Raw genomic sequence first — 57,671 nt, 5'->3', positions numbered from 1 at the left:
ATTGCGATCCTGATGGCGTTGGCTTTTGGCGCACTGCTTGGCGCGATTAACGGCATGCTTGTTGCCTATTTCAAGATATCCTTCTTCGTTGTCACCCTTGGCACGCTTTCGATGTTTCAGAGCTTTGCTCTGATCATCAATGAAGGCACGAGCGTGAGTGTATTTTCCAGCGCCGGATTTAAGCCACTCAACACCTTCGTCAATGGCAGCATTGGTCCGTTCCCGATCATCCTTATTTTTGATTTAGCACTGCTATTGATCGCTGGCGGTATTCTCAAGTTTACAGCTTTCGGTCGTGCACTTTATGCAATCGGAGCGAATGCCGAAGCTGCACGCCTGAACGGAATTAACGTCAAGCGCGTTGTGCTGATCGTCTTCATCATTGCAGGTTTGATGGCTGGCTTGGGAAGTATCGTTCAGGTTGGACGGCTGACATCGGCAGCGGCAGAAGTCGACCCGACACTGTTGATGACTGTGCTTGCCGCCGTTCTGATTGGGGGAACAGCATTCACCGGTGGAGAAGGCGGCGTATTCGGCACAATGGTAGGCGTTCTGTTCCTCGGCGTGGTACAGAACGGCCTGACACTGAGTGGCGTCTCGTCCTTCTGGCAGGGCATGGTAAGCGGCGCCATTCTCATACTAGCGGTCTGGCTTGGTGGTTTGCGGGAGATACTCCGTCGCCGACGTCAATCGACGATCGAGTGAGGGCGTTGGAACAGCCCGGGCTGCTAAACGTTAAACGGTGTATTCTATAGAATGTTCGATGCGGTCAGGTGCGGTTAGTCAAACTCCGCGACCTGACCGATCACAAAACGTTATTTACTCGGCGATTGGAAAACTGGTCAGCGAATAGCCGCGCTCGGGACCGTTCTTCCAACTGTCTATGTTCTCATAAGTGAACAGCTTTGCCGCCACGATGATTTCCTTTTGCGGCGCACTTGCATCAGCCATAGCGCGCTCCATGGCGACGGCAACGGCAAAACCGGTCGCGTAGGAGTCCGGGTCCCAGGTTCCGGTCAGGCGGCCTTCCTTAATGGCAGTGATAGCATCCGGGTCGCCATTGATACCGAACACCATGATACCGTCTTCGTCCTTGCCATCATAAATCGACTTGCCACTTGCCAGTGCAGAAGCGGAAATACCGAGCGCACTTGCATCGTTGTAAGCCCAGAAAACGTCGGTATCCGGAAAACGTAGCAGCTCGTCGGAAGCAAGGCTCGCGGCATTTGCTGTTGAATCCTTGGTGTTGTCCACCTGGTCTATGACATCAAGGCCAGCTGCTTTGGCGGCGGCGGTGAAGCATTTGACGTTGTTGACGATGGCTTCAACCGGCGGCCCCCCGAACACCACGACCTTGGCACCGGGTTTGCGCTTGGCGATCCAGGCGGCCTGCTGGTCATAAGCGCCGCCAGCCTTGCAGACATTGGTCTGCCACCAGACAGTGTTGGCGACACCTTCACCAACGGAGTTCAGGCCGATCACCGGCACCCCCTGCGATTTGGCGCGGTCATAGGCTCCCGCAACCGCATTCGCGTCGAGCGACCATGAGCCGATTGCTTTGGCACCCATCGTGAGAAGCGTATCGACATGCGAGACCTGGCGGTCGGCGGAGAGACCTGCATCGAGTACACGATAGGTCCAACCTTTTTCCTTCGCAGCTTCCTCAATTGCAGCATTGATCATCTGCTGGCCCGGCTGTGCCGTGATCGGCGAAACATAGCCAACCAGATTCTGTGCCTGCGCGCTGGCGACGGACGCCAGCATAATTGCGGTGAAGGCGATCCTTAGTTTTTTCATGGTCATGAACTCCCCTTTCTTATGTTTGGTCGAAGCATCGCTTTGTGCAAAGCCCGCATCTCGCCTGATCACATGCAAAACTGAAATTCCCCTGGGCATCCAATAGAATAGGTAGAGCCTATTGATAACAAACCGCTATGACGCGATTGCTTTGAAATATGCATCGGGAATTGAACGCAGTGGTCTTGATCAAGACCAAAGAGCGTGGATAATGAGCGAGTGCGAACCTGAAACGTACGAAGATACGGGGTAAGCATATCGCTGGGCATCGCCCGACAAATGGGACATCCGGACCACCGAGGCCGACATGCTGGATCAGCTGGCTTACGCTGCCGATAACAGGCAGGCGACCATCCGAGCTCTTTTCCTCGAGCCTATCGTCAATGAACTCGCACGCCTGCGTGCACCGCTCGACGATATCCTTTCGCGCCATGGTTTTTCAAAAGCCGACTTGCGGTCGCCATATAGCCGCGTTTCGTTGCGTCTTTATATCGAACTGATGGAAGATGCAGCGACCCATACCGGCAATCCCTATTTCGGGCTCGAACTCGGCTCAAGCTTTCGACTGCAACAACTGGGGCCGTTCTATGCGCTTATGAGCAACGCACAAAGCGTACGGTCGGCGCTTGATATCTTTGCTCGTTTCCAAACAGCCTGGCAGACCAGGACAAGCCTGCTGATCACGCGAGAAGCCGATACGACGAGCTATGCTTATGCCATTGAGGACCCATCTATCTGGCCCCGACATCAGGATGCCGAATTTACGCTCGGCGCCATTGCCGCGCTCATTCGTCAACTCGGGCTGCCTCGTTGGGTCCCGCAAAAGATTGAATTCGAACACGCGATGGACACGCGGGGCACGCGCCTGCGCGATTTCTTCGGTTCTCCCGTCGGCGGCAGGGCCCGCTTCAATTGTATGATCATCGCCAACGAGGACCTCGACCGCCCGCTACGATTAGGTGGAATGGCCGAGACTAAAGCAATGGCAGTCGTAGAACGCCATCTTCACGACCTGATGTTTGAAACGCCAGAAGACGGTCGGACGCTTAGCGAGGTGGTGACGAACTGCGTGGTCAAACGGCTGGGCCGAGCTTCCGTCGATCTCGATATTATCGCCAAGGAATTAAGTCTTTCACCCCGAAGCCTGCGACGGAAACTGGACGAGGAAGGCACCTCATTCAGAGAAATCCTTCAGTCCCAGCGGTTACTGAAGGCGGAAAATCTCTTGGCCAATGGCCGATTGCAGATATCTGAACTTGCGGCCTATCTGGGCTACTCCGACGTAGCGGTGTTTTCCCGCGCTTTCAAGATATGGACCGGTCTGTCGCCACGCGACTACATCACAAAAGGACAGCTTGTAACAGCTCGGAAAATTTCGGCCTATTGAAATTCATCTTCCTCCTGCCTGTAACACAAGCTTTCGTGGCCTAAATTGCAAAATATTTGGCCACTTCCATCATCCCCGGTGTCGCTTGAACATGAGACATTTGCTGATCGAAGACCAGCAGAGTGCCATCATGCTTAAAGAACACGATCCCTCGCCTTCCGCCGTCAAAGCAACTCACCCGCTTGACCCTCTGTCGATCACCGAGATCGATGCCGCATGCAAGATTCTGCACGCGGCACGCGATCTTGGTCAGCTACCACGCTTTCCCTTCGTAGAGCTACGTGAACCGCCAAAGTCTGAAGTCGAAACTTTCACCGGGGGCGATGACTTTTCACGTATCGCTTTTGTCCTTGTGCTCGATATCGCCACAGGCCACGCTGGTGAGGCGTTGGTGGACTTGCGCACAGAACAGCTCGTGTCGTGGAAAGATCTCAAAACCGATCATGAGCACGGCCAACCGCCGATCATCGTCGAGGATTTCTTCCGGGCCGCCGATATTGTTAAAGCGGCGCCGGAATGGCGTTCGGCCATGAAACGCCGCGGGCTCACGGACGGCGAAATCGAACTTATCCAAATAGACCCGATCTCACCCGGTTATTTTGATTTCGAGCCCTATAAAGGCCGCCGTATATTGCGCGCTGTCTCCTACTATCGCGCTTACGAGCAGGACAATGCTTATGCTCATCCGATTGAAGGCATCGTTGCGGTGGTTGACCTCATAGAAGGCAAGGTTATCACCGTGGAGGATGACGGACGGCTCGTACCGATCCCCAAGCAACAATACAACTACGATAGCGCCTCCCTCGCTCCTGCACGTACCGATCTCAAACCGCTAGAAATCATTCAGCCAGACGGCCCAAGCTTTGCTGTCGATGGATGGAAAGTGACGTGGCAGGATTGGAAATTTCGCGTCGGGTTCACGCCCCGTGAGGGGCTGGTGCTTCATCAGCTTACCTTCCGTGATGGCGATGTCGACCGACCGCTGATTTATCGCGCGAGCATCACTGAAATGGCCGTACCCTACGCCGACCCTTCGCCACAGCATTTTGCAAAATGCGCTTTCGACGCTGGCGAATTCGGCCTTGGCAAGCTTGCCAACCAGCTGGAACTCGGTTGCGACTGTCTTGGCCACATTCACTATTTCAACGTGCCCGCAGCGGACGATTTCGGTCAGCCCTTCTTGATGAAAAATGCGATATGCATGCACGAGGAGGATTTCGGAATTCTGTGGAAACACAATGAATTTCGTTCCAACATTAGTGAGACGCGCCGCTCTCGTCGGCTCGTGATCAGTTTCTTCGCCACCGTTGGTAATTATGACTACGGCTTCTACTGGTATCTCTATCAAGACGGGACTATACAGCTCGACGCCAAGCTGACCGGTATCGTCCAGACAGCGGCATTGCCGGATGGTGAACGATACCAGTGGGGCGGCATGATCGTTCCTTCGCTCGGTGGCCCCTCGCACCAGCATTTCTTCAACGCCCGCCTGCATATGACCGTCGACGGTAACGGCAACAGCGTTACCGAACACGACTATATCCGGGTGCCAATGGGGCCGGAAAATCCACATGGCAACGTTTTCAAGGTCAGCTCGACCGTGCTGGAGAATGAAGCCGATGCCGCGCGTGAAGCCGACGGATCGACAGGCCGGTACTGGAAGGTCATCAATCCCAACAAGTCCAACGACGTTGGTAACGCGCCGGGCTACAAGTTGGTTGTAATGCCATCGCCGACGCTGCTCGCCGATCCCGGCAGCTCTGTCTACAAGCGTGCAGGTTTCGCCTCCAAACATGTCTGGGTGACGCCATATGCACCGGAGGAACGCTTCGCCAGTGGTGATTACCCAAATCAGCACGGGGGCGAATGCGGTCTACCGGTCTATGTCAGACAGAAGCGCAGCATCGTCAATGAAGATATCGTACTCTGGCACAGCTTCGGCCACACGCATGTCTGCAAGCCCGAAGATTTCCCGATCATGCCTGTGGAATATGCGGGCTTTACCTTAAAACCCAACAACTTTTTCAAAACCAGTCCGGCGATGAAAGTCCCGGCATCGCAGCCGGGTGGTCACGGCTCAAAAACCCATACCTCTTGCTGTGGCGGCAAAGAATAGCCAAAACGACTTCAACACGACGCAGGTAACCTGAAGCATACAATAAAAGGGGAAAAAAATGCCTGTTTCTTCAGCTTCACTATCCATCGAAGCGAGCGCTATCAGCGACGCTACCGACGAACAACTCGAACGAGGCGTGCTCGGCACGTCGGCTATCGTCTTCATGGTGCTGGCGGTCAGTGCACCGCTGGCCGTCGTCGTGGCGCTCATGCCGATAGCGCTGGCCTTTGGCAATGGTTCAGGCGTACCCGGCGCATGGCTTCTTGGAGGGGTCGCCATGCTTCTATTTGCAGTGGGCTATGTTCGGCAGATTCCCTATATCAAGAACGCCGGTGCCTTCTATGCCTATATCTCCGCGAGTGTCGGACGAACCATAGGATTGCCCGCTGCCTATATTGCCGCCGTCTCCTATCTGGCACTTTGCCTGTCGACGCTTTCGGCACTTTCTTTCTTTTGCGGCGACCTCTTTGCACTGGTAACGGGTCTTCAGACACCTTGGCTATTATGGGCCGCAATAAGCATTGTCATCGTTTCGATACTCGCATACCACCGCATCACGCTCGTTGCCACGGTATTGTCGATCGCGCTCTTAGCCGAGATCGCGATGATCATGCTGCTCAATATCGCTATCATATTTCAGAAAGGGTTGCCGGCATTCAACCTCGGCGATTTTTCACCGTCATCCGTTTTTGCCCCCGGTCTCGGCGTAGCGCTGATTTATTCCTTCAACAGCATGATCGGTTTCGAAAGCACGGCCATTTATCAGGAGGAAGCAAGCGACCGCAAGGTCACCATTCCCCGTGCAACTTACGTTTCCGTCATCATTGCTGGCTTGCTCTATGCGATGACCGCATGGTGCCTCTCTACCGCAATCGGCAGCCTTGAGGTTGCAAAGGTCGCGGAGGCAGATCCGGGCCATTTCGTTACTGCGCGGGCCAACGACTTCCTTGGTGCGTGGAGCGCGCATGCTTTCAGCGTTCTTGTGGTCACCAGCGCATTTGCCGCAGTTCTCGGCCTCTTCAATAACAGCGCCCGCTATATTTACGCACTCGCCCGCGACGGCGTACTACCGCAGCGATTGGCCAAAACGCATCCGCTCTATAAATCGCCCCATGTAGCGGGACTGTTCCTGACACTGGTTCTCTCAGTCATTACTGCGGCTGCCGCGCTCGCCGGTCTTGATCCGCTCCTCAATATCTCGCCCATGTTCGTAGGTCTCGGCTCGGTCGGCCTTATGACTCTTCTGGCGCTGACTGCGCTCGGCATTCCAGTGTTTTTTGCCAAACGCGGCACTTATGGGCTGACAACCACGTTAGCACCCGCACTCGGTGGCATCGCGATTGCAGCAGCCACGTGGCTCGCAGTCACCAACTACGAGGCGCTGACAGGTATAGATTCTCCATTGGTCAACGCTCTGCCATGGGGATTGGTCATCGTTGCCATCGCAGGTTTTCTGCAGGCTCTTTGGCTCCGTAGCAAACGACCGGAAGCATATCAGAAGATCGGCGCGTCGCGCATCGAAGATGCAAGCTAACACCTGAAGTCCTCAAGGGCAGCTGTTCCGTTGATGTATCCGCTCGATACAGCTTTCGGTGACCGCTGCCCCAATTCTTCACTGCTGCGGACGCTATAAAGATGACACTTGAGTTAATCCTTGCATCCGGAATGCTGACAGGACTGGCCAGCAGCCTGCACTGCGCTGGCCTCTGTGGCGGCGTCGCCTCGTTGTTTGTTTCCGTCTCTCAGCCCGCTGGCGGGTTCTCCACGAGCCAGCGACTGAATTTTCTCGTCAGGATGCAGTTGGGTCGCGCTACAGTCTACGTCGCGGCGGGAATGGTTGCAGGCAGCCTCGGCTATTATATCCAGAGCATGATGCTGCTGGCTGGCTTCCAGAATTTCCTCAGATACGTCGCAGCATTTATGATTATTCTGACGGGGCTTTCAATCATCGGCTTCCTGCCGTCACCTTCAAAGCTCGAAGGCAGGTTCAGTTTTTTCGCCATAATGCAAAAATCGGCGTTGAAACTGCGACCGCGCTCGCCCTACCAGCTTGGCGCTGCACTGGGATTGGCGCCCTGTGCAATGGTGCTCAATGCGCTACTCACTGCTGCTCTTTTCAGCGATATAGCTGCCGGTGCACTCTACATGTCCGGTTTTGCCGTTGTAGCATTACCTGGCGTTGTCATCTCGGGCTTTGGGATATCAAGCATGTCGAGCCTTGGCCTATCAGCCAAACGAAACCTCCGGCGGATAGTGGGCACCGCCCTCGTGGTAACCGGCGTGTTCTTCACCACTATACCCGAAGCGTCGATTTCAGCTCTCTGCCTCGGATAGTCCTTTCAACCAGCGACGAGCGCCAGCACCCTGAGAGGGCTACCCGAACCATGTTTAATCTTCAAAGGTGCGGCCATAATGACTGAACCTTTGGGAGGCAGTTGGTCGAGATTTGCAAGACATTGCAAACCATAGCGACCTGCGCCATGGAGATAATGATGGGCGGGATAAGGCGGGCTGAAATGTCCAGCCTGCCCCGCATCGGTGCCAATCGTCTCCGTGCCGAAGCCGATAATGTCCCGTTCCTCAACCAGCCAGCGCATAACCTCAACGTCCGGACCGGGCGTATGGGCACCATCATCGGCGAGATTGGCATAGTCGCGGCCCGATTTTTTCGACCAGCCGGTCCGCAGCAACACCCAACTACGCGGGGCTATAGGACCGTGAATGGCCTCCCAAGCTTCTACATCGGAAACTGTCAGCAGATAATCTGGATCGAGTGCGGATTGCCTTGAACAATCGATAACGTTTGCGGGCGCCAGCATATGGGCAGTCGGTAGCGTATCAACAGTGTTTAACGGTAAGTCTTTGCCCGTGAACCAGTGGATTGGTGCGTCGAAATGCGTACCCGTATGTTCACCAAAGGAAATATTGTTCCAGTACCAGCCCGGACCGCTGCCATCATAACAGGATATGCGTTCGATGCGGAAAGGCGCCGATTGGCCCAGCTCCGGCGGCATGATGATGGTCGGGAAATTGGGGCTCAGCGTGTGTGTCAGATCCACTAGCTTTAATTCACCACTGGCGATCTGAAGCGCCAGTGCTGCAAGAACGGAGTCGGGTGTCTGGGCCGCGCTGCTCATAGACCGATCTCCCGTTCCAATGCTTTCGGATTGGCGGCAAACCGGTCGCGAACATCCTTCGCAACATCGCCGACATAGCTTTCTTCAAGGCCGCGGCGCAAGCCGTCAAGGATAGCTTCGGCAAGCTGTATCGGAGCAACCTTTGGCGGAGGCACTGTTTGAAACCACTCCGTATCCAAAGGTCCCGCGAAAGCATTAAGCAGCTTGATGCCGCCTGGTCTCAACTCCGCCCTTAGCCAGTGCGAAAGTGAGAGACACGCAGCGTTCAGCATCGACAATGCGCCATATGCTGGCAGGTTGGAAAACGCATAGACAGAAAGCACATTTACCCAAGCCGCTGCCGAGTTCGTACCATCAGCGCCTCGGCTTACCATGATTGGACCAAAAGCTTGTGCCAGCCGCATCGAGCCCGCAAGCATCACCTCTGCACCTTCCATCAGCTTGCGCGCCCCACTCGGATCAAAGAGGTGGACCGGTCGCGTATGGTCTGCTGTATTGATCAGAATATCGATCTTCGCGCCGATAACGGCCGCAAGGTCGCTAACGGATTGCTCGTCTGTCACATCCAGCGGCACAATCTCCACGCCTTCGATTGCGCGCAGCATGTGCTCACCGGGAAATGGTTTCCATGGTTCCGAAACCCCAACGAAAACGCGGGCAGCGCCTGCTCTGACCAGCGATTGCGCCAGCGCCTGTCCAACGGAGTTGCGACCGTCTGTGATCAGCACGCGCCTGAATTTCGGATCAGCGGTCAATTCACGCCACGCAGGATCGTCAAGCATGTCGTCTGTTCCCTTCAAAGGCAATGCGCAGATTACAGGCTGGCCCGCTTTGTCGAGTTGCAGCGTCAGCCGAACCTTATCGCCCTCTACGCATTCGCCATGGAGGTTCGCGATAATTTGTGGACCGCACTCAGACGTGACAATGCCTTGTCGCCAGGGTGTGCGCTCACGAAAATAGCTGTCACTGGTAATGTGGATTGTCGTAGCGGAAACCAGTTTTCCGCCACTGGGCGCGTCGACAAATGCAAGCTTGTGCGACAGGCAGTTCGGGCAGGCATCGTGTGGCGGATAAGTAAATTGCCTGCACTCTTCGCAACGTTGAAGAGCAAAACGGCCCTCGGCAGCTGCGAGCGTAAGCCCATGCGCCGTGCGGCTGCGAGCAGATGGTGGCAAGAGTGGCTGTCGTGTACGAGCAAGCGGATTTTTTCGCTTTGGTCGAGCAAGTGGTTCGGTCATGCGTTCCCTCCCGCGAAAATAACAGCGCCAGATGAAAGCCCGCGGTCGTAATTAATCATTCCGAAACCAGAGGCGAGGCTGATGCGGGCATTTTTGACCTGCGCCGCACCCGCTACTCCCATTACCTGTCGCATGGCCTCCACAATGCCAAGATGACCGCCCGCCGCACCGGCCTGGCCGACGGAGAGTTGGCCGCCACTGGTGTTATGCGGGAACGAGCCGTCTATTTCGAATGTATGGCTGCGGACGAAATCCGGCCCCTCGCCCTTCTTGCAGAACCCCAGATCCTCGAACTGCATCATGGAGATGACGGGGTAATCGTCGTAGGTTTGCACCACATCGATATCGTTCGCAGTAACGGAAGCCATGGCGTAGAGATCGTCGATATCGCGCGCCCAGCCACCACGATATTGCACCTCGTCGTCAGCATAAGCATGATGGCGCTCTATCGTCGAAAGAATATGGACAAATGGGAGGTTCAGGGCTTTCGCTGTTTCTTCACGCATTATCAAAAATGCTTCCGCGCCCGCGCAAGGCATGACACAATCAAAAAGGTGGATCGGGTCGGCAACCGGTCTCGCCGCCATATATTGCTCAAGGGTCAGCGGCTTTTTCATTAGCGCAAATGGATTGCGAAGTGCATTGGTCCGCTGGGCGACACAGAGCTTGCCAAAATCTTCCCGCTTGGCTTCAAAACGGTTCATGTAATGGCGAGCAATGAGCGCAAAACTGGCATTGGCCCCGCCCGCCCCATAGGGATATGTCGCGTCCTGCGCGAAGCGTGAGAAATTGGCGAGCGTCTTGCGAAAACTATCGACGTGGTTGGTATCACCAGCAACGCAGGCGACAATATCCGCATCTCCCGCCTGCACAGCCCGTGCCGCACGTCGAAGCGAGATAATGCCGGAAACGCCCCCCATTGGCACATGATCGAGCCAGCGGGGCGACAAGCCAAAATGCTGGGTCAACCCGATCGCCGTGTCTGGCGCGGTCGAAAAACTTGCCATCGCGAAGCCGTCAAAGTCGCGATGGCTGATACCTGCGTCCTTGGCCAATGCCCTTAATGCGCGGCCGATCCACCAATGTGCGCTCTGGATGGAAAACCGCTCGTAAGGCACGGTTACCGGCGCTGTGGCGACAATTCCCTCATAGGACTTCCGCGCAAGTTTACCTGCCATCAGCCTTGCACCACCTTGTGACGGATACGCGCCTTCAGGTCTCTCAGGTCGATTGCTGCGCCGAGACGCACCAATTCTGCGGCCATGGTTTTGATCTCGCCGCGTTGCAGCTTTTGAGTGGAACTAAGCGGCAGCGAACTGATGAAGGCGACATAGCCTGGCAACTTGTGATAGGCGAGCCGCTCCGCGCTGTCCCGGACAACGGCCTCCGCCAGCATGACGGGGTCGTCATGGCCGGCGCCTTCCGCCCGCACGAAAAAGGCGAACACTTCTTCGCCGCGTAATTCGTCGGGGACCGGCGTTACCGCTGTCGCCTTTATAGCGGGATTGCCGCCCAGTGCCGCTTCGACTTCAAGAACGGCGATGTTCTCGCCGCTGCGACGGACAATACTTTTCTTGCGATCGAAGAAATAAAGCAGATGATCGTCATCCTCATAAACGACGTCGCCTGTGTGGAACCAACCGCCAGCCCAAGCTTCCTCGGTCGCCTTTTCATCCTTGAGATAGCCGGAAAAAAAGCCCTGACGCGGATCGCTACCCGCTGCGCGCACGATCAGTTCGCCCGGCTTACCACGCTCGACATCACAATCCAGATCATCAACAATCCGGTACTCCATGCCGTCCCGTGCACGACCGATGCAACGCAAGCCAGGTGTGTAGGCATCGCGAGCCGTGCCGGTACAGGCCCGTCCGCCCGTCTCGGTCATCGCCCACGCTTCGATGATCGGAATGCGATAGCGCTCCTCGAATTCGATTTTGTGCTGGGCATCAACGCCCGGTCCCAGCGAAAACTTGACCTTGTGGTCGCGATCAAAGGGGGTTTCGGGAAGCCTGAGCAAAATCGCAGGGATAACACCAAGACAATGAATAATAGTTGCGCCGGAGTCGCTGACCGATTGCCACCAGCGGCTGGCATGAAAGCGATCTAGCGGTACAATGGCACCGCCCGACACGATCATTCCGAGTGCCGTACAGCCGAGCGCGTTCATGTGGAACATGGGCAGCGGCGTAAGTGCAACTTCGCAGTTCGGTTTGATTTCACCAATACCGCCCTGGGTGACATACCAGTCGGCGAGCGTCATGAAATAGGTGTTGGAAAGAATGCAGCCCTTAGGCTTTCCTGTGCTGCCGGAAGTAAAAAGCAATGCGCATTCGTCGTCTCCATTGCCCTTCGGCTTTCCGGCCAACGATGTCGCAGGAGGAAGGGGCCCGCCTGCTTCAACCACACGAACACATTCGCTTTCGAAGCCCGACAACGCCGGCGCATGGACAGAGTAAGTGACGATCAAATCCGCATCGGCGATTTCGAGTTGATAATCGAGTTCTGCGGGACGAAGGTCCGGATTGATAGGTACAATCGAGACACCGATGCCGTTGAGTGCCAGCCAGTGGCTGAAAAATTCCGGTCGATTTTCAAGGAGCAGCGCAACTCGATGGCCTGCGCCATATCCAGCCGCAATAAAGCGTGCCATGATCTCCCTAACCTCAGCATATACTTCACCATATGTCTTTCGAAACCCGTCCGGCGCATAAGCGAGACCGGCACTCACCGGAGCGATCAACATCGGTGCGTCGGGTTGAGCTTTGGCTTGGGCTTCGAAAGCGAGAAATGGCGAATGCATGAAAAGGCCCTCATGCCACTGCGGCATTAGTGGTTTGTCGCATAGGAAAAGTTTTCCAAGGGATAGTGGGGTGAGGCTCGAAGGGTCCAATATAATTGCTTGCCATAACAAATCGCATATTGTTATCAATCATTATGGATCTGAGACAAATTCGATATTTCATAGCAGTGGCCGAAGACGAGCATTTTGGGCGCGCCTCGGAACGCATCCATATCGCCCAACCCGCGCTCAGCCGACAAGTCCAGCTACTCGAAGCGGAGCTCGGGGTGACGCTATTTGATCGTTTGCCGCGCGGCGTGAGACTGTCGGCGGCGGGGCGGACATTTCGGGATCATTGTCGCGAGATTCTTGTAGATCTCAGTCATGCTGTCAGTGAGGCACAATCGGTCGCTCGCGGTGAGTCTGGCATGCTGAAGCTTGGCTTTATCGAAGTCGCCGCGTGGAGTGGCGTCATTCCTGAAACGATCATGGAGTTTCGCAGCAGCAGTCCCGGAGTTAGTCTGGTACTGAGCGCGATGACAAGTCTCGACCAAATCGAAGCCATATACGATGGCAGAATCGATGCGGGATTTCTCTATAATCCACCTGCCGATCCCCTCCTGACGATAAAACCGATCACGCGCCATTCGGTGCTGCTCGCAGTGCCCGTCAACTCGGAATTTGCAGGCCGGAAATCGGTAAATGTGTCAGAACTGGCGGGGCAACGGATGATCCAGTTCCATCGTCGCGAAAGTCCTGCCTACTATGACGAAATGCACCGCGGTCTGTTCCAGGCGGGCGTTGCAGTCGATGTAGTGCACGAAGCCGAGAATGAGGCGGAAATGCTGGCGCTCGTCACCACCGGCCTTGGAAATGCGCTGGTCAACGAATGCCAGAAATGGCGCAAGCCTCTCGGCGTGGAACTGCTGCCTGTCGATGGATTGGATGTGGGGCTCAATCTCGCTTTGGTCTATGGGGCCAGCCAGTCTGTCCCGGCGCTCACGAGATTTCTTTCTCTGTTGGAACACTAGAAATCCAGAACAAACAAAGCAGGTGAGACTTGATCGCGATAACGTTATGCGATCAATCTATTGCCTCGATACTATTGGACCTTCAGGGCCCTCCAATGGTCAATTTCAGCATCAGCGACAAAAAGACGGTCAATCAAGATCGCTAAAGGGAACTAACATGACCGGAAGGCTATATTGCCAATCCGAACTGGGAGCGAATTGAAATGCTTGCGTTGATAGAACGAGCTGGCGGAGCAGCCATGCGTATTCCAGCAGGTAAGTTGCTGATCGCTGGAAAATGGCAGGACCCTGTCGATGGCCGCACTATCCCCGTTTATGATCCGGCAACAGAAGAGAAGATCGCTGATATAGCAGCTGCCTCTGCGGTCGACGTCGACCATGCAGTGCAAGCTGCTCATCGGACCTTCGAGAGCACACTCTGGCAAAAGATGCGTCCGCTGGATCGCGGTCGACTGCTCGAAAAACTGGCGTTGTTAATTGAGCGTGACGCAGAAGAGCTGGCGCGCCTGGAAACGCTGGACAACGGCAAGCCCTATCTGGTTTCAAAGAACATTGATCTGAAATTCACAGTGGACGCGCTGCGTTACTACGCGGGGTGGGCATCGAAGATCAACGGCGAATATATCACGCTTTCACCCTTTTTTGACGACGGAGGCACCTATCGCGCTTACACCGAACGCCGTCCTGTGGGTGTCGTGGGTGGTATCACGCCCTGGAATTTCCCGCTCGGTCAGGCAATTCAGAAGATCGCACCAGCAATCGCCTTTGGTTGTACGATTGTATTGAAGCCCTCGGAAGAGGCCTCTCTGACAACGCTTCGACTGGGTGAACTGATCCTCGAGGCGGGCATTCCCGACGGCGCTATCAACATCGTTACCGGCTATGGACATGAGGCCGGTCAGGCTATCGTTGACCACGAGCTCGTGCGCAAGATTGCCTTTACAGGCTCGACCGCCACGGGCCAGCGCATTCTCCAGTCTTCGGCGCGCCAGATGAAGCGCGTGACGCTTGAACTTGGTGGCAAGTCTCCGACGATTATATTGGCCGATGCGGATATCGATAAAGCAATACCCGGTGCGGCGAACGCGATTTTCCCCAACTCGGGACAGGTCTGTACCGCCGGTTCCCGGCTCTTTATCGACGCCTCGATTTTTGATGAAGTAACCAATGGGGTGGCGCAGATAGCCAAGGAATTGCGGCTCGGCAGCGGTTTCGATCCATCGACCCAGCTTGGCCCGTTGATCTCTGCTCGCCAGATGGAACGTGTCTCATCGCTAGTCGCGAGTGGCATCGAAGAAGGCGCAGAACCGCTGTGCGGTGCGAGCCGCGCCGACACAACGGGCTATTTCTACCAGCCGACCGTATTGACCAAAGGCCGCCGCGACATGCGGATTACCCGTGAGGAAGTGTTCGGCCCGGTGGTGATGGCGATGCCTATCGAAGATCCACGCCAGATCAAGGCGTTCGCCAACGATACCGAATTCGGATTAGGTGCCAGTATCTGGACCAAAGATATCAATAAGGCCCATCTGTTGGCCAGTCAGCTGGACGCGGGCACCGTCTGGATCAATACGCACAACATTCTCGATACCGCCATGCCCTTCGGCGGCGCGAAGCTCTCAGGACTCGGCCGCGAATTCGGCACCGAAGTGGTCCATGCCTATACCGAACCGCGCGCTGTCTGCATGCGACTGGAATCGCCCGACTTCGACTAAACAAAGACTTGAGCACATTGCTGAGCAAACTGAACCGGGATTAGGCGTTCCGGTAACGGGGTGAATTTGGCCCTAGACAGGCTACTCCTCAAAGCTTGTTTGCCGGTCCCAGGGAGAAGTGCAATGAAGGATCAGCTTGATGCGCTGGCAAATGAAGTCACGGACAAGGTGATTGCATGGCGGCGGCATATACACGCCAACCCAGAGCTGTCCTTTCAGGAGCAGGATACCGGCGAATTCATCGTCGATACATTGCGATCCTTCGGCAACATCGAAATCTCCCGGCCGTCAGGCACGAGCGTAGTCGGACGGTTGGTGGGCGCAATGCCCGGCCCGACGATTGCGATACGCGCCGATTTCGATGCTTTGCCGATCACTGAAGATACAGGTTTGCCCTTTGCATCCCGAAATCCGGGTGTCATGCACGCCTGTGGTCATGACGGGCACACGGCTATTCTGCTGGGCACGGCCGCCGTGCTGTCGCAACTCAGTAACAGAATAGAAGGTGAAATCCGCTTCCTGTTCGAAAATGGTGAAGAAACACCACCCGGAGGAGCTCTGGGAATGATCGCTAATGGGGCAATGAAGGGCGTGGACAGGGTGATCGGCCTGCACCTCTGGTCACCCTACGAGATTGGCGTAGTGCAGGTGAACGCCCGGCATGTGATGGCTGCTTGTGACATCTTCAAGATTACAGTCAAAGGCAAGGGCGGCCATATTGGTGCTCCCCATGCCGCCGTCGATTCCATCTCAATCGCAGCACAGATCGTCACCAACCTGCAGCACCTCGTCGCCCGGGAGATTGATCCGCTACACTCGGCGGTAGTCGGCGTTACCGAATTCCATTCCGGTCGATCTGTCGGTGTCATTCCAGCGACTGCAACAATCAGCGGCGGCACCAACACCTTCGACCCCGGCATTCGCGACCTGATCGAGCGTCGCATCGGTGAAATCGCCACCGGCATCTGTGCAACACACGGCGCGGCTTGTGATTACGAATATACCCGTGTCTACGACAGTGTGGTCAATGACCCGCAAACTGCATCTATTGTCTCGGGTGTAGCCACCGCACTTTTCGACTCCAGAAAGGTCGGCGAACTACCGCCAATCATGCCGGGAGAAGACTTTTCTGCCTTCGGACAGAAGGCACCATCCTGCTTCGTGCTGTTGGGCGCCGGTAATGCTGCCAAAGGCATTACCGCACCGCATCACGATGCCGCTTTCAACTTCGACGAGGACGCACTTGCCATGGGTGTTCGACTATTCGTCCATTCTGCCTTCGCCCTTCTCCAACGGACTGCTGACGCCAAAGCCGCCTGAAATCTCACAATGCCGTAACAACAGAGGTTCCGAATGAATGCGCTTAGTAACGATTTAAATCTTCTCGGAGCCGAAAGTCGCGCGTTTCTGCGTCAGCAACATGGTCTTCGCATCGGCGGGCGCACTGTTGCCGCCTCCGGTGGGAAAACCATTCCGATGGTCGACCCTAGTTCCGGTGACACGGTCGGATATGTGCCAGAAGCTACAGCCGAAGACGTGAACGCGGCAGTCGGCGCAGCCCGCCACGCGCTGGAAAATGGTCCGTGGTCGCGCATGCGACCTCACGAACGAGCGCTCGCCATGTCTAGGCTGGCCGATCTGATCGAACACAATAGCCGTGAACTTTCAGAACTGGAAACCATTAACAGCGGTCGGTTGATCGCCAATACCCGTCTCTTCGACGTTGAATTTTCTGCTCATACGCTGCGTTATATGTCGGGCTGGGCAACGAAGATTGAGGGGCGCACCGTCGATATTTCCGCGCCCTACATGCCGCAGGGCGAGTTCTTCGCCTTTACCCAGCGCGAGCCCATCGGGACTGTCGCTGGCATTACGCCATGGAACGTTCCTCTCTGTCAGGCCGTGTGGAAAATCGCACCCGCCTTGGCCGCTGGTTGCACGATAGTCCTCAAGCCTGCAGAGCCGACACCGCTGACTGCGCTTCGCCTTGCCGATCTCGCGCTTGAGGCCGGCATCCCGGAAGGTGTTCTCAATGTGGTCACCGGTTCCGGCGCCGACACGGGAGCCGCACTTGTGAAACATCCGGGCGTCGATAAAATCTCCTTCACCGGCTCGACTGCGACTGGCAAGCTGATTGCCTCACACGCGGCAGCGACCTTCAAAAAGTACAATCTGGAACTTGGTGGCAAATCGCCGGTCGTCATTATGGCTGATGCAGATCTGGAAAAAGCCATTCCTGGCGCGGCCTGGGCAATCTTCGGCAATCATGGTCAAAATTGTTGTGCCGGGTCACGGCTCTATGTGCATGAAGCAGTTTTCGATAAGGTACTCGAAGGAGTAGCGGAGATCGCCCGCTCCATCCGGCTTGGACCCGGTCTCGATCCACAAAGCCAGATGGGGCCTCTGGTCAATCGCGCGCAACAGGAACGCGTACTCAGCTATATCGAAACTGGTAAACGCGAGGGCGCATCTGTGTTGATAGGTGGCGAAGCGGTCGATCATGCGGGCAGTTATGTTAAACCAACGGTGTTGGTGAACACCAACCAACATATGCGCGTGGTTCAAGAGGAAATTTTCGGTCCGGTTCTTGTAGCGTCGAAATTCACCGATGAAGCCGAGGCTCTCAAGCTGGCCAATGATTCCGAATATGGGCTCGGTGCCAGTATCTGGACCCGTGACATCAGTCGCGTGCACCGGTTCATCCGCGGTTTCAAAGCTGGCAACATCTGGGTCAATGTCCATAACGTACTCGATACGGCGCTACCCTTTGGCGGCACCAAGAATTCGGGCGTCGGACACGATTTGGGCGAGCAATCGGTACTTGACCATACCCGTATCAAAGCTGCGGTGGTTTCGCTCTAAATGTCATCAAATTCAATGAGCGCTTCAGCGCGCGACATCACCGTCCAGCCATTCATCGAGGGGATTGTGGAGCGGTTCGGACCGAAGCAGCGCACCCTGCCGCAAATTTTGATCCAGCAGGCGGAACGTTACCACGACCGGCGGCTTGCTGTTCTCGGCAACACCGTCTGGACCTATAATGACGCCCGCGATATCGCCGGACGCGCTGGCGCGCTACTGGCATCCGCTGGTATCGTTGCAGGCGACCGGGTGGCAATTTTCTGTTCCAACCGATCTGAATTCCTGGCGGTCTTTCTTGGCTGCGCCTGGATCGGAGCGATCATGGTGCCAATCAACACAGCCTCGCGTGGGAGCCAGTTACAGCACATCCTCGTGAACTGTCGCGCGCGACTGCTCGTCGTTGAGGCCGCTTTCGCCACAGTCTTTGATGAACTTTCGGAGGCTTTAGATAGCGTGGAGACAATCTGGACGATTGGTGGCGCCGTAGATGTGGTGGGGGAAATGCCCGCGCGCGCGCTGCCTGAATTCCCCGCTTCAATTTCTCCACATGCGGTAAAACCGGGGGACACCTGCGCCATTCTTTATACCTCCGGCACGACTGGCCCAGCCAAAGGGGTTTGCTGCCCGCAAGCCCAGTTATTCTGGTGGGGCGTGGGGACCGCGCGTGGGTTGGGAATACGCGAAGACGACGTGCTGCTGACAACTTTGCCACTCTTCCATACCAATGCGCTCAATTGTTTCTGGCAGGCGTTGCTCACGGGGTCGACCTATGTGCTGGAGCCGAAGTTTTCCGCCTCCGGCTATTGGAAAGCGGTGAAGCATCACAAAGCCACCATCGGCTATTTTCTCGGTGCCATGGCGGCTATACTTCTCTCACGACCACCGGAAGATTCCGATATCCAGCATTCAATGCGCACGGCTCTCGGCGGCGGCGTGCCTGAGCGTTTTCACAAGCCGTTTTTGGAACGGTTCGGTGTACCGCTCCTTGACGCTTATGGCTCAACCGAAACTAACTTCGTCTTCGCTAGCAACATTCCCCCGGCAAAGCCAGGCACGATGGGCTACCTCTGCCCCGGCTTTGACGCGCGCATTGTCGATGAAGATGACGTAGATGTTCCCGAGGCCGAACCGGGCGAGCTTCTTCTTCGCGCTGATGAACCCTTCGCCTTTGCCACCGGCTATTTTGGTATGCAGGATAAAACCGTGGAGGCATGGCGCAATCTCTGGTTCCACACGGGAGATCGCGTTGCCCGCGATCCTGATGGCAACTACCGTTTTATCGACCGGATGAAAGACGTAATTCGTCGTCGCGGCGAGAATATCTCGTCATGGGAGGTCGAGCAGGTGCTTCTGTCACACCCGGCGATTTCATCCTGCGCCGTTTATGCCGTTCCTTCTGACTTTGGGGAAGACGAGGTGATGGCGGCGATCCTGCCGGAAACCGGGAACCGGATCGATCCGATCGATATCGTGGATTTCTGCAATAGCAGACTTGCCTATTTCGCCGTTCCACGCTTCATCGACATCGTGAGCCAACTGCCGCTGACCGAAAATGGCAAGATTCGTAAAGCGCTACTCAGGCAGACTGGTATCACAGCGACCGCCTGGGACAGAGAAGTCGCAGGCTATGTACTCAAGCGCTGAAGATAAGTCATGACGAAGGATGATCTGCACTATATGGGGCTGGTCGAAACGAGCGATTTGATTGCTCGTGGCGAAATATCCTCTATTGAGGTGACGCAGTACCAAATCGCCCGTTGTGAGGCGCTTTCACATCTCAAAGCCTTCATAACCGAGACGCCCGAACTTGCACTCCGGCAAGCCGCCGCTGCTGACCGGGATATTGCCAACGGTCGACGCAAAGGCCTATTGCACGGCGTGCCCATAGCGCTCAAAGATCTCTATGATCTTGAGGATACACCAACGACGGCGGGATTACCGCTGCGACGCAACGCCAAAGCGTTTTCGAATTCTACAGTCACCGAGCGTTTGATTGATGCCGGGGCAGTTATCCTTGGCAAGACCAATCTTACTGAAGGCGCTTATGCGGAGCATCACGAACCTTATGGCACACCGATCAACCCATGGAACCCTGACCGCTGGTGCGGAGCTTCCTCCAGCGGAAGTGCTGTGGGGGTAGCATCGGGCCTGTTCTGCGCCGCGCTGAGCACAGAAACCGGCGGATCGATCAGGATCCCGTCCTCAATGAACGGAGTAACCGGCCTGAAGCCAAGTTGGGGGCGTGTGAGCCGGGCTGGCATTTATGAACTAGCCGGATCGCTCGACCATGCCGGACCGATCACGCGTAATGTGGTTGATGCAGCTGCTATCCTCGGTGTTATAGCAGGTCACGATTCTGCCGATCTTACTTCATCGCGACAGCCTGTCCCGGACTACCTTGCTGGGATCACCGATTCCATCAAAGGTCTGCGCATCGGTTTTGACATGGCATTCTCATCCTTGGGGACAGATGCGGAGCATATCCAAGCGCTTCAGTCCACCGCAGATGTGTTGCGCGAGCTCGGCGCCAAACTGGTCGAAATAAAGGTGCCCGATACGTCGCAGATCATCTGGGATTGGTTCGATATCTGCGCAGTTCAGAATGCACTTGTGCATGACAAAGTATTCGACGAAACGCCCTACGCCATCGGTCAGTCCTTGCGCGAGCTGGTGGCAAGAGGCCGAGCGCTTAAAGGTACAGACTATCAAAAAGCCATAAACCGCCGTGCTCTCTTCCGAAACGAATTCGACGCACTGTTTGCAAAAGTCGATCTTGTGCTTTCACCAGCAATGGCGTTTTCTGCCCCCACACTTTCCATGATGCGGAACTTTACGGACGAGCTTATTTCAGGCATTCATCGGTTCACGTGTCCCTTTACGATGTCAGGGCACCCGGTATTATCAGTGCCCGGCGGCTCTCACAGCGATGGTATGCCAATCAACATTCAGCTGATCGGGCCCGCATTTGGCGAAGATATATTGCTCAGAGCGGGGCACGCTTTTCAATTGGCAACAGCCTGGCATAAACGTCACCCGTTAACGTTAGAGAACTGAATTATCGCCGCAAAGGCGTTTATTCATCGGCGAATCGAACGGAAATTCGATGTACCTTATGCAAATCGCGAATATCGCACATTGTTACGCGAGACATATGCGGGAACATTCATAAACCAGATTGCCAGTCAGGGATTTCGCTGCCGACTACATTCGCAACCCGGACTGTTCGAGCTCATTCGAACTCCGGGGCTATAGAAGGTTTGTCAAATTGGGCATGTTAATCGATTCAGGATCATCATCGGCCTGCCGTCTGGAAAGCGCCATTTCAACCGCTGCACCTGCGCGAGCTTATCCTCTTTTAGACAGAAAAGACTATGGCAACATAGCTTCAGCTTTTGAAATGCCGTTGAGCTGGAATGAAAATGCCAGATCCCGCCCATCTCGTGACTTGAGCGCCGTTGTCATGGTCTTTCCATCCCGCAGCGCTTTCAGCCATTGAGCATCGACCTTCGCGTCAGCATAGCAGCCGCCCGCATCGCAGCTTTGCCATGTGAGCGAGCCCACCTGCTTCTCATCAATCAGAATTTTGACCGGATCGGTCAAGCTGACACCATAGGGCAAAGTGAATGCAGCTGCGGTTTCAGGTTTACCGGCAACGCGAGTGAACGACGCGGTCGCCACTCGCTGGCTCTGATTACCTTGCCGCATCACGATGCTCTGCGAAACTTCACATAGCAGCTGTTCCGGCTGCAACTGATTAGAGCATGACATCAGCCAAAGCGGTGCCGCAGAAGCGGCGTTTTGGTCGGCTTGTTGCGTATCGCTGGCTCCGGCTGGCGGGACCTGTGCCAAGGCAGCAGCAGAACCGCAGCTCATCATAGCAGACATAGCGATCATCGTTGCAGTCAGTCGGTTCATGGTCTCTCTTCTCTAACGAATATTCTAGAAACGCAGGCCCAGATTCACGGTGGCCGTGTGGCCAACGGTGTCGTCGCTCCATTGGCCCTGATAGCCAAAGGTCAAACGTGTGGTGTTGTTGGCATCGTAGAATGTCAGACCAGTGTCCACACGTCCGGTCAGATCGCCCGTCTGGCTATAATTGCGGAACGTACCGTCTGCACTACTCGCACCGGCGAAGGTTGCGTTAATGAAGACGTCATTCTTATTAGCAAAGCTGACCTCACCGCGCAGATAAGCCTGCATCCACAACGTGCTGCTGATCTGTGTATCGACGCCCACTTCAAGTGATGGCGTTGCCGCCAAGACCCATTGCCCCGTGCTGTCCAGCTCCAATCCAAAGTTGGTGTCGTTTTCCGAAGCGCTGCCCGAATAGAGATAGCTGGCGTCGAAATCAAATGCGGGGCGCAGATAGACAGGACCACCATCGGGTCGATAGTGATAGGCGGATCCGAGTCTAAAATTAGCCTGACTGATCCGTTGCTTCGCCGTCGCCGTTCCCCCGATTACGAGATCTCCACCGGGCAAAGCACCATAAATATCGATCAGACGTGTGCTGTCATATTGCGCCGTCGCACCATTGAGAATGCCATAAAGCTCCCACGGACCCTTATACTTCGACAGAGATACGCCCAGCATTGCGCGCTGCCCGTCTGCCGAAAAGCGGTCTCCGCTCGTCAGACTGAAATCTTCGAAGCCCGTTCCGAAACCCAGATAGAGATTTTCTTTGAGCGGCATACGAACACCGGCATACAGACCGGCGGTTTGCGTATCGAAGCTTCTATACTGGAACGACGGGTCCCGATCCAACGTGCTGGCGCTGCCCGTAAACCAGTAGCAGCTATGTTCATCTCCCATACGCGCTGCAAAATTGTCGTAACCACAATCAGCCATGGTTCGTGCAAAGCGATAACCAGACTGCAAGGCGTCAACTTGCGTGGTCGCGTAGTCCTCCGAACCAAGATTGTCGACCGCATTGAGCACTTCGGTACTAGTCTGCATGTTGGCAATCAGGGCGAACATTGGCCCCATACTGGTTGAGCCCTGTCCCGACAGAACCCGTGCGATGTGTTCTGCGGTTTTGGTCTGATTGCGGTTCATCCCGGGCATCTGAAAATCGGCATGCGGGATGAGGTCGATTGTGCTGCCGTCACCAGTCGGTCCATTCAACCCGATTTCATAGCTCATCACAGCTGTACCAAGTACGGTAGTGCCGGCATTCGCGGTTGTCCCGCCTGCATCGACGAGCACCAGCGGACGTAAACGGTCCAGCTGATGGAGCACCGGTTTCACTGTACCGGCAATGGTAGCATTGCCGGTGACATTGATCAGGTCGCTCGCGCCGCCAGCGGCTGTATCCTGACGGAAATAGACATCTGCGGTGTAGGCCGCCGTGCTGCCGAATGTCAGAGAGCCATTAACCGCTGTCGTCTGGCTGACATTCTCAGTCACTTGCAGATCCGACGCCGCCATACGGGCGCTCAACGCCGTATTTGGCACGTAATAAGCGACGCCACCCAGAGAAAGATTGCCGTCGATAGTTAATTGACCCGACGCGCCAAGATTAACTTCATCTTGGGCGTAGAAGGTCGCACCTGGCCGAACCGTCATGCTGTTGGTGCCACCACCGAGATCGATATTGCCAACCGCACGACCATTGAGTGTCACCTGTTCAGAACCGCCACCTCCGCTGATGATACGATTATTGAGCGCCATCAAGAAACTGTCGGAAGAAAGCGACAACGTATTGGCCACCCCGCCATCGATCATGATTGCAGCGGTCTCAGCGGCAAGACTATCGGTAGATTGCCCGTTGCTACCGCCGACAATAACACCGTTCAGTGCGATATCGATATCACCTGCGCCGTCCTTGCCTTCGGATTGAGCCAGGACGGCAATGCCGCGCTCACCAAGCGACAGAATATTTCCTGTCAGGTCGAGGGTGACACTTCCGCCGCGGCCTGTGCCGCCGGCGCTACCATGGAACAAGCCGTCAACACTGCCGCCACCACCACCGAGGCTCTGCGCCAGTATGCCGATAGCGTCCTTACCCATCACCATAACGTTGCCGCTGTTGGTGAAGTCGATAGCGCCACCACTACCGCCGTTATTATCCGACAGCAGCAGATTGACTGCCGACGGCGCCAGATCCGTGCCGACCAGACCGCCGCCACCGCCGATACTTTGCAGCACAAAGCCGTGGGCTTGGTCACCCGTCGTGGTGATATCGCCGCTGTTCTGGAGGGTTATTGCTCCGCCATCGCCGGTTGAACCATCGCTTGCGCCAAGGGTAATCGTGGCCTGATCGAGGCTGGTCAGATAGACTTCACCACCGCCCGCACCGATGGACTGGACGATTTGACCGCTGGCATTATCACCCAGGGTGCTGACTGTGCCGCTCAGGTTTAGGGTGATATCGCCGCCATTGTTGCGGAAGGAAGGATCTGCGCCGAGCGTAACCACTGCATTGCGCTGACCGGAGCTTCCGCTACCCGATGCACCTGCAACAATCATGCGCCCCCCGCCGCCGCCGATAGATTGCGCGAGACCGCCACTGGAAAGATTGCCGAGTGTCGTGACATCCCCAATACGATTGGCAACCAGATCGCCGCCTGAAGCATCGTCCGTGTTGATCGCTCCGAGCATCGCGCTCAGAGCGATATCACCAGTGCTGAGCGAACCGATTGTCGTCGTCGACATACCGCCGCCGCCGCCGATGCTCTGGAGCAACATGCCCGCCGAACGATCAGACGTGGTGACGATATCACCGTGGTGCGTCTGGTTTACCGAAGCCCCCGCATTTCCGTCCACATCATTGCCACCCAGGGACAACGAGCTGCTCAAAGACGCCACAGATGACCCGCCCGCGCCTTCTTCAGACGCCGCCGCGAAATCGAGGAATGTATCCACATTGCCGCCGCCGCCATTCACCGATTGGCTGAATACGGCCTGACTGCCCGCACCGCTGACAATGATGTCACCGGTACTGTTAACGGTGACTGTGCCTGCAGTGCCTTGTGCTCCAAGGCGTGCGCCAAGCACTGTCGAGATGACATAATCGGCCGCCATAACAGCCGGAGTGGAAATCGAAAGCGCAGCATTGCCGCCGCCGCCACCGACCGACTGCGCGAAAATACCATAGCTCTTTTCGCCGCTGACGCGGATCGTGCCGCTGTGGTTGACCGTGACATTCCCACCGTCTGCGCCATCGCCGCCTGCACCGCCAATAGCGATCTTGGAGTAGGACTGCCCCCTCGCCTGATTGACCAGATCATTAAGCGACAATGCAACCGCCATGCCGCCATTGCCGCCGCCACCGCCAACGGATTGGGCCAGCACGCCATAAGACTGTGCGCCCGATACGCTGATTTCGCCAGTATTGGTAACTGTGACATCGCCAGCCGCGTTACCGCTGCCGCCAGAACCGCCGATATTCAGTGCCATAGTGGGATTGGCTTCTGTTCCTTTTTGCAGGGCGAGGCTGCCGGTTATCGAGTAACCACCATTGCCGCCGCCGCCCCCAATAGACTGGGCCAAAATACCATGTGCCTTGTCGCCACGGGTAACGATGAGGCCGTCATTGACGACATTGACCGCGCCGCCGGTACCGCCCATACCGCCAGCGCCGCCGATTCCAAGCTGCAAGCCCTGTTCCGCATTGGCCGTGCTGGCAGGTTTGGTGACCGTAACGGAAAGAACCTCACCACCATTACCGCCGCCGCCGCCAATTGATTGGGCGAAGATACCGTGGCCTTCGTCACCATCGGTTATAATTCTAGCGTCAAAGGCGTTGAAAACGTCCACAGTGCCACCGGCACCGCCAGTACCACCAGCCCCACCGATCAACAGCGCATTGCGCGTGCTGTTATCGGCGTCGCTACCAGCAATGATGTTGCGAACATGCTGCGCGTCACCGCCGCCGCCGCCAACAGCTTGGGCAAAAATGCCTGCCGCCTGTTTGCCCTGAGTACCAATATCGCTCGTATTCGTAACGCTGACATTGCCGGAAACAGCACCCGTGCCTCCGGTACCACCAATTGCAAGTGTCGACGTGCTGGCAATGGTCGAGCGAAGATTGACAATCGTGTTCTCGACCAAGCCGCCTTTGCCGCCGCCGCCGCCAACGGATTGCGCCATGATGCCATGAGCGGCATCTCCAAGGGTGGTGAGAACGCCGTTATTTGCGACGGTGACATCCCCCGAGGACATGCCATCGCCGCCAGAACCGCCAATATTCATCGAGGTTGTTGTCCCGATTTCGGTGCCTTTAACCAGGTTCTTGATAATATCAAGCGGAGATGTGCCCGCCTTTGCATAGCCACCTGTACCACCAGCACCGCCAACGGATTGGGCCAGAATACCAATGGAGCCGCCGCCCTCAGTCGCAATACGGGCAGTGCTGACCACATCGACATCGCCTGACGTGCCGCCACTTCCGCCCGTACCACCAATATTCAATGAATAAGACGTCGCCTTCCCGGCCGAGCCGGTTGCTCCGCCGCCATTGCCGCCGCCGCCGCCAACTGACTGCGCAAAAATGCCGTGCGAGTCGTCGCCAAGCGTGTACAACAAGCCATTGGCTTCGACCGACACATTGCCTGAAGTGCCGCCTTGACCGCCTTCCAGACCAACGCTGACCGAGAAACTGCTGCCGGTCTTGTCGCCATCTTTCGGTGTCGTCAAGGAAACCGATGTTGCCGAGGAATTGCCGCCACCATTGCCGATGGATTGTGCAAACAGGGCATGTGAGCGATCGCCTTGTGTGCGTATCAGGCTGTCGCTTCTGACTGTAACATCACCGGAAGAACCGCCAGTACCGCCAACACGGCCAATGGTGATGCCGATATTGCCATCTTCGCCACCTGTGGAGAGCACATTATAGCCGGCATTACCGCCCCCGCCGCCAACCGACTGGGCAAATATGCCATGCGCGTCGTCTCCAGATGTATCAATGACGCCGGTATTATCGACCGTAACATTGCCGCCTGTGCCACCAGCGCCTGTACCGCCGCCGATAGCCATGCCGAAGCCTTTGTTTTTGGAAGCATCTCCCGTTTCAAAGACCAACCCGGCATTAAATGCGGCGTTACCGCCACCGCCGCCAAGCGATTGTGCAAAAACGCCGTAGCTTCCGTCCTGAAGGGTAACAATATCGCCAAAATGGCTGATATCCACCTGACCGCCATTGCCAGCATTACCCGCCGACCCACCGACCGCGATGATTGCGGAATTGACGGTTTTATTGCTTCCGCTGCCGCCGCCACCGGTCGAGGTTTCGGCTTTATCAAGCGTGTCCGTAATGCCGGTAACCGCTGACGAATCCACACCGTCATTGACAGTTTCCTTGCGGTCGCCTGCCGATCCGCTATTACTGCCGGAACCCGTGGTCCTGCTTATACCGAGAACTGCGTTGATCCCGGCATCGCCACCGCCGCCGCCAATACTGCTTGCCTCGATACCATGCGCACCAACACCATCGGTCAGGATCAGCCCCGCCGACTGGAGGGAAGTTCCTCGTGTGACGCTCACATTGCCCGCATTACCGCCGCTCGTGCCAGTACCACCAATGCCGATACCGACCGGCGTGCTATCCTTGGTCGCAACTGCGGTTACGTTGATGCCACCGGTACCGCCGCCGCCGCCGACGGACTGGGCAAAGATACCGCGGGAATGATAGCCGTTGGTCGAGATGTCGCCGTTTGAAGTGACATCAACATTGCCAGCATCTGCGCCGACGCCGCCATAGCCACCAAGACCTGCAACAATGCTGAGATCGGTTGCGCCGCCGGAGCTGTCGGAACTGCCCCAGTTCAACTGTCCGCTGACATTGAGCGCGCCATTACCGCCGCCGCCGCCGATAGATTGCGCAAGAATGCCATGCTTCCAGTTACCCTCGACCGCAATGGTGCCCTCATGGTCAACGCTGACATCGCCCGATACGTTACCTGCACCGCCCGATCCGCCAACACCGAATGTAATGGAAGGGATTTTGCCGTCTTTGCTGAGCGCGATGCCGCCTGAGACGTTCAGCCCACCGTTGCCGCCGCCGCCGCCGATGGATTGCGCCAGAATGCCAGCTGAACCTTCTGTGTCAGGCAGTTTCTCATCGCTCTTAAACAGTCCAAGATCGACAAAAAGTGTCTTGAGACCGAATGAATCGACCAATCCTGCCGTGGTGTCGACCACCGAATTACCCAACACATCGCGCAGTTTAGTTTCAAAGCTCTGGTCAGTCGGCTTTCCGAAGTCGCTTGGATCCGTTGTGACCTGAATGTCGGCCCGTGCGGTAACACTAACATTGTCCGCGCGGCCCGCATTGCCGCCCATGCCGCCAACACCGACGATCAGCGATGTATCCGACACTATGCCGCCAGAAACATTCATACCACCATTGCCACCGCCGCCACCCACGGACTGCGCAAGGATGCCCGAACGTCCCGTACCATGGGCAAGGATGGTGCTGCCATCACCGACATTGACATCGACCGTACCCGCATCCCCGCCGATACCGCCAAAACCACCAACGCCGATCAGCACACCGTAGGATTTGCTGTTGTCTGCTTGGCCTTCGCCGGGCTTGCTGCTGATTGCAACGCCACCGCTGACATTGAGGCCGCCATCACCGCCGCCGCCGCCGATCGATTGCGCAACCAGACCATCTGCGCCTTGCGTTTCATTGAACGTGACACTGCCATCACTATTGATGGTGCGCGGCAAAGCGGTCAGCGCGCCAGTATAAGAAAGACTGACTGCGCCCGCATCGCCGCCGCCACCGCCAAATCCGCCGACACCAGCGGAAACCGAAAAGATCGTGCTCGATCCAGATGGCTTGGTCAAAGCCAGTGAGCCGGAAACATTGGTGCCGCCGACACCGCCGCCGCCGCCGAGACTTTGAGCCATCAGGCCGGTAGACCGGTCGCCGAATGTATTGACCGTTCCAATGACATCAAGATCAACGGCCCCGGCATTGCCGCCCGCGCCGCCAAATCCGCCAAGACCAAGCGATACAGCCGCGCCAGATTGCCCCGTGATGCTGACTGCGCCTGAAACATTCAGGCCGCCCGTACCGCCACCACCGCCAACCGACTGTGCCATCACGCCGATGCTCTGATCACCCATTGTGGTGATGTTGTCATGGGCAGCCGTAACGCGTACCTTGCTCGTGACATCGCCTGCATTGCCGCCGCCGCCACCGAACCCGCCCAGGCCGAGCGATGCCGCTCCGCCACTTTGTTGCGTAAGGTTGACAGTGCCGGAGACGTTCATCCCTCCGTTACCGCCGCCGCCGCCAAGGCTTTGCGTCACGATGGCCGAGCTTCTGTCGCCAATGGTAAGGACGCCGCCGGTCACATTCGACGCCGTCAGGGCACCTGCATCGGCACCCGCGCCGCCAAACCCGCCCAGACCAAGCGCTACAGCTGCACTTGTTTGACGCGACAAGGAAATAGCGCCACTGACATTGAGACCGCCATTGCCGCCACCACCGCCAAGGCTTTGGCTGAGAATACCGATAGAGTCCTCGCCCAGTGTTTGCACATAGCCGATGACCGTCTGGTCAACGGAACCTGCAACACCGCCATCGCCACCAAAACCGCCGATACCCAATCCAAGGGATCCGGAAAATTGCGGCGCGACCGAAAGGCCGCCGGAGATATTGATACCCCCGTTACCGCCACCGCCGCCAAGGCTTTGCGCGACAACACCCGACGAACGGTCGCCGAACGTGAAGACATTGCCTGAATAGCTGCCAGTTACATCGCCAGCGTATCCACCAGAACCGCCGAAACCACCAATACCGACAGCTGCAACACCTGAACCATTGCCCGCAATACTGACCGCGCCACTGATGTTGATGCCGCCGTTACCACCGCCGCCGCCAACCGACTGAACCAGCACACCGGTTGAATCAGCGCCAAACGTGACAACGTCACCGGTGAAACTATTGGTTGCGATATCTGCGTGACCACCGTCACCGCCAAAACCGCCAATACCAATGCCAACGGCACCGCTGTTTTGTGCGGCCAAACTCACGGCACCGGAAACATTGATCCCGCCATTGCCGCCGCCGCCGCCAAGCGATTGCACCACCACACCAGCCGAACGATCACCTTGGGTGAAGACATTTCCGGTCATTTTCCCAGAAGCCATTCCGGCGTCGCCGCCCCCGCCGCCCGAGCCGCCAATGCCGATACTGGCCGCGCCCGATCCATTGCCTGAGAGGCTGACGACACCGGCGATATTGATTGCGCCATTGCCACCGCCGCCACCGGCGGACTGGACGACCACACCGCTCGCATCATCGCCTGACGTTTGGACATTGCCATTGATCGTGCTGTCTGCTTTGGCCGCATTGCCGCCATCGCCACCGCTGCCGCCTAGTCCAACGGCAACACCGCCAGCGCCTGTACCGGCTGCTGTCACTGTTCCCGATACATTGAGGCCGCCGTTACCACCCCCGCCGCCAAGCGACTGGACGACCACGCCGCCAGAACCATTGCCTTCTGTGATGACGTCACCGGTGAGAACCGACGTCGCATTGCCCGAAGCGCCACCGGCGCCGCCGGAACCGCCGATGCCGACAGACGCACCGCCGGCACCTGTTCCCGCGACTGCAACGGTCGCCGAAACATTCATGCCGCCATTACCGCCACCACCGCCAAGCGACTGAACAAGCAGAGCCGTCGAGCTGTCGCCAATAGTCGTGAGATTGCCCGTGACCTTGCTGCCAACTGTGCCGCCTGTGCCGCCTGCTCCCGCACTACCGCCGAGACCGACACCGACCGCACCCGACCCGGTTCCTGCACCCGTCCCAGCAGGGAACACATTAACCCCGCCATTGCCACCGCCACCGCCAATCGATTGTGCGACAACCGCCGCCGATTGGGCACCATGAGTTAGCACATCATTTTCAACCGTCAGGTCGACCGTGCCACCATTACCGCCACCTGCACCGCTACCACCCAGACCGACCGAGATCGCACCTGATCCCGTACCTGCGCCGGATACCGTTGGCGTGATATTGAAACCGCCATTACCGCCACCACCGCCAACCGACTGCGCCAGAACACCCGTGGACGCATCGCCGCGCGTCTCGATATTCGCGGACGTATGGGCGGTTACCGTCGAACCGTTGCCGCCGCCAGCACCACTACCGCCAAGCCCAACACCGATTGACCCTGCTCCAACACCTGCGACGGACAGCCCGGCGCTGACATTGAAACCGCCATTACCGCCACCGCCGCCGATAGACTGCGCAACGAAGCCAGATGACGCAAAGCCTTCCGTCAGGATCTCTCCGTTCGATGCCGCGTTGACTACGCCGCCGTTACCACCACCCGCACCATCACCGCCGAGCCCAACGCTGACCGTTCCGGTCCCTGTCCCAGCCCCGGCAATCGAACCAGAGACGTCGAACCCCCCATTCCCGCCGCCACCGCCGATGGACTGCGCGACAACGCCTGAAGAGCGATCTCCTTGCGTCCATACATAGCCGTTGGTTGTGAGAGTGACTGTGTCGCCCTTTGCGCCCCCGCCGCCACTACCCCCCAATCCAACGCTGACAGCACCGCTGCCGACGCCCGAACCACTCAAGGCACCAGAAACATTAAACCCGCCATTGCCGCCGCCACCGCCAATGGATTGCGCCAGAATGGCCGTGGAGTCTTTGCCTTCCGTCGTTACGTTTCCATCGACGGTTGCAGTGACGGTGGAGCCGTCGCCGCCGCTGCCGCCTGAGCCGCCAAGCCCTACCGAAACGGAACCGCTTCCAGCCCCTGCTCCAGACAAGGTCCCCGACACAGAGAACCCTCCATTACCGCCGCCGCCGCCGATTGACTGGATTACAGCGCCAGCCGCGCGTTCACCTTGGGTTCCCACATCGTTGTTGATATGGGCGGTTACCGCACCGCCATCGCCGCCAGCGCCTCCTAAACCGCCAAGCCCGACAGACACCGCGCCCGCACCAGCACCAGCGCCGGCCCCACTCGCTGCAACAGAGAACCCTCCATTCCCGCCGCCACCGCCGATCGACTGGATCAAAATTGCACCGGAATCGTCCGCTTCCGTTGCAACGACGGCATCCACCCGAGCATTCACCCCACCACCATTGCCGCCGCCAGCGGCCGAACCGCCGACGCCGACGCTGACTGCTCCGGCACCGCCGCCACCACCCGCAAGCCCCGCTGCGATTGAATAGCCACCATTGCCGCCGCCACCGCCGATTGACTGGGCAACAACCGCAGTCGAGAACTGACCCGTCGTGCGGATCAGGTCACCACCGGCGATCAGGTCAATTGCCCCGCCGGTACCGCCGCCGGCACCACTTCCGCCAACACCGACGTTGACATTGACTGTAACGCCTGCGCTGCCACCGACGCTGCCTGCAATGCTACCGCCGCCGTTACCACCGCCGCCGCCGATGGATTGAGCAAGCAGAGCGGACGAGCTGTTGCCGCGTGTCGTAATATCGGCATCCGTATAAACACGAACCAATCCGCCACTGCCGCCAGCGCCCGCTGAGCCGCCGATACCCACGGATAGATTGCCGGAAGCGATCAACGATCCGCCAGCTGTCGCAGCCACGGCGAGACCACCATTACCGCCACCGCCCCCAACCGATTGGAAAATCATACCGGCGGAACGCTCTCCCGTGGTCACAACGCTGCCCGAGAAGCCCGGAGCGACCAGATTGCCACTCCCATCGACGGTGCCGACGAGGACTTGACCGCCATGACCGCCTGCGGCGCCCGATCCCCCGACACCGATTGCCAGAGATGCAGAAGCCAGGCCACCAGAGGCGGCGGCTGAAATCGCGTAACCGCCATTACCACCACCACCACCGACGGATTGCAGTATGATGCCTGCCGCGTCCGCACCAGCGGTCTGGACAGCGGCATCACCGCTACCAGCCAATATCGCTGTTCCACCGTCGCCACCGACACCACCCGATCCGCCCACGGAGATAGAAGCGGCACCAAAAGCACCGACTGCCACACTGACAGCACCGCCGCCATTGCCCCCGCCGCCGCCGATCGATTGGGCAATGACGCCGGTCGACCGGTCACCAGTCGTCACAATCCGGGAAGGCTGGCTGGCATCTGTGTTGGAAAGCGTCACTTTGACCTGATCGCCTGCGCCGCCATTACCGCCTGCGCCGCCAACCGCCACACCAGCAAACGCACCGACTGCGCCAGACGAGCCGCCATTACCGCCGCCGCCGCCAATCGATTGGGCAATGATGCCCATTGCATCCTGTCCGCTGGTCATGATGACGCCGTCATTGGTTACGCTAACCGCTGCCCCGTCCCCACCGCCGCTACCGCTGCCGCCAACCGAGACCATACCTCCGGTTGAACCACCATCACCACCACCGCCGCCAATCGACTGCGCGATTATCCCCCGCGCGCCATCGCCTTCGGTGACGATCCGGCCAATATTGCTGACAGAAACGTCCGATCCGCTACCGCCCTTCGAACCGTTTCCGCCGATACTCACCAGACCATAGGCATTTGTCCCCTGGCCGCCGGAACCGCCAATGGATTGCGCCATGATGCCATCGGCGAGATCGCCTTTCGTATAGATCGACCCCGTTCCCTCGTTCCTCACGCTGACAGTGCCACCGGAACCGCCATTAGAGCCCACGCCGCCAAGCGCCAGCGCGACCAGACCTGCCGCCGTACCGCCAGCACCGCCGCCACCGCCAATCGACTGCGCCATGATCCCGCGTGAAGCCACGCCGTGCGTTTCTATGGTGCCGCCATTCGTGACTTTAACCTCGCCCCCATCACCACCATTGTCAGCACTGCCTATCAACGAAACCAACAGGTTACTGCTTGCGCCCGCAGATCCACCCGAACCACCAATGGACTGCGCAAAGATACCATTCGAATAGCCACCCTCTGTAAGGATCGTCGCACCGGCAAAGGTTTTGACGTCGACCTGCCCACCGCTGCCGCCTGACCCGCCACCACCCCCTGTCCCGACAAGGCCCCACTGATCGCCGCCGTTACCGCCATTATTACTGACACTCAGCGCATAAATACCGTGAGCATTCGTTCCACGAGTAGAAATGGCACCCGACTGGTTCACAGTGACATGTCCACCGTCGGAGGAGTGTCCGCCAGCACCCCCGCTGGGCGCGACATAACCGCCGCCACCATCTCCGGCTTCGCCACTGCGACTATAGGCAAATATGCCATAATGATTGTCGCCACTTGTCTGAATCGTGCTTGATGCGGCTTGTGTTGCAATAACGGTACCGCCAGCACCGCCGTCGCCTCCGTCGCGGCCGCTCCAGAAACTGCCGTAGGAATTACCGCCTTTGCCACCATTGCCACCAACGCTGCCGACTTCCCACCCCACATTGGAGGTTGCGTTGACATCTGTGGTCAAGGTTTGAACGTTGGTTGGTCCGGTCGCGCCATCGCCACCCGAGGACGGAGGAACGAAGAGCGCCCCTGCTCGCCCGTTCTTGCCGTTTTTGCCGTAAACGACTTGTTTGACGCCATTTGGCCCATTCACATCGACAGGCGGAATGAGCGTTCCGTCAGTGCCAGCACTGTTAAAATTTTCATTAAAAATTGCGGTCGCTTGGCCAAGCGGGATTTCTATGTTACTTGCCGCTTCTGCACTCGAAATTACAGCTTTATTGTCGGCAATAGAGACAACCACAAAAGCGACTGGGTCCGGCGTGTCGTTGTTATAGAAGACTTCACCAGGGGCTTTCACCAGGAATGTATAGCCATCGTCAGTCTGAACAAATGCGGTCGTTCCAGCGGTCGCAGTTCCCGCCGGGTCAACGATCAATGCAGTGACGGTTGTTTTTAACCCCGTTATAGGGTTTGTCACTTCTTGATTGACGGATGATGTTTTTGACGGTTCGGGCGGATCGGCAGCAAAAACTGTCGAGCTGCCAACGGCGAGGTAAATACCTGCCATAACCGCAAACTGCACCGGCAGACCCGCCGACGACCGATGTCCACGCGCACGCTTCCCGATTTTCATGACGGTCCCACCCGGTACCGCTACTGCCCCACAATCTCTGTACGCTGCGGTCACGCGTACGAGATTATTCATGACGTGTCACACGACACTTCATTACTAAGTCTGGATTTTCCCTCAACTTGACTGCTATTGCTTAAAACTGGCAAATTCGGCAGCCCAGCTGGAGAATATGTTCCAGTATTAGCTTAAAATCAATACGCCAGTTCTAAAAACGGCAGAGATTTATGCCTTTCGAAGCCAAAAACACAGCCACAAAAAGCTGGTTGCTTGAATCAATTAAATATAAAATCTACGCTAACGGCAAAGGGCCAACAATACGGCAAATGTCGTATTTCGTGACAACGCACACTCAGATGAACTCGATGATCATGGCTGAATGTTCGAATAACCTGGTGGCTTCTCGAATTTGAGGGAATGCTGAATGCGCTGACTTGAAATATGCGCAACAGCTTGTTGGCTATCGCGCTTCAGCAATAGCATACTCAACTGGTTATAGTTGAGATAGATTGTATGATTTGAAATCTTATGAGATCTTTATCAAGCGCACTTTACTTTAAAGAAAAGGCGACCTACCAAACGACAATTGTCGCCAAATCTTCCTCGAATATTGCCAGCCAAGATAACTGTCTGTCGCAAAAGTGTTCACTTCCAGCCTCGCATACAGCCGCAGCCTTCGTTATCTGAAGGTGCTACAAATGGCCACCGCAAAAGTTCAGCGCATGAAAAGCTGCCGCAACGAGACCTTTGCGGCTCGATCGTACAAGAACAATGCTCCAGTTACCACTTCACGCGGAAACCCACAGTTCCCTTATAGGCATAGCTGTCGCCAAAATTAGCCAGGCTCGTGTTGATCGAACCTTCGCCATAGAGCGAATATTTGTCGCCATTCCAATTATAGCTGCCGCCAAGCCCGATGCCGCCCCAAAACCGGTCGTTACGGCTGGTAAATCCGGTACCGGAAACATCCACCTTGGTTCCATCCAGAAACTCATAATAGAGATTGGCGATGCCGTAGAGATAGGTTCGGTCGATTAGGCCACTATCGTTGTACCAAGAGTTCTGCCGATCAATGCTCAAGCCAAGGCGACCTTGCAGACTATCGCCTCGGTCAAGACTCACCTGCGCGCCAAAAACATCATTGAAGCTGTCGAAATCGACATTCGAATAAACGAGCTGTGCTTGCGGCGTGACGGACCATTGCTCGTTCAGCATCACACGCTGGCCGCTTTCCAGCGAGAGTGCATAGCCAAACCCGTTATTGCCGTCCGACAGACCCACCCCGGCAAGCGTGGAAGCCAGATCGCTGTCATACCAAGTGGCCTGCGCCTGACCGTCGATATAGAAACCACTTTCTCCATACCATGTCAGCGTGCCGCCAAAACCGTAGCCATCCGTAGAGATTTCGCCGTCGCCATAAATGGAGCGCGTCTTGGCCTTGCCGTGCACATAGTGCACAGTCAAACCACCGATCAGCTTGCCGCTTTCATTTTCGACAAAAAGACCGTCGAGCCCGGCTTGAAGGCGGAACGTGTTGAAATCGTAATCGGTTCCCGATGTCGACGAAAGCGGCGACATATTTGTGTGTACGCCTTCGACGCGGCCCCACACGCCATTATTTTCGATCAAAACGCCCGTTTCCTGCGGCGGCGCGTAAGGCGAACCAATTGGGTCCGCGCCTTCCGACAGCATGACATTGCCTGCATGGCTCCAATATCGGTTACCAACGCGCTGTTGCAGCGTCGGAAGACCGTTCATACCCAAAAGCAGCTGCGGGTAAGCCTCGTAAACCGGTACACCCGGCTGGTACAACGGCAACTCCGGCCCCGGCCCCGGCTCAGGTTCAGGGTTTCCGGGTTCCGGTTCAGGCTCCACCGGACTCATTGTCGAGCGGAGATACCAGTCACCGTCATTCGGCGTCGAGACACCACCCTTATAGAGCCTGTAGGCATAGGCACCCGCAACAACAGCTGGATCGCCATTGAATTCATAGTCACCGAGAAGCGTGAATGAACCATCGGAAGCGCCGCCAACGCTGATGATCCGGATGCCTTCCGTGGTGACGGTGCCTGTGCCGTTCACATTGATGACGTCCACCAGCGTGCTGCCAGCACTATTGCCTGTGACGATGAGCATATCGGTTGCGGAACTATCATTGCCCAATGTTGTATTGAGCCGCAACGCGCCGTTCGATCCGGTATAGTTGCCGTTGATGGTAAGGTAATCACCCACCGAGCTGCCACCGGCCACCAGATCGATCAGACCAGCATTGTCGACCTCGACAGCAGAACCTGCAACGCTCGGCGAGATGGCGTAGCTTCCACCGCTCGCGATGACCGAGCTGGTGCTATCGATAGTCAGTGTGCCCGTCTTTGTTTCGGCGTCGCCAAGTATCAGGTCACCACCCATGGTCAGTTGCGACCCGGTCAAAAGGCTAACTCTTTCCCAGTTGATGAAACGCTCAGGCTGCGATGTCTGCACATTGGTCAGCGTGAGCGTATCCGTGCCAAGACCGCCATCAATCACTGTAGTCGGCTGGACTGTGGCTTTGGTCAGGTTCTCCAGATTTGCGACATCGTCGCCGCCATTCAGGTGGATTTCCCCGGCAATCATGCCGCCCCCAATCCAGTTCAACGTATCGACACCAGCTCCGGTCAGTACGTCGCCGGTGATAGCGCCGCCCGTCACGTTGATGGTATTGACACCACCCGCCAGACTGATCGCCGTGCCGTTACCGCCCGTAATGATACCGGCATTGCTCACCGTATAACGACTGCCGGCACCGAGAACACCGGTAGCCAGTGTGCTAGTAATGACGCCGGTTGCGGTATTCGTCAGGACTGTACCGCCCAGCATATAAACGCCGTTGCCGCCATTCCCGGAAGCGGTGATCGTGCCGGAATTGACGACGGTTTCGTTGACGCCTGCCAGAACACCATAGGCATTCAAACCGCTCACATTCACTGCACCGGTATTGGTCAGAAACCCGAAGCCGCCCAATGAGCGCATGCCATGCGCTGTCTGGCCGGTTGTGGTGATCGTGCCGTTATTGGTGAGCGTTCCCTGATATTGCTTCGACATCCCAAAGCCATTCAGCGACGTGGTCGTAATCGTGCCGTTGTTGACGGCATTGGCATAATCGTCGAGCAGAACGCCGGAACCCGGCGGATTGATGATCGCGCCAGCACCAATCGTTACCGTGATGTTGTCCTGACCGGTCGTCGCGATAACCCCGTATGTGAAGGGATTGGGCGCATTCGCATCGCAGGTAATGGTCTCGCCTTCGTCGGGCTGTCCTTCCGCAGTCGTGGAGCCTGTAATGGCCATGTTCCGTGTGACGTTGAAACACGCTGCTTCGGCAATCGTGGGAAAGACCGCTCCGGCAAGTGTCGCTAATCCGGCAACCGCCAGGGTTGGAACAGCGCGACCGAGGGCGGCTTGTATCATGACGATAGTCACAGAGCTGGCGAGGATTCGATTATATGTCCGGTTGACCATCCAGGAACCCCAATGAAAACAAGAAACTTGTATTCTACAGCTGAATATCGTCATGCCCGCATCGCGGTGGCATCCGGGAACAGGCATCGGGCAGAGTTATTTACGCGCGGCCAAATCAATTCCTCATCAATAAGCAGATAATCGGAACGAGTCGAGTGCTATAACCGCAATCATATCTAAAAAAGAGAATTGTTTTCGAAAGCGCTCATGTCAAGTCAACAAATTACTTTATGAGATGCTGTCGACGCCCTCTGAGCAGATCAACCAATCAATGCCTTCCGACATTCTATAAATTCAGAATCTGTTGCTGGTTCGGCTCAGCAGAGATCGCCAGGCCAGCGACCCTTTCCGGATGGTAAGACTAACATTGAGCACGTCGCAACAGTGTTTTTCTTCGGGCGACGTCCAGTATGATGTGACTCTTTGCTTTACAGGCGTGACCCCACTTGACTCTTCGAAAGGCCGGGTGTTTTTGCCAGAAGTGTTTTATCGCTACAGAAATGCCGACAGGATAGCCTCACGCCATTACAATTAAAGTCTCTTTCGCCCGCTGCGACAGCCAAGCGGCATGGCTTTTGCTTCATGCAGACGGGAGACACTTTACGGGAATACGACAATGTCCAACACAACCACCATCCACAACGACGGAAATACACTGTTTCCGATCGTTCTTTCCATCGTTGCCGCTGCGGCAACCGGCGTTCTCTGGGCTTATGCCAATCCGATCCAGCTGGTTCCGGGTGTGATCCAGTGGCGCATTTTTGCTTTCCTGCCGCCGCTGGTCGGTATTCTTCTGGGCCGCAAGAGCGGCTTCATCTGCGGCTATCTCGGCACGATCATCTGGTCGCTGCTCGCCGGCACCTTCATTCCTGCGCATTCGCTGCTCATCGACGGCATCATGGTTGGCCTGACCGGCCTGATCCCCGGCATTCTGTTCGATCCGAAAACCACGATCTTCAACCGCGCCACGCTGATTAAAATTGCAGCGACCTGCCTGATTGTTGGCCTCTTGATGGTTGCCGCCGTTTCGGCAAGCCTTGCTTATCTCGGCATTTTCCCGTTCTGGTGGGCCGTCATGTATCTTGGTCTTTCCGATATCGTTCCGATGCTGATCGGCACCCCGCTGCTGGTCGTTCCGGCCCTGAAGATTCTCAAGGGCGCGCATCCGTCCGGTTTCACGCGTTTCTGAGAACGGGCCCGGAAAAGTGCTCCAACTGCAGAATGTTAAAGTGGGCTTTGGCGATTCCGTTCTGGCAATCGCCGAGGCCAGCATCAATATCCGTGACGGCGAACGCCTTCTGGTCTGCGGCGCAGGCGGCAGCGGCAAGACGACGCTGCTCAACGCCGCATCCGGCATCGTGCCGCGTCTGATCACCCCGCAGGTTTTCGGCGGCGAGGTGACGCTGAACGGCAAGCCCATCTCTTCCATGTCGAAGGATGAGCTGTTCAGCACGGTCGGCGTGGTGTCGCAGAATGTGGAAGACCAGCTCTGGGATCTCAGCGTCGAAGACCTGATTGCCTTTCCGCTGGAAAATCGCGGCCTTGCCAAAGACGCCGTCCGTACGCGGATCGACGATCTTCTCAACGAGCTTGAACTGAACGCTTTGCGTGGCCGTCGCGTGCTGACCCTTTCGGGCGGCGAGCGGCGCATGGTGGCCATGGCTGCCGCACTGGCCGCCGAGCCGAAGCTCCTGATCCTCGACGAGCCGACCACGGGTCTTGATCCGGCCGCGCGTCAGCGCCTCGTGCGAGTTCTCAAAAAGCTCGGCGCGGAAATTCCGGCCCTGCTGATTGCCGAACAGGATCCTGCCTCCTTGCAGGCCGTCGTCACCGATGTCGGTCTGGTGAAGGACGGCAAGCTTGCGCCCGTCGTGCCGCTTGCTTCCATCATCAATGATGCCGGAGCCTGGGAAAATGCGGGTGTTCTGCCGCCTGTGGCGGTGCGCAAACGCCTTGCTTGTGGCAAAGCCGAGGGTCAGGTGCTCGTTTCCGTGTCGGGCATCAAGACGCAGCTTCAGCGCCGTGACGGACAGCCGGTTCTTGAAAACGTGAATTTCCAGATACGGGCGGGCGAGGTTGTCGGTCTGATTGGCAAGAACGGTGCGGGCAAGACTACGCTGTTCCAGTCCATTTTGGGGCTTCAGAAAATTGCGGCCGGTTCAATCACCATTGGCGGCGAGAATGCCGACAAGTGGACTGCCGCAAAGCGTGCCCGTTCGGTTGCTTATCTGCCGCAGAATATGCGCCGGATTCTGTTCAACATGACGGTGCTGGAAGAGGTGGTCTTCGCCATCACAGCGGCAACCCGCGTGCCGAAGGATGACGCGATCACCGCCCGCGCAACCGCTTGCCTGCACAAATATGGTCTGGGCGGTCACGAGGAAACCAACCCGTTTGCGCTTTCCTCGCGGCAGCAGGCCTTGCTTGGTCTCGCCTGTGCGGAAGCGGCGGGCGCTTCGGTTGCCATTCTCGATGAGCCGCTTCTGGCGCGCGATCTCAACGGTCGCCGTATGCTGGAACTGTTCCTCGAAACCACGCTCAGCGAAAACCGTGCCGTGATGTTGATCTCGCACGATCTGGAACTGGTGGACGATGTGTCGTCCCGTGTCATGATCCTCGATAACGGCCATGTCACTTTCGATGGCGATGTGGATGCGTCCTGGGCGTCCGATGCCTATGGCGCACTGGGCTGGCCCAAGCCGCGTGTCGTCGAGACGGGAGAAGCCGCATGAAAATCTTCTACGAACTGAACTTCTTCGTGAAGCTTGTCGCGGCTTTTCTGGTTATGCTTGCGGCCTGGCTGGTGCCCGGCTGGCATTATGGCGTGCCGCTGGCGCTGGTGACGGTCGGCTTTCTGGTGCTGGTCAAGGTGCCGGGCCTGCGCGGCTATCTCAAAGGCGCGATGCTGTTGACGCTGCTCGTCATGGCGAGCTGGATTCTCAATCTCGTGCTGCAAGGCATGGCCTTCGTGGACACATTGCCGATTGCCGCCGGTATGGCGGCGCGACTGGTGACGACAACGGCGGCCTTCTATTTTGTGATGGAAACCAGCACGCCGGGCTCCATTTTGGCGGCGGCAAGCGCTGCGCGTCTGCCGCCCATGGTGACGCTGGTGCTGTCGCTGACCTTCGGCATCATTCCGATGCTGCGCGAGGATTTCGAACGTATCGCGGACGCCCAGCGCGCCCGCGGCATGGAAATCGATGACGTATCCTTCCCCATGCGCCTGCGTTTTGCGCTGGCGCGCGGTGTTCCGCTTCTGGTGCAGGCAATCCGCATGGCGCATGCCATTTCGCTTTCGCTCGCCATTTACGGCTTCGACACCAAACGCAAGCGCACCACATGGCGCAATGTCGGCCTGCTGGTCGAATCACGGCTCAATACCAAGGACATAAAACGATGACTGAAGACACGAAACTTTCCGGGAATGGACAGGTCTGGACCGTCGATGTGGCAGGCCGCAAGGTCGATCTGCCGATTGTGCCGATCAATCCGAATTTCGCCATTTCCCTGATGATGGTTATCGATCTCGGTGTTCGCTTCGGTGAGCATGTGGGCAAGGCGCTGGCCGAAAAGCTGGCTCCGCTGAAACCCGATGTGATCGTCGGCGCGGCAACGCTTGGCATTCCGGTCGCGATTGAAGTGTCGCGCGCGCTTGGTCTCGACGATTATGTCGTGTTGCAGAAGTCGCCGAAAATCCATCTTGGCGATGCGCTGGTGCAGACGATTTCCTCCATCACCTCCAAGGGCGAGCAGCGTCTGCTTCTCGACCGTCAGGCAATCCCGCTTCTCAAGGGAAAGCGCGTCGTCGTGGTGGACGATGTCGTGGCGTCGGGTTCGAGCCTCAAGGGTTCGGTCGAGCTGGTGCGCAAGGCAGGCGGCGAGGTCGTCGGCCTTGGCGTTATCCTCACCGAAGCCAGGGACTGGCAGGCAACACTGGGCGACGACGTGAAGCTGCTTCACAGCCTCGCGCATATTCCGCAGTTCGACAATCAGGATGGCGAGTGGAAGCCAATTCTGGAGAGCTTTCTGTGAAGACCAATGGAGTCTCGTAACCCTTAACTTCAGGACAGTCACACGCGGTGACTGTCCTTTGCGGCCCTTGGGGCAAAATTGAGTGTGGCGAGGCGAATGATCAACGGCGGCTCCTGGTATGTTGAGAGACTTATCTCAAAGTCCTGATATCTCTCGGTGCTTTGCGTCGATAAATGATGGATAAACAGGACAATTTAACTCTTGTTTTAAAAACCACATTCAGCTTATAGAGAAGCAGGTTTCACACGGCTAACGATAAACCACGACCCGCAATTCAGGATACTATCAGTGACCGCATTGAAAATACTTCTGGCCGCTACGAGCTTTGTTGCCCTGCTCGCTCTCCAGAACAACCCAGCGGACGCGGCCACACGTTTTCCGCTGACCCTCGACAATTGCGGAACGAAAGTTACCTTTGCAAAAGCGCCGGAACGCGCCATCGGCCTTGGTCAAAATAGCGCCGAAATATTGTTGCTTCTGGGCCTTGAGGATAAAATGGCAGGAACGGCGTTCTGGCCAAGCAAGGTTTTGCCGCAGCTCGAACCTGCCAATTCCAAAGTGAAGCTTCTAACCGTTGAGTTCCCGACATTTGAATCAATCCTAGCCGAGAATCCGGATTTCGTGGCGTCAGCTCTTCCAAGCCTCATCGGGCCAAATAGCAAGGTCGCAAAGCGCGACGATTTCGACAAGGTTGGCGTTCCAACCTATCTTTCGCCGAGCACCTGCCTGAGCACAGACCAAGTCAAGGATGAATATGGCAGCCGCGACAAGCTGTGGACCATGGATCTTCTTTATAAGGAGATCGATGAGCTTTCGCAGATTTTCGATGTTTCGGATCGCGGTCACGCGCTCATCGCCGACCTCAAGGCGCGCGAGACGGCTTTGCGCGCAAGTGTACCTGCGGGCGGCAAGAAGCTTTCTTACCTATTCTGGTTCTCCAGCCCGTCACCATCGGCAGACGCCTATTTGGGGGGCGGAAAGGGCGCCTCGAGCTTCATCGCTGATATTTTGGGCGGCGAGAATGCCGTCAAGGCGGAAGCTGAATGGCCAACGCTTGGCTGGGAAAGCATTATCGCCGCCAACCCTGATGTGATTGTTGTTGCAAATCTCGACCGTAATCGTTGGGAACTCGACAAGCCTGAAGCCAAGATTCAGTTTCTCAACACCGACCCTGCGGTCAGCCAGATGCCTGCTGTCAAGAACAAGGCAATAGCCGTCATGGATGGTCAGGCCATGAACCCGACCATCCGCTCGATTTATGGTGCCGAACAGGTCGCAGAAAAACTGAAAGCACTTGGTATTCTCAAGTGAGTGTTTCCGGCCAGTCTTTGAGGCATTGGGGCGCTTTCAGCATAATGCTGCTGGCGTCGCTTGTCGCAATCGGATTTGTGGTGGGGATCAGCGTCGGAATTGGCGACTTGCCGATCCCGTTATCGACAACCTTTGCAGCGATAACCAATCGCCTTGGATGGAGTTCAGTGGAACTTAATCGCATTCATGAGACGGTGATCTGGGATTACCGGCTCAGCCGCGCATTGGCAGCGGCATTTTGCGGCGCCGGCCTCGCTCTCTCCGGCGCGATCATGCAGTCGCTTTTGCGCAACCCGCTTGCCGAGCCTTATGTTCTTGGTATTTCGGCTGGCGCATCAACTGGCGCTGTAACGGTCGTCATTCTCGGCATCGGCGCTGGCGTTGTTTCATTGTCGGCAGGCGCATTCGTTGGCGCGTTTGCGGCTTTTTTCTTTGTTGCCCTTCTCTCAAATGGTACACGGGGCGGAGCGGATCGTACCATTCTGGCGGGCGTCGCTGCATCCCAGCTGTTCAACGCAGCCACATCCTATATCGTTACCACATCCGGCAATGCGCAGCAGGCCCGCGACGTGATGTTCTGGTTGCTTGGCAGCTTCGGCGGCGTTCGCTGGCCCGAATTCATGCTGGTGTCCGTTGTCATCACCCTCGGTCTAATCGCCTGCCTTCTCTATGCCCATGTTCTGGATGCATTTGCTTTCGGGGATGAGGCCGCCTCCTCGCTGGGCGTGAATGTCGGCCGTGCACGGATTGTTCTCTTTGCGCTCACGGCTGTGATGACGGCCACCATCGTCAGCATGGTCGGCTCAATAGGCTTTGTCGGGCTCGTTGTCCCTCATGCTGCACGCTTCATCGTCGGGCCACTGCACATAAGACTGTTACCCGCGTGTGCCATTGCCGGAGCAATCTTCATGGTGCTGGCCGATATCGCTTCGCGTACATTGATACCGCAGCAGGTCTTGCCCATCGGTGTGGTGACCGCCCTCGTCGGCGTGCCGTTCTTTTCGATCATACTTTACCGGTTTCAGCGCCCATCATGACGATCAAAGCCGAAAATCTTGTCTGGAAAATTGGCAAGAAAGCCGTCATCGACGATGTGTCTTTCGAAGCGAAGCCCGGAAAGATGCTGGGACTTTTGGGACCAAACGGTTCTGGCAAGACATCCTTGCTGCGTCTGATTGCGGGATTAAAACGCCCCTACTCCGGGCGCGTCGTGCTTGATGGAGAAGATATCAATGCTGTCGCCCGACGCAGCGTCGCGCAGCGTGTTGCTTTTGTTGAGCAGCACGCAACGACAAACGCCAATCTCAAGGTGATGGACGTTGTGAGACTTGGTCGTTTTCCGCACAGATCGATGTTCTCTGGCTGGACGGGCGCGGACGAGACAGCTGTTCAGGATGCCATCGAACGTACCGGCATGATGGCTAAGAAGAACGACCAATGGCAAACCCTGTCAGGCGGCGAGAAGCAACGTGCCCATATAGCAAGAGCGCTTGCGCAGATGCCGAAAGAACTCATCCTCGATGAACCTACCAACCACCTCGATGTTCAGCACCAAATGAGCTTGTTGAAGCTGGTTTCCGGACTACCCATCACGAGCATCATTGCTTTGCACGATCTCAATCATGCAGCCATGTTCTGCGATGAATTGATCGTTATGCTTTCTGGAAAGATCGTCGCTTCGGGAACACCGGAAGAAATAATCAACGAGAATATTCTCAAGCAAGTTTTCTCGATTGATGCGCGCGTGGAACCTTCTCCCTATAGCGGTCGTCCTCATATTCACTATCTCAAGTAAAACCGCACTGAAGCTGTATATCCGGCCTAAAATCAAACGCTCCATGACGTTACAAGATTGCGAGTCAGAGTTTTGAATGGCATCTCCAATTTCTCGCTTACCTCTGGTCAATGCCAGAAGCGTTTCGCGAAACAAAAAAATGCATTCTCCCATTCTATTGGATCTCGTCGCGTTCGGTAACGGTCGCAGGTGTCTACTGATGAATGAAATATGTAGGTCGCTACTACGCGCAGAGACTCCTGCACTAGCCAGCACGTTTCATTATGCGGAATTCGCATTCTGATAGTCAAAGAAAACAACGTGGAGCGTCCGAAGATCGATGGACGCTCTCGCCTTGTTTATGACGCAACCCGATGAGTTAGGCATCATCTCGGACGGTTCAAATGTCCCCCATCATCAGTCCATTCCATATCCCACAACACTTTTAATCTCGAGAAAATCGTGGATGCCAAAATCAGCATATTCTCGGCCATTGCCGGATTGCTTGTAACCACCGAATGATGCTGACGTGTCCCAGTCCGGATAGTTCAGATAGACCGAACCTGCTCGCATCCGCGATGCTACGTTCCGCGCGCGTTCAATATTGGTTGACTGCACGTAAGCGGCGAGCCCGTAAACGGTATCGTTTGCGATACGAACCGCGTCATCCTCATCCTCATACGGTATAATCGAAAGTACGGGACCAAAAATTTCTTCCCGCGCAATTGTCATTTTAGGGTCGACATGGCCGAAAACAGTCGGTCGGCTATAATAGCCGCGATTTAGTCCATCGGGCCTGCCGGGTCCCCCTGTGACGAGCGTAGCGCCTTCGCTTATGCCGGATCCGATCAGACGCTGGATCTTGTCGAACTGCAGCTGGCTGACGACAGGGCCGAGCTTGGTATCCGCTGCCTGCGGATCACCCGTGCGGAGCGCTTCGGCAGCAGACTTCGCAATGGCGAGAGCCTCATCATGTCGATCCTTCGGCACGAGCATACGCGTCGGCGCATCACAGGACTGGCCGGTATTGCTGAAACAGCCGTTCACCCCTTTCGTGACAGCGGTCTCGAAGTCGGCGTCTGGAAGAATAATGTTTGCTGATTTGCCACCAAGTTCCTGTGCAACACGCTTGACTGTATCTGCCGCTGCCTTTGCGACGATGATGCCTGCGCGCGTAGATCCGGTAAAGGAAACCATATCGACATCGGGATGCCCCGCCATCACCTGTCCGACGTCAGGCCCGGTTCCATTGACCAGATTAAACACACCCTTTGGCGTACCGGCAGCATGCATGACTTCGGTAAATAGGATGCCGGAAATGGGGGCAATCTCAGAAGGCTTCAGAACTACGGTGCAACCAGCGGCAATTGCCGGCGCGACCTTGCAGACGATCTGATTGAGCGGCCAGTTCCACGGTGTTATCAGCGCACAAACGCCAATCGGTTCCTTGACGATCCGCGTCGTACCGCGCGTCTCGCTGAATGAATAATCTTCAAAAGCTTTGATGGTGGCCTCAAGATGCCCCCGCCCCGCCCAAGCCTGCGCGTCGCGGGCGAAAGCGATAGGCGCGCCCATTTCTGCCGAAACGGCCTGCGCGATATCTTCAAAGCGTTCATTGTAAACATCGAGAACGCGCTTGAGCAGAAGAAGCCTCTCTTCTCTGGTGGTCAGCGAGAATGTTGCAAACGCCGCTTTTGCCGCAGCAACAGCCTTGTCCACGTCTGCCGCCGAGCCTACGGAAATCCGCGTGAAGGCCTCTTCAGTGGCTGGATTGATGACATCCAGTGTTTTCGGTGCGCTTGGTGCAACCCATTCGCCGTTGATATAAAAACGTTCATGATTGCTCATGGGAATTGGCCTTTCATTACGGTACGAATTAACGTTCGGAGAAGTCGATATCAGGCGAGCACAATGCCCCCCTCGATGATGGGCCCGGTTATTTCGAAGCGGTCGAGTGCAAATGGCTTCATACGGCGGTCGACGCGGCCCTTGACGATAGCCTCGGCTAACAGCTTACCGGCAGCAGGCGCTCCGGCAAAGCCGTATGACCACCCCGCCGAAAACCAGAGTCCATCGAGATTTGGATGTTCTCCCAGTAAAGGAGCGTAGTCCGAGGAGGCATGAAGCTGCCCCGCCCAATGGCGCAAGATGCGCACCTCGCCCAGTTGGGGAAACATTTCGAGGTAGATCTTGGCCATATTGGCCATCACAGGAATATCCACCTTCAGCGACATGCGAGGTCTTTCAGGCACTTCGGTGCCGCCCACAACCTCACCACGTGACGTCTGGTGGAAATATGCGAGGCTGTCGATCAGCGCTATTGCGGGCTTGATCAGCGGTCGTGTCGGCTCCAATGCCATGGCTTCGATACGCATGCCGAAGCCGTCTAATTCCACGCCCGCCAGCGCCGCGATGTCTGGATTGTTGGGTCCGGCGCACGACACGACGCAGTCCGCTTCAATACGATGGTCACCGACCAGCACCGCAGTCACACGGTTTGAAGTCTTCTCCACGTCCGTTATCTTCGTTCGATATCTGACATCGACGTTGTTTCGCTGGCAAAATGCAAGCAATGCCTTCATCACAGCGTGATGGGGGGCCACGCCGCCATCGGATTGATGTTGCACTGCGCGGACACGGGACTTGTTGATCGCCGGAAGCAGATCGTCGATCTCGCTTCGCGATAGCATTTTGCTGTTAACGCCGAGGCTCTTTTGAACTTTCAGCCCCTCCAGCAACATGGCCTCGCTCTTTTCCTGCTCGGAGACAACCGAATAGCCGCGCCGGGTGAACATGACGTTTTCGCCAAGGCGTTTTGACCAGCTCTGCCATTCGTTCACCGTGAGGACAAACAATTCTGTCCAGGCAACGGATGCAAAACCCGGTCGGATCAATGTGCCATTGCGACCGGATGCGCCGCCTTGCCAATACCCCGCATCGAGAACGAGAATATCGCGTTGTCCCTGCTCAATCATATTGAACGCGACGGACAATCCTTGCACACCGCCGCCAATGATAACAACGGACGCTCGTTTTGGGAGGCTATTACTCATTGGTCTGGCTCCACAAGTCCTGCAAGTCCGGCCGCCTGTGCGATGGTAATCGAGCGCCGGGGCGGTCGATGCGTGGGTCTTGCGAAGCTCTCCGGATCGCCGCCGACGCGCGCAGCAAGCATTGCGATCATGTGTTCCCAGCAAGGAAAGCCTTGGCAGGTGCCCATTCCGCACGACGTCAAACGCTTGAGGACTTCAGGGTCTGTCTCACCCTTGTCTATGTGACAATAGAGTTCGCCAGCTGTCACATCCATACAGGGACATATCAGCGTCTCTGGATGGAGATTCGGGTTCGCCGATATGCATTCATTACCCAAGGCAGCACTGCCCACGACGGATATGCGACCGGGCAGCGGTCTCGCCTCGACCTGAAAAATACCTTCGCCTGATGCCTGGAATCCAAGGCTCGGATCGACGCGCCATGGGCCAGCATGGATCAGCGCATCGCAAGCGATCCGAGTTATCGCCCGTATCGCATTGACATGCGTCCGCCCGCAGATTTCCTGCAGCTCCTGCACGTGCCCGATATGCACAACGTTTACGCCAAGCTCACGCAAACGACCGGCTACATTAATCTGCGCTCCAGTGCCAACTACCGCTACCCGCTGTCCTGGCATCGTCTTGAAAACAGCAGCAAGTTGAAGCGCCGTGTGCACATCCATGACCCCTGGCAACTGACTGCCTCTTACCAGCGGCGGGATTGAACGGCGTCCCGTCGCCAGTACTGTCTCGCGCGGCTCGAACACGACGGCGTTCCGCTTATGGTCGTGTGGTGCCCCGACCATAAGCGCCCCTTCGCGGTAGACGCCGAAAAGCTCCATCCCTGAAAACAGGTGCACACCAGAATGAAGCGCTTCGACCCCACCGCCCATCGTAGTCGCGAGACGCGCAAGGCTTTCGCCTCTTGTAACCAGCGCAACCTTTTCTCCCTTCGCAGCCCGCCTATTGGCTTCAGAAATGCCGGTTGGGCCACCGCCAATGACGAGACTATCGATGGCAATCCGCTCACCGGGGATCGCCTGCGGTTGGAGAGAGACTTTTGCTGGCCGGCCGACGCCCGCCAGATTGGCCATACCGCGCTCTGCCAGGCGATAGGCCAGACCAGATTTCGGCATCCAGTCGCCGTGCTCGAAGCCGCCATAAACTGCCTTGGATGGCAGAAGTTGAGCGAGTCGAAGAACATCAAAACGGGCCGACGGCCACGTGTTCTGCATTTCCACGACCATGCCGTGGCGCGCGACAATCTGATCCAGTCGGACATTGGGACGTCCATCAACCCGCGCAAGCACGCCCGTCAGATAAGAACCACTATAGCCGAGCGGTCTGTGCAGCTTGCGGGAACGGGTCAGCGTGGTAACGCCTGCCCGCCAGAGTGCTGCCGCCACACTGTCGCCCGGCTGCGCCGTGACTTTCGAGCCATTCCAGAGAAACGAAATGCCCGTCTTTCGATCTTCTTCGCTCATCCTCCCGCGACCTCCCGTCACTTGCAGATGATCACGACGTCGCTGGCCGCCCATTTGAGGCCAACACGGCTGCCCTGGGCCATCGCCGCTATATTCCCCACATCGCGGCTGCGGACATTGACTTTGCTGCCATCGTCCATTCGAACAACAAGGCGGTATTCGACACCGAGATAGATCTTGTCCTCGATCACGCCCTCACCCGCATTGTCGCCATTGGAACCGCCAATGACGGCTTCGATACGCTCGGGGCGAAGCACGACACAAGTGCTACGCCCATCAAGCAGGGTCTCTGAGCGGGAAGCATCCTTAGGCAAGGTTACGCGCCATCCATTGCCCGCGACGGCGACAGAGCTGCCTTCAGAGCGGACAGTGCCATATAGAAGATTGGCCTCCCCGATGAAATCGGCAACAAATTCCGAGCATGGACGAAGATAGAGTTCATGCGGCGTTCCGATCTGTTCAAGACGCCCGTCCTTGAAGATGGCAATCCGGTCGCTCATGACGAGCGCCTCTTCCTGATCATGTGTGACGGATACGACGGTCGCGCCCACCTGACGCGTTATGTGCATGATCTCAATCTGCATCTGGCTTCGCAGCTTCTTGTCGAGCGCCGCCATTGGCTCATCCAGCAGCACGATGTCCGGCTTGAAGACAAGCGCGCGGGCAAGCGCCACGCGCTGTTGCTGGCCGCCGGACATTTCCTTCGGATAGCGCTTGGCACAATGCGCGAGACCAACAATCTCGAGCATCAGCATACTTTGTTTTTCACGTTCGGCACGTTTTACGCCACGCGTCTCCAGCGGATAACCAACATTTTCCAACACGGTCATGTGTGGAAATAGCGCATAATCCTGGAACATCATGCCGATGTTGCGCTTCTGTGGTGGAACGGAGGTCATGTCTCGACCTTCGATAAAAAGACGCCCCGATGACGGTTGAATGAAACCGGCAATTGCGCGCAGCGATGTCGTCTTGCCCGACCCCGAGGGGCCGAGCATTGTCAGGAATTCGCCTTTGTGGAGTTCGAAAGATACGTTATCAAGTGCCTTGACGTCTCCATAGAATTTCGAGACGCCATCAAGTTTCATGGCCGCTTCTACGGTCTTATGAAGGGTGGCGTTCATCATCTGGATTCCCTGAATTTGGACGAAAGAAGGACGCCCAGTGCCGATATTGCGATGAGGATCGCAGCGACAGCAGCCGTGGCGGGGTCGAGATTGGTGCGCACCTGGTTCCAGATCATGATCGGCACTGTGCGGGTCTGAACATCGGCGAGAAACAGGGCGATGACCACTTCGTCCCACGAGGTGATGAAGGCGAAGACCGCGCCCGACAGAACACCGGGCTTGATCAGCGGTAATGTCACGCGCCGAAAGGTGAACCAATGGCCGGCGCCCAGGCCGAGGCTGGCCGGAGCAAGCGACGGATTCACCATTCGCAAGCTTGCCGACACGGACACGACCACGAACGGGATTGCAAGTACGCTATGCGCGAGCACCAGACCGAGACGGGTGGCCACAAGCCCCCAACCCGAAAAGACCATATACATGCCCACGGCCAGAACGATGACCGGAGTTACCATGGGGCTCAGCAGCAGTCCCAGAACGACCGTCTTGCCAAAGAACCGGCTTGAATGAAGCGCCAGCGCAGCAGCCGTGCCAACGATGGTTGCAAGAACCGATGCGGCAAAGGCGACGGTCAGGCTGTTGAGCAAGGCGCTCCGCCAGTCTGGCGACCCCAGAACCTTTCCATACCAATCCATGGTAAAGCCAACCGGCGGAAATTCGAGCGTCGAGGTCGTTGTGAACGACATGGGCACGATGATCAACGTTGGCACCAGCAGGAACAATGCAGTCAGCCCAACGAAGCCCCAGAAGAGAAAGCAACGAACGCGATCCATGATCAAGCCACTCCCCGCTTGGCACCGCGCCACTGTATCAGGCTGCGGAGAAGACCAAAAAACCCAAACGCTATAGCAGTCAGCGCCATCAGCACAACGGCGAGCGCCGCGCCAAGGCCGAAATTGAGCTGTTCGTTGAACTGCCCCGCAATCAACTGAGCGATCATCATGTCGCGCGGGCTACCAAGCAAGGCTGGCGTGATGTAAAAGCCAAGCGCCAGTGTAAATGTCAATATCGCTGACGCCATGACACCCGGCAGCGACAATGGAAAATAGATCCGGGCAAAGCCGCGCAACCATGATGCGCCGCAAATTGAGGAGGCTTCCAGCAGGCGCAAATCGATTTTCTTCATCACCGTATAAAGAGGCAAGACAGCATAGGGCAGCAGAATATGTACCATGCCGATCATCACGCCCAATGGCGTACGGATGAGACGCAATGGTCTGTCGATCAACCCGATCCCCATAAGGAACTGGTTGATCAGGCCGCTGTTCTGCAACAGCACAATCCAGGAGAAGCTGCGCAGCAGCAGACTGACCCAGAACGGGATAAGCAATGCGATGGTTAGAAGCAGCAACGCGGAGCGTCCACCATGCGCCATCGCATATGCATAAGGATAAGCAACCGCGACGGTCACGAACATAACGATGAACGATACCCTGAATGTCTCACCGATTACACGCAGGAAAAGCGATGTCGTGAATATCTGACGATAGAATTCCAGGCTGCCGTCAGGTGCCGAAATGGCCACCAGCTTCAGAAGCGGAAAGACGAAGAAGAGGCAAAGAAACAGGATTGACGGGACGAGCAGCCAAAAGGTCGGCGATAATCGCAAGGCTCCTAGAGAGCTTCCCGTGCGTGCGCTGTGATCGTCGTGAATGGTCGCGGTCATGTTGTTTCCGACACGTTGAAGGTGAGGCCCGTCCGAAATCGGGGCGGGCCATCAGGATCGCTTACTTGAGGAGCCATTCCTGGAAGCGAAGGTCTACCTTCGCACCGTTCTCCGCCCACCAGTCGGCGTTCATAAGAACGCGTGTATCGAGGTGATCGGTCGGGAGACTACCTTTGAATTTAGCGTCTACCGCAGTCACAGCGTTTTTGTTCGACGGGCCATACGGCATATACTTCGTAAACTCAATCTGCTGGGCGGGCTCGGTAAAGAAGTTGATGGCCTTCATGGCCGCTTCCTTGTTCTTGGTGCCCTTTGGAACGACCCAGAAGCCAGTCTGCGACGTCCAGTTTGTCCAGTCGATCTTGATGCCCTTGTCCGCAACATTCAGCGCGCGACCAACCCATACCAATCCCATGGTAGCTTCACCGCTGGCCAGAAACTGTTCTGCCTGCGAACCGCTGTCCCACCACACAATATCTGTCTTGATGGTGTCGAGCTTCTTTAGCGCCCTGTCCACATCAATCGGATAAAGATCCTGCGGCTTTACGCCATCGGCCAGAAGTGCGGTTTCAAAGATACCCGAAGCCGCATATTTCCAGACCGCGCGCGATCCGGGAAACTTCTTCGTGTCGAAGAAGTCTGCAAAACCTTTAGGCGCATCACCGCTAAACTCCTGTGCATTGTAGGCGACAACCGTGCCCTCAATGTCCGATGCAACCCGATATGTGCCGGCGGCACCCTCAATGAATTTAGAGCGGTCGACGATCGAATAGTCGATCGGCTCCAGCCACTTTGCATCTGCATCCAGGCCAAAGCTGTCGTCAGTCAGCAAGAGATCGAGCGTGACATTGCCAGTCTCGACCATGGCCTTAAGCTTGGCGTTGCTCGACGACGTGTCTTCGACGATCTTGATGCCCGGATTCTGTGCCATAAAGGGCTGGAAGTAGGACTTCGACTGCGCCTCCTGATACGCGCCGCCATAGCTCGATATTGTGAGCGTTGTATCGGCGGCGTTTGCGGCTGTTCCTGCAAAAAGTACGGCGGCCACCGCGATTGCTAATTTCGTTTTCATCAGTTCCCCATTCTTTGTTCTTATGTGGATCGGCTTTTTGTTCAGATCGTCTCAGTTGCCGACAGCGGCTTGCACCGCGATCTCGACAAGGATGTTTTCCGCTGCAAGGTTCGCTTCGACTGTCGCTCTCGTGGGGAGAGCATCTTCCGGAATCCAATCTTCCCATGCCTTGTTCATCGCAGCAAAATCAGCAACAACGTGCTTCAGCCACACCTGAGCGAATAATATCTTCGACTTGTCGGTGCCAGCCTTGGCCAGCAGCTCATCAATACGAGCCAGAACCTGCGCTGTCTGACCGGCAGCGTCCTGCGCTCGATCTGCCGGAACCTGTCCCGTCACATAGGCAATTCCATTGTGAACCAACACATGGCTAAGGCGTTTTCCATTGGGTTCGAAACGTTGGATTGGCATTGCTTCTCCTATTTGTTTTCCTGAGAAATCGTTCCCGTAGCGGACGGCTTCAAACCTTTGGTAGCGCTCGATATCGCTCGTGCGGTATTGACGAGTTGAGGTGCCAGTTCCTTGCGCACCTGTTCCGGTTGCCAGCGGCTGAAGGGCACCGATATGTTGATTGCACCAAGCGGCTGTCCGTCAGCATTCACGATGCTGGCGCCTATCGCGATATCGCCGACATAGATTTCCTCGGTAATCAGGGTAAAACCCTCGGTGCGCGCCTTGGCCGCCAGATCGAGGATCTTTTCCGGATCCGTAACCGTATTCGCATTGAACGCGACGAGCCTGGAACGGGCGATGTAATCGCTTGCCTCCTCAGTCTTGAGCGCAGACAGATAAGCGCGACCTGCCGCCGTGCAGTATATTGGCAAACGCTGCCCTATTGGGACATGAATAGGCATTTCCCTGTGGCTGGTGAATCGTGCGACATAGACCATGTCGGTGCCCCACGGCTGAAGAAGATTGCAGCTCTCCCCAGTCTGCCGATTGAGCTGCTGGAGATAGGGATTGGCGCGCTCAATCAGTTCGCTGGTCTGTAAATAGCCTGTTCCAATCTCCAGAGACTTTACCGTCAGCCGGTAGCGTTTTGAAGAATCTTCACGCGCGAGATAGCCAAGGGCTTCCAACGTAAAAACCGATCGCTGGACTGTGCTTTTGTTCAACCCGGTGGCCGCCGCCAGCTCAAGCAGATTCATGGCAGGTCGGGACACTTCGAACGCAGAAAGAACAGACAGTCCCTTGGCAAGGGCTGTCACATAAAGCGGAGAGTTCTCTGCATCTGTCATAGTTTTCGATCCCGAATGTGACGTTCTCTAGCAATAGTTTTCATCGCCATCTCATCCCGCTTTCCGGGCTTCATGTCCATCCTTCGCATGGAGCCAACGATAGGCCATCCACTGGCCAAGACGGATGAAGCTGGCGAAGGGATATTGTTCGGGCTCCTTACCAAGGAAGGGAACCGTTGTCTTATACGGCTTGCCCGCGGCCATCATTGCGAGTTTCATTCCAAGATGCGTGGAAAAGGAGACCCCGCTTCCGGCATAGCCGCCTGCCGTGTAAACATTTGCAAGCGCCGGAACTTCATAGCAGAATGGAAGCGAGTTTCGGGTAACTGCGACCCACCCGCCCCACCAATGATCGACTGGAATCCCCGAGATCGCTGGAAACTTATGCACCATAGCATCGTAAAGATACTTCTGGTGTTTCGGGGCCTCGGCATCCTTCCCCGAAATAGCGCTGCGGCCACCAAACAAGATGCGATTGTCCGGCAGGCGTCGATAATAAAAGAGCAGACTGCGCGTGTCGAACATACAGTCGCCGGAAGGCAGAGTCGCTTCGACTTGCGACACGGTCATGGGTGCAGTGACGATAATCTGCGAATGCACCGGAAGAACGCGGGCGGCAAGCTGGCTGTGAAGACGCCATGACGTGTAGCCGTTGGTTGCCACGATCACAGCCTTGGCGCGCACTACACCCGAGGGGGTTATCAGTTGATGTCGACTGCCAGAGCTCGACCACCCTGTAACTGGAGAGTTTGTGTGAATACGCGCTCCATGCTCTCGCGCCAAGCGGTGCAGCCCGCGCGCGAGCTTCAAGGGATTGATCGAAAAGCCGTCCGGCAGGTAGAGAGCGCCATGGCTCTCAGGCCCCTCGTGAACGCCGACAAGCTGAGATTTCTCGACATATCTGGCAGGGTATCCCAAAACCTTGTTGTAAAGTTCCTCTTCCCGCCGAAGCGCCTCTGTATGGGAGCTGTAGGTGGCGACCTTATAGACCCCATCAGGTTGCTTATCGCATTCTATGCCACCTTCAGAAATCAGGTTTCGAACGGTATTCAAGCCGTCCGTCAGCTCGGAAAAATAAGCACGCGCCGCGTCGGCCCCATAGGTTTTGACGAATGTCGGCCAGGAAACGCGCCCGCCAGATATGCGAGAAAAACTTCCGTTGCGTCCGCTACACCCCCACGCCGTGGATTTTGCCTCCAACAGCGTGGCCTGGATCCCGTAATCACGACCGAGCGAAAGCGCCGCTGATAGCCCGGCATAGCCACCACCGATGATCGCAACATCGACATCAATATCACCGGAGACCGGGCCATCATCCGCGGGCGCTTCTCCGCTAACCTTAAGCCAGTAGGAGTCCGGACTGCCTTGTGTACTATCGGGATAGGCATGAACTAACGGGTCGTACATTGATTTCCTGTTATCGCTATGCGATATTTATTTATCGATATTAACAATAGTCTATATTAATTTCGATTTGTCAATATTGCTCGAGGGAGAAGATTCACAAACGCGGCAGAAACCTTAAACGAGGAGCTGGCGCTGAAGTTGGACTGATCGCACTTTCCGCGACATATCCTCAAACTGATACACCCGATGCCCAATGCGATGAGTTGATTGCAGCGCGGAATTGGCGCAGTTTATGTCGTAACGCGTGGTAGTACCGCGATAGTGTTTGATGCGATAAAAAACCGCTCGACCAGATTTCTCTGACCATAACCCATAATGAGAACGCGAAGACGCCCTCGCGGTTGGATTTGGGAGGGTAGTAGCCCATAACTTGTAGGATGCTATGATCTTGCCGATTGCATCGGTATCTTAAGCTTTGTCCGCAAGCAGCGTGCCGCGTTCTTTGATACAAGCCATGAGGCCTTCAGCCTGAGAGCAGCCAGCAACTCTGCCAACCGTCAGGCAAAGATTGATCGGACGGCCTGCTGTATCAACAATTGCGTGGATTTTACATGTGAGCCCGCGACGGGAACGTCCTATGCAACAATCGTCGGCATCCCATTTTTTCCTTTGCCCTATGTTGGTGAATACGAACAGGTGCTATCGATCATCACGATGTCACCATCATAGGCCTTTGAGATAGCTTCCAACAACCGATCCCAGCGCACATTGATATGGCAGATTTTTGATAGTCTACAACCGCTTCTTCCGATCAAAGTGACGGCAGGTTTCTGAACCATCCCGCGATTTTGACGACAGATCTGATCGCATGAATCGTCGCACGGCGGAACGATCAGAAAAATTGATGCGCCTGTCCACACCGATGATCGCCTGGTGCCAGATGAAGTTGATTGCCGGTCAGCAACAGGAACTGCCGCTGCCAATCCGGTGTTGGATTGGCAGCGGCTTTGTCGCAGTTCGAAACGAGATGGCGTGGGATTCTGCGCGATTTACGGCAACCCTGTTACCATTT

Annotated in this window: 37 protein-coding genes and 1 pseudogene (1 of these 38 running past the window's edge); 19 read left to right on the top strand and 19 right to left on the bottom strand. The window is 56.6% G+C overall.

What is annotated here, in order from left to right:
- Window positions 1-705, top strand: partial view of an ABC transporter permease gene (locus JAU75_RS20345; RefSeq protein WP_199058317.1) — the 3' portion only. It extends 327 nt beyond the left edge of the window; the window shows 705 of its 1,032 coding nt (coding positions 328-1,032); the start codon falls outside the window, past its left edge; it ends in the stop codon at window positions 703-705.
- Between the two features lie 114 nt (window positions 706-819).
- On the opposite strand, the gene JAU75_RS20340 is transcribed toward JAU75_RS20345, so the two are convergent.
- A complete protein-coding gene (locus JAU75_RS20340) occupies window positions 820-1,797 on the bottom strand; it encodes a sugar ABC transporter substrate-binding protein (protein WP_199058315.1) in 978 nt (325 codons plus the stop codon).
- Window positions 1,798-2,104: 307 nt separating this feature from the next.
- Here JAU75_RS20340 and JAU75_RS20335 point away from each other — a divergent pair, with 307 nt between their 5' ends.
- From JAU75_RS20335 to JAU75_RS20320, 4 genes are all read left to right on the top strand, one after another.
- The gene (locus tag JAU75_RS20335; protein ID WP_199058314.1) at window positions 2,105-3,184 is read left to right on the top strand and encodes an AraC family transcriptional regulator; all 1,080 of its coding nucleotides are present in this window, start codon (window positions 2,105-2,107) and stop codon (window positions 3,182-3,184) included.
- A 130-nt stretch (window positions 3,185-3,314) separates the two neighbouring features.
- Window positions 3,315-5,300 carry a primary-amine oxidase gene (locus tag JAU75_RS20330; protein WP_199058352.1) on the top strand — a complete coding sequence of 662 codons (1,986 nt, stop codon included), beginning with the start codon at window positions 3,315-3,317 and terminating at the stop codon, window positions 5,298-5,300.
- Window positions 5,301-5,358: 58 nt separating this feature from the next.
- Window positions 5,359-6,834 carry an APC family permease gene (locus JAU75_RS20325; RefSeq protein WP_171319539.1) on the top strand — a complete coding sequence of 492 codons (1,476 nt, stop codon included), beginning with the start codon at window positions 5,359-5,361 and terminating at the stop codon, window positions 6,832-6,834.
- A 131-nt stretch (window positions 6,835-6,965) separates the two neighbouring features.
- Window positions 6,966-7,634, top strand: coding sequence for a sulfite exporter TauE/SafE family protein (locus tag JAU75_RS20320; protein ID WP_199058312.1), 669 nt, complete (start codon window positions 6,966-6,968; stop codon window positions 7,632-7,634).
- Between the two features lie 5 nt (window positions 7,635-7,639).
- Here JAU75_RS20320 and JAU75_RS20315 read toward each other — a convergent pair whose 3' ends face one another.
- Genes JAU75_RS20315 through JAU75_RS20300 form a run of 4 tightly spaced genes read right to left on the bottom strand, consistent with a single transcriptional unit; the run spans window position 7,640 to window position 12,475 of the window.
- Complete coding sequence (locus JAU75_RS20315) at window positions 7,640-8,437, bottom strand: cyclase family protein (protein ID WP_171319541.1); 798 nt, start codon at window positions 8,435-8,437, stop codon at window positions 7,640-7,642.
- Window positions 8,434-9,675, bottom strand: a complete 1,242-nt coding sequence (locus JAU75_RS20310; protein ID WP_199058310.1) for an SDR family NAD(P)-dependent oxidoreductase — start codon at window positions 9,673-9,675, stop codon at window positions 8,434-8,436. The genes JAU75_RS20315 and JAU75_RS20310 overlap by 4 nt, the downstream gene beginning before the upstream one ends.
- Window positions 9,672-10,853, bottom strand: coding sequence for a thiolase family protein (locus JAU75_RS20305; protein WP_171319543.1), 1,182 nt, complete (start codon window positions 10,851-10,853; stop codon window positions 9,672-9,674). Before JAU75_RS20305 ends, JAU75_RS20310 begins: the two co-directional genes overlap by 4 nt.
- Window positions 10,853-12,475, bottom strand: coding sequence for an AMP-binding protein (locus JAU75_RS20300; protein WP_199058308.1), 1,623 nt, complete (start codon window positions 12,473-12,475; stop codon window positions 10,853-10,855). The genes JAU75_RS20305 and JAU75_RS20300 overlap by 1 nt, the downstream gene beginning before the upstream one ends.
- Before the next feature lie 134 nt (window positions 12,476-12,609).
- On the opposite strand from JAU75_RS20300, the gene JAU75_RS20295 reads away from it, so the two are divergent.
- The 6 genes from JAU75_RS20295 (at window position 12,610) to JAU75_RS20270 (ending at window position 21,116) form a co-directional block, all read left to right on the top strand.
- Window positions 12,610-13,485, top strand: a complete 876-nt coding sequence (locus tag JAU75_RS20295) for a LysR family transcriptional regulator (RefSeq protein WP_235943015.1) — start codon at window positions 12,610-12,612, stop codon at window positions 13,483-13,485.
- 239 nt (window positions 13,486-13,724) lie between these two features.
- Window positions 13,725-15,200 carry an aldehyde dehydrogenase family protein gene (locus tag JAU75_RS20290; RefSeq protein ID WP_247880564.1) on the top strand — a complete coding sequence of 492 codons (1,476 nt, stop codon included), beginning with the start codon at window positions 13,725-13,727 and terminating at the stop codon, window positions 15,198-15,200.
- A 123-nt stretch (window positions 15,201-15,323) separates the two neighbouring features.
- On the top strand, window positions 15,324-16,520 hold the full coding sequence (locus JAU75_RS20285; protein WP_171319547.1) for an amidohydrolase: 1,197 nt from the start codon (window positions 15,324-15,326) through the stop codon (window positions 16,518-16,520).
- 33 nt (window positions 16,521-16,553) lie between these two features.
- Window positions 16,554-18,062: an aldehyde dehydrogenase gene (locus JAU75_RS20280; protein WP_171319548.1), complete on the top strand. Its 1,509-nt coding sequence runs from the start codon at window positions 16,554-16,556 to the stop codon at window positions 18,060-18,062.
- Window positions 18,063-19,706, top strand: coding sequence for an ATP-dependent acyl-CoA ligase (locus JAU75_RS20275; protein ID WP_371836216.1), 1,644 nt, complete (start codon window positions 18,063-18,065; stop codon window positions 19,704-19,706).
- Window positions 19,707-19,715: 9 nt separating this feature from the next.
- Complete coding sequence (locus JAU75_RS20270; RefSeq protein WP_199058303.1) at window positions 19,716-21,116, top strand: amidase; 1,401 nt, start codon at window positions 19,716-19,718, stop codon at window positions 21,114-21,116.
- A gap of 315 nt (window positions 21,117-21,431) precedes the next feature.
- Here JAU75_RS20270 and JAU75_RS20265 read toward each other — a convergent pair whose 3' ends face one another.
- The 3 genes from JAU75_RS20265 to JAU75_RS20255 all read right to left on the bottom strand — a co-directional run bounded on the left by JAU75_RS20265 (window position 21,432) and on the right by JAU75_RS20255 (window position 38,462).
- Entirely contained in the window at window positions 21,432-21,977 is a 546-nt protein-coding gene (locus tag JAU75_RS20265; protein ID WP_199058301.1) for an invasion associated locus B family protein, read from the bottom strand.
- 24 nt (window positions 21,978-22,001) lie between these two features.
- Entirely contained in the window at window positions 22,002-35,018 is a 13,017-nt protein-coding gene (locus tag JAU75_RS20260) for an autotransporter outer membrane beta-barrel domain-containing protein (protein ID WP_199058299.1), read from the bottom strand.
- A 777-nt stretch (window positions 35,019-35,795) separates the two neighbouring features.
- Window positions 35,796-38,462 (bottom strand): autotransporter outer membrane beta-barrel domain-containing protein, encoded by a 2,667-nt coding sequence (locus JAU75_RS20255; protein ID WP_247880562.1) that lies wholly within the window; start codon window positions 38,460-38,462, stop codon window positions 35,796-35,798.
- Window positions 38,463-39,129: 667 nt separating this feature from the next.
- Between JAU75_RS20255 and JAU75_RS20250 the strand changes: the two genes are divergently transcribed.
- The 7 genes from JAU75_RS20250 to JAU75_RS20220 all read left to right on the top strand — a co-directional run bounded on the left by JAU75_RS20250 (window position 39,130) and on the right by JAU75_RS20220 (window position 45,654).
- Window positions 39,130-39,702 carry an aminotriazole resistance protein gene (locus JAU75_RS20250; protein WP_199058297.1) on the top strand — a complete coding sequence of 191 codons (573 nt, stop codon included), beginning with the start codon at window positions 39,130-39,132 and terminating at the stop codon, window positions 39,700-39,702.
- 40 nt (window positions 39,703-39,742) lie between these two features.
- On the top strand, window positions 39,743-41,245 hold the full coding sequence (locus JAU75_RS20245) for an ABC transporter ATP-binding protein (RefSeq protein WP_371836215.1): 1,503 nt from the start codon (window positions 39,743-39,745) through the stop codon (window positions 41,243-41,245).
- Window positions 41,242-41,916, top strand: coding sequence for an energy-coupling factor transporter transmembrane component T (locus JAU75_RS20240; protein ID WP_199058287.1), 675 nt, complete (start codon window positions 41,242-41,244; stop codon window positions 41,914-41,916). The genes JAU75_RS20245 and JAU75_RS20240 overlap by 4 nt, the downstream gene beginning before the upstream one ends.
- Window positions 41,913-42,548: a phosphoribosyltransferase family protein gene (locus JAU75_RS20235; protein WP_199058285.1), complete on the top strand. Its 636-nt coding sequence runs from the start codon at window positions 41,913-41,915 to the stop codon at window positions 42,546-42,548. The genes JAU75_RS20240 and JAU75_RS20235 overlap by 4 nt, the downstream gene beginning before the upstream one ends.
- Before the next feature lie 288 nt (window positions 42,549-42,836).
- Window positions 42,837-43,859, top strand: a complete 1,023-nt coding sequence (locus tag JAU75_RS20230; protein WP_199058283.1) for an ABC transporter substrate-binding protein — start codon at window positions 42,837-42,839, stop codon at window positions 43,857-43,859.
- 44 nt (window positions 43,860-43,903) lie between these two features.
- Window positions 43,904-44,896, top strand: coding sequence for an iron chelate uptake ABC transporter family permease subunit (locus tag JAU75_RS20225; protein ID WP_210339363.1), 993 nt, complete (start codon window positions 43,904-43,906; stop codon window positions 44,894-44,896).
- Window positions 44,893-45,654, top strand: a complete 762-nt coding sequence (locus JAU75_RS20220; RefSeq protein WP_199058279.1) for an ABC transporter ATP-binding protein — start codon at window positions 44,893-44,895, stop codon at window positions 45,652-45,654. The genes JAU75_RS20225 and JAU75_RS20220 overlap by 4 nt, the downstream gene beginning before the upstream one ends.
- Window positions 45,655-46,050: 396 nt before the next feature.
- Here the strand turns inward: JAU75_RS20220 and JAU75_RS20215 are convergent, their stop codons facing one another.
- The 11 genes and pseudogenes from JAU75_RS20215 to JAU75_RS24135 form a co-directional block, all read right to left on the bottom strand.
- Window positions 46,051-47,481, bottom strand: coding sequence for an aldehyde dehydrogenase family protein (locus tag JAU75_RS20215; RefSeq protein WP_199058277.1), 1,431 nt, complete (start codon window positions 47,479-47,481; stop codon window positions 46,051-46,053).
- Between the two features lie 50 nt (window positions 47,482-47,531).
- Window positions 47,532-48,686 (bottom strand): FAD-binding oxidoreductase, encoded by a 1,155-nt coding sequence (locus JAU75_RS20210; RefSeq protein ID WP_199058275.1) that lies wholly within the window; start codon window positions 48,684-48,686, stop codon window positions 47,532-47,534.
- Window positions 48,683-50,149: a 2Fe-2S iron-sulfur cluster-binding protein gene (locus JAU75_RS20205; protein WP_199058273.1), complete on the bottom strand. Its 1,467-nt coding sequence runs from the start codon at window positions 50,147-50,149 to the stop codon at window positions 48,683-48,685. Before JAU75_RS20205 ends, JAU75_RS20210 begins: the two co-directional genes overlap by 4 nt.
- 17 nt (window positions 50,150-50,166) lie before the next feature.
- Window positions 50,167-51,273 (bottom strand): ABC transporter ATP-binding protein, encoded by a 1,107-nt coding sequence (locus tag JAU75_RS20200; protein WP_199058271.1) that lies wholly within the window; start codon window positions 51,271-51,273, stop codon window positions 50,167-50,169.
- Window positions 51,273-52,049, bottom strand: a complete 777-nt coding sequence (locus JAU75_RS20195; RefSeq protein WP_199058268.1) for an ABC transporter permease — start codon at window positions 52,047-52,049, stop codon at window positions 51,273-51,275. Before JAU75_RS20195 ends, JAU75_RS20200 begins: the two co-directional genes overlap by 1 nt.
- 2 nt (window positions 52,050-52,051) lie before the next feature.
- Complete coding sequence (locus JAU75_RS20190; RefSeq protein WP_199058266.1) at window positions 52,052-52,942, bottom strand: ABC transporter permease; 891 nt, start codon at window positions 52,940-52,942, stop codon at window positions 52,052-52,054.
- A 61-nt stretch (window positions 52,943-53,003) separates the two neighbouring features.
- Window positions 53,004-54,014: an ABC transporter substrate-binding protein gene (locus JAU75_RS20185; RefSeq protein WP_199058264.1), complete on the bottom strand. Its 1,011-nt coding sequence runs from the start codon at window positions 54,012-54,014 to the stop codon at window positions 53,004-53,006.
- 51 nt (window positions 54,015-54,065) lie between these two features.
- Entirely contained in the window at window positions 54,066-54,425 is a 360-nt protein-coding gene (locus JAU75_RS20180; protein WP_199058262.1) for a RidA family protein, read from the bottom strand.
- Between the two features lie 8 nt (window positions 54,426-54,433).
- Entirely contained in the window at window positions 54,434-55,252 is an 819-nt protein-coding gene (locus tag JAU75_RS20175) for an IclR family transcriptional regulator (protein WP_199058261.1), read from the bottom strand.
- Window positions 55,253-55,303: 51 nt separating this feature from the next.
- A complete protein-coding gene (locus tag JAU75_RS20170; RefSeq protein WP_199058259.1) occupies window positions 55,304-56,659 on the bottom strand; it encodes an FAD-binding oxidoreductase in 1,356 nt (451 codons plus the stop codon).
- 234 nt (window positions 56,660-56,893) lie between these two features.
- Window positions 56,894-57,360, bottom strand: a pseudogene (locus JAU75_RS24135) (IS5 family transposase); the annotation flags it as partial.
- A 107-nt stretch (window positions 57,361-57,467) separates the two neighbouring features.
- Between JAU75_RS24135 and JAU75_RS23955 the strand changes: the two are divergent.
- A partial coding sequence (locus JAU75_RS23955; RefSeq protein WP_210339362.1) for a hypothetical protein occupies window positions 57,468-57,671 on the top strand: 204 nt, incomplete at its 3' end.

The sequence above is a fragment of the Ochrobactrum sp. Q0168 genome, from assembly GCF_016427605.1.
GTDB lineage: Bacteria > Pseudomonadota > Alphaproteobacteria > Rhizobiales > Rhizobiaceae > Brucella.
Note: the sequence above shows the minus strand (reverse complement) of the source record. Positions and strands in the feature narration are given on the sequence as shown.

Bases quoted from the DNA above. Each gene is read 5' to 3' on its own strand.
- JAU75_RS20340 (WP_199058315.1), bottom strand. From the start codon at position 1,797: ATGAAAAAACTAAGGATCGCCTTCACCGCAATTATGCTGGCGTCCGTC.
- JAU75_RS20335 (WP_199058314.1), top strand. From the start codon at position 2,105: ATGCTGGATCAGCTGGCTTACGCTGCCGATAACAGGCAGGCGACCATC.
- JAU75_RS20330 (WP_199058352.1), top strand. From the start codon at position 3,315: ATGCTTAAAGAACACGATCCCTCGCCTTCCGCCGTCAAAGCAACTCAC.
- JAU75_RS20325 (WP_171319539.1), top strand. From the start codon at position 5,359: ATGCCTGTTTCTTCAGCTTCACTATCCATCGAAGCGAGCGCTATCAGC.
- JAU75_RS20320 (WP_199058312.1), top strand. From the start codon at position 6,966: ATGCTGACAGGACTGGCCAGCAGCCTGCACTGCGCTGGCCTCTGTGGC.
- JAU75_RS20315 (WP_171319541.1), bottom strand. From the start codon at position 8,437: ATGAGCAGCGCGGCCCAGACACCCGACTCCGTTCTTGCAGCACTGGCG.
- JAU75_RS20310 (WP_199058310.1), bottom strand. From the start codon at position 9,675: ATGACCGAACCACTTGCTCGACCAAAGCGAAAAAATCCGCTTGCTCGT.
- JAU75_RS20305 (WP_171319543.1), bottom strand. From the start codon at position 10,853: ATGGCAGGTAAACTTGCGCGGAAGTCCTATGAGGGAATTGTCGCCACA.
- JAU75_RS20300 (WP_199058308.1), bottom strand. From the start codon at position 12,475: ATGCATTCGCCATTTCTCGCTTTCGAAGCCCAAGCCAAAGCTCAACCC.
- JAU75_RS20295 (WP_235943015.1), top strand. From the start codon at position 12,610: ATGGATCTGAGACAAATTCGATATTTCATAGCAGTGGCCGAAGACGAG.
- JAU75_RS20290 (WP_247880564.1), top strand. From the start codon at position 13,725: ATGCGTATTCCAGCAGGTAAGTTGCTGATCGCTGGAAAATGGCAGGAC.
- JAU75_RS20285 (WP_171319547.1), top strand. From the start codon at position 15,324: ATGAAGGATCAGCTTGATGCGCTGGCAAATGAAGTCACGGACAAGGTG.
- JAU75_RS20280 (WP_171319548.1), top strand. From the start codon at position 16,554: ATGAATGCGCTTAGTAACGATTTAAATCTTCTCGGAGCCGAAAGTCGC.
- JAU75_RS20275 (WP_371836216.1), top strand. From the start codon at position 18,063: ATGTCATCAAATTCAATGAGCGCTTCAGCGCGCGACATCACCGTCCAG.
- JAU75_RS20270 (WP_199058303.1), top strand. From the start codon at position 19,716: ATGACGAAGGATGATCTGCACTATATGGGGCTGGTCGAAACGAGCGAT.
- JAU75_RS20265 (WP_199058301.1), bottom strand. From the start codon at position 21,977: ATGAACCGACTGACTGCAACGATGATCGCTATGTCTGCTATGATGAGC.
- JAU75_RS20260 (WP_199058299.1), bottom strand. From the start codon at position 35,018: ATGAAAATCGGGAAGCGTGCGCGTGGACATCGGTCGTCGGCGGGTCTG.
- JAU75_RS20255 (WP_247880562.1), bottom strand. From the start codon at position 38,462: ATGATACAAGCCGCCCTCGGTCGCGCTGTTCCAACCCTGGCGGTTGCC.
- JAU75_RS20250 (WP_199058297.1), top strand. From the start codon at position 39,130: ATGTCCAACACAACCACCATCCACAACGACGGAAATACACTGTTTCCG.
- JAU75_RS20240 (WP_199058287.1), top strand. From the start codon at position 41,242: ATGAAAATCTTCTACGAACTGAACTTCTTCGTGAAGCTTGTCGCGGCT.
- JAU75_RS20235 (WP_199058285.1), top strand. From the start codon at position 41,913: ATGACTGAAGACACGAAACTTTCCGGGAATGGACAGGTCTGGACCGTC.
- JAU75_RS20225 (WP_210339363.1), top strand. From the start codon at position 43,904: ATGCTGCTGGCGTCGCTTGTCGCAATCGGATTTGTGGTGGGGATCAGC.
- JAU75_RS20220 (WP_199058279.1), top strand. From the start codon at position 44,893: ATGACGATCAAAGCCGAAAATCTTGTCTGGAAAATTGGCAAGAAAGCC.
- JAU75_RS20215 (WP_199058277.1), bottom strand. From the start codon at position 47,481: ATGAGCAATCATGAACGTTTTTATATCAACGGCGAATGGGTTGCACCA.
- JAU75_RS20210 (WP_199058275.1), bottom strand. From the start codon at position 48,686: ATGAGTAATAGCCTCCCAAAACGAGCGTCCGTTGTTATCATTGGCGGC.
- JAU75_RS20205 (WP_199058273.1), bottom strand. From the start codon at position 50,149: ATGAGCGAAGAAGATCGAAAGACGGGCATTTCGTTTCTCTGGAATGGC.
- JAU75_RS20200 (WP_199058271.1), bottom strand. From the start codon at position 51,273: ATGAACGCCACCCTTCATAAGACCGTAGAAGCGGCCATGAAACTTGAT.
- JAU75_RS20195 (WP_199058268.1), bottom strand. From the start codon at position 52,049: ATGGATCGCGTTCGTTGCTTTCTCTTCTGGGGCTTCGTTGGGCTGACT.
- JAU75_RS20190 (WP_199058266.1), bottom strand. From the start codon at position 52,942: ATGACCGCGACCATTCACGACGATCACAGCGCACGCACGGGAAGCTCT.
- JAU75_RS20185 (WP_199058264.1), bottom strand. From the start codon at position 54,014: ATGAAAACGAAATTAGCAATCGCGGTGGCCGCCGTACTTTTTGCAGGA.
- JAU75_RS20180 (WP_199058262.1), bottom strand. From the start codon at position 54,425: ATGCCAATCCAACGTTTCGAACCCAATGGAAAACGCCTTAGCCATGTG.
- JAU75_RS20175 (WP_199058261.1), bottom strand. From the start codon at position 55,252: ATGACAGATGCAGAGAACTCTCCGCTTTATGTGACAGCCCTTGCCAAG.
- JAU75_RS20170 (WP_199058259.1), bottom strand. From the start codon at position 56,659: ATGTACGACCCGTTAGTTCATGCCTATCCCGATAGTACACAAGGCAGT.